The following is a 40,631-nucleotide window of genomic DNA, read 5'->3' as shown; positions in this document are numbered from 1 at the left end:
GAACAGCCCCGCCTCCAGAGCGGCTGCGGGGTCGGCCGGGGGTCGGTCGGCAGCGATGGCGGGACCGCCGGTGACCATGACGGCTCCGAGTCCGGCCGTCCCGGTGAGAAATCCCCTGCGCCGCACCGCGTCCTCCTGGATCTCGTGGTCCCCCATGGCCACCGTAGCCGCCGTCATGCTGTTAGTCCCGGGGCTTTGAGGATCCCGTACCGGGTCTCGCTCCGGAGGGTGAGCGGCAGTGATCAGGTCATCGGTTGGAATGTCCAGTGCAGCCGCGATGCGTGCCAGGGTCTCCCACTGCGGAACGATCTCTCCGCCTTCGACGCGGCAGATCCACGACGCCGAGTAACCCACCAGGTGTGCCAGCTGTGCCTGAGTCATCTTCGGCACACGCGATGCCCGGCGGCCCCGTATGAGCGCGCCGAGAGTAGAGGTGGGCGGAGCGGTCGTGTCACTCACGGCGCCTCCTCATGGCGAGGGCGCGTCCACGGTAGCCGCAACGACCACTTCACGGCAGGGAGAGCGCAAATAACTTGCAGGATATTCAACGCAGTTGAGATATCGCCCGTGCTCCCTTACACGGCACGGACGGGTGCTGGAGGGTGGCGTGGTCGCCACTGCATGCCAGCCCACCGTGATCCTCGCGAAGGAGGACTGTGATGCCCAAGGTCGCGCTCTACGGCAGGCCCGGTGCCGGGAAGACCACGCTTACGGGCCTGCTTGCGCTGGAGTTGGCGGAGGCCGGCGCGGACGCGCTGATCCTCAAGGTCGGCGCCACCTTGTACGAGTTGCAGGCCATCATCTACGCCGTGGCCGGACGCCCTCTTCTGGACGGCCGTGACCAGGACGGTCAGTTGCTCAACGCCCTCGGATCTCAGATCCGTCGGATCAACCCGGACGCCCTCACGGATGCATTCGGATGGCGCGTCCGCCAGGCCGAGCAGGCCACGCCGCAGGCGGTACTGCTGTGCGACGACATGCGGGCCCCGGACGTCGAAGCGGTCGTCGCACTGGGTTTCCGCCTGGTCGAGGTCACCGCGCCCGAGCCCCTCCGTCTGGCCCGCAAGCGTAGTCGGGGAGACCTGTCGGCGGGGGACGACCAGCACATCACCGAGGCCGCGATCGACGCAGTGCCGTGGCTGCGCGTAGACAACGCGGGCAGCCTCGACGACCTGCGCCGGCAGGCCGCCCAGGTCGCCAGGGAGGTCATGCCGTGATCCTCACAGGGCCCGAGATCGTACGCCAGCGGCGGCGGGGCGCGTTGACCATCGAGCCGTTCGACACCGAGCTGCTCAACCCCGTCTCCTACAACTACCGGCTCGGCCCCGCCCTGCGGACCCATCGCTCTGCGGTGATGGATACGACCGCTGCCCATGAGCTCGCGGAGTTCTCCATCCCGGACGACGGCGTGGTGCTTCAGCCGGGCCGGGTGTATCTCGGCATCACCATGGAGGAGATCGGCAGCACGCAGTACGTGCCGTCGTTGATCGGCCGCTCCTCGCTCGGCCGTCTGGGTATGTTCCTCCAGTTCAGTGCCGATCTCGGCAACCTCGGTGCCTGCCACCGCTGGACGCTGGAGATCAAGGTCGTCCAGCCCCTGCGCGTCTACGCGGGCATGGTCACCGGCCAGGTGACCTTCTGGAGGACGGTCGGTGTCCCTCGCCCCTATCTGGGGCACTTCGGGACCCTCAACGAGGCCACCGTTCCGCCCGCTGGCCTGCTCGCCACCGCCCGCTGATCGCTACCGCACATCGGAGGCTGTCGTGATCCTCACCGGCCCGCAGATCGCCTGCGAGCACGCCCTTGGTCGCCTCGTTCTGGACCCGTTCGACGAGGAGCAGGTCCAGCCGAACTCCTACAACCTCGCCCTCGGGCCGACCCTCATCCGTTACACCGACACGGTCTTGGACACCCGCCGGGAGAACGCGTTCGAGACGATCACGATCCCCGGCGAAGGGTTCGTCCTGACGCCGGACCGCATCTACCTCGGGGCCAGCGTCGAAGTCCTGGGCAGCAACCACTTCGTGCCCATCATCCGCTCCAGGTCCGGAGCAGCGCGCCTGGGCATGTTCGTCCACGTCACCGCAGATCTCATCGACATCGGCTCCACAGGGCAGACCACCTTCCAGTTCCACGCCGTCCAGCCCGTACGGGTCCATGCCGGCGACCGACTGGCGCAGGTCACCTTCTGGCGCACCCGGGGCAAGATCGTCCTCTACGACGGCAAATACCAGGGGTCCAAAGGGCCCCAGCCCTCCCGGATCCACCGCGACGCCCTGAAGGCCACGGCGTGAGCGGCCCCGCAGTCGAAGACCCAGCTGCGCGCTGCACGGACGCGACCGCGCGCCTGCTGGTCGCCGCGGCCTTCACCGCGATCCGTGACCGCTACGTCGAGGCCCGGCACCAGATCGCCGCCGCGATCATCGACGCCGACCGGCGCATCCACCTCGGCCTGCACGTCGACGCAATGGTCGGCCGGGCCGCCGTCTGCGCCGAAGCCGGCGCCTTGTCCGCGGCCCGGCTGACCACCAGCGCCCCGCTGATCGCGGTGGCCGCCGTCCGTTACCCCAAGCCGACCGAGACCTGCGGCGCCCGCCTCGTCCCGCCGTGCGGCCTGTGCCGCGAACTGCTCCTCGACCACGCGCCCGAACTGCGCGCCGTCATCCAGGACGGCGCGCAGGCGAGCCTCACACCGCTCGCCGGGCTGCTGCCGCACAAGTACGTGGGCACCAAATGGCCCGCCAAACCCACGCATCCCTGACCACCCGCTCGTCTGCGACCAAGGAGAAGACGATGGACTTCCGCACTCCCGCCCTGGACGCCCTGGCCAAGGAGATCATCCCCAAGCAGCACTTCGAGTTCTCGGCCGAGACCGCCAGGGACCGGTTCTTCAACGACACCCGCATGCTCGACGTCAAACAGCAGGTCCACAACCGCTTCCGCACCAACCCGAAGTCGATGCTCGACCACATGCTCGACAACCTCGCCCTCACGGGCAGTGAGCACCTGCTCGACCTCGGCTGCGGCAACGGCTTCATCCTCGAGCACCTGCGCCCGCACCTCGCCGACGGCAGCATCACCGGGCTCGACATCGCCCCCGCCGTTCTCGCCGCAGCCGACGAGCGCCTGAAGGGGACCGCCACGCCGTGCCGGTGGATCGAAGGCAGCGCCGACGACCTGTCCATGCTCGACGACAACGCGTTCGACCACGTCATGGCCAACTACATGATCCACTACGTCCCGGACCTCGACCGGTGCTTCGCAGAAGTCCGCCGGGTCCTGCGCGCGGGAGGACTCTTCCAGCTCACCACCGACCGCACCGACAGTATGCTGGAGATGTACGACCTGCACTTCAAAGCGCTCAAGGACATGAGCGCGCCCGAGGACCTGTTCAAGGCCACCCCCAAGGGCCGGCTGTCCCTCGCCAACGGCGCACCGCAGCTGCGCAAGCACTTCGGCCACGTCGAGACGGTCACCTGGCAGGACCAGCTGCGCTTCACCGACCCCGCCCCGTTCATGCGCTTCTACCAGGTCGGCCACAACCACTGCTGCGCCTCCTCTGAGCCGGACAAGCGCCTCGACGACGACTTCTTCACCGAGCTGCGCGACCGCGTCAGCGCCCAGGTGGAACGCGCGATCGACAGCGACGGGTACTTCGCGGTGACCAAGTACACCGGGGCCTTCCTGTGCCGATGAGCTTCCCGCCGTTCCGGCAGGGCACGCGCCGGCGCTTCGCTAGCGTCGGCCCGTGCCGCGCCGGACGGCGCGGCGTGGGGACTCGACTGGGAGAGAATTGATGGCCACGACGATCCGCAGGGCAGTGATTCCCGCCGCTGGACTGGGCTCCCGTCTGCTGCCGCTGACCAAGGCGACGCCGAAGGAGATGCTGCCGGTCGGCGACAAGCCGGTGATCGAGCACACCGTGCGCGAGCTGGTGGCGTCCGGCATCACGGACATCACCATCGTCGTCTCGGGCGGCAAGAACCTCATCCAGGATCACTTCCGGCCCAACCCCGCCCTGGCCACGCAGTTGCGCGCCGACGGCAAGGCCGACTACGCCGACGCTGTCGAGGAAGTCGCCGAACTCGCCCGCCGTGGCCACATCACCTACCTTGACCAGCACGGCCCTTACGGCAACGGCACTCCGGTCCTGAACGCCACTCGCAACTTCGGCGACGAGCCGTGCCTGGTGCTGTGGCCCGACGATGTTTTCGTCTCGGAGGTCCCCCGGGCCCAGCAGCTGATCCGCGCATACGAGATGACCCACTGCCCCGTGCTCGCCCTGATGCCGATGGACCCGGCCGACGCCCCGCGCTACGGCGTGCCCGTGGTCAAGGAGGACCTGGAGGACGGCCTGCTGCGCATCACCGGCCTGGTCGAGAAGCCCAAGCCGGAAGAGGCACCGTCCGCCTACGCCGCCATCGGCGGCTACGTCATCACCCCCGCCATCGTCGAAGAACTGCGCGAGCTGACCCGCCGCTGGTACGAGCACCGCACCGGTGAGGTCTACCTGACCGACGCCATCAACGCCTACGCCGCCTCCCGCGCCGTGTACGGCCAGGTCATCCAGGGCCGCTGGTACGACACCGGCAACCCCGCGGCCTACCTCGTAGCCCAGTTCGCCCACGCCCTCGCTCACCCCGAGTACGGCCCGATCCTGCGCCAGCTCGCCGACGACATCAGCACCGCCTGATCCGCCGCTCCCCTTCGGGCCGATCACTGGCCCGGCGAGCGGCCCGAAGGGAGCACCCCCATGCCCTCCATGGACACTGTCGTGCTGTTCTACCCGCGCGGCGGCAGCGCCCAGGTCATCCGCTACCTCCTGCGCGAACTCAACACCCGCGGGTGGACGACCCGGCTCCACGCCGGCTCCCTCGGCAACCCGGGCGACCCCTCCCACAGTCCGTCGTTCTACCAAGGTCTCGACCTCCACCCGTACGACTACAACGACGCCTTCGCCGCCTTCCGCCACGGCGGCAACCCCCAGCACGCCCCCCTGCCCTTCCACCCCTCCTACGAAGACCGAGGCAACTGCCCCGACCCGCTCTTCAGCGCCGTCCCAGCTCTCGACGCCGACGGCCTCACCCGTGCCTGGACCCGCCACCTGGCCACCCACCGCAGCACCGGCACCGGCCTGGTGCACCTGCACCACCTCAGCCACCTCCAGACCAGCGTCCGCGCCGCCTACCCGGGCACCCCGGTGGTCACCACCCTCCACGGCACCGAACTCAAACTCATCGACGGCATGGCCCGGCGCATCAACCTGGCCCAGCACCTCGGGATCTCCCTGCGTGACCTAGCCCACCTCCTTCACACGAGCAACCCGCACCGCCACGCCCAAGCACAGCGCATCGCGAGGGCCGCCAGCCTCGATGCCTCCGACACCGAACTGCTCACGACCACCGCATGGCAGAAGTGGCTCCACTCCCCGTACTGGCTGACCCGGCTGCGCCAGTCCGTACCCCACGCCGGCCACCTCATGGTCGTCTCCGAGCACGACCGGGACCTCGCCCAGCGCCTCCTCGACCTCGACCACGAACTCCCCGTCATCCCCAACGGCGTCGACATCCGCACCTTCCGCCCGCAACGACTCGCCGACCAGCAGCGTCTGGAGCACCTGCGGCACTGGCTCGTCACCGACCCGCACGGCTGGGCCCCTGGCGGCACGCCGGGCTCCATCCGCTACACCGACGAAGACCTCCGCCGCCTCCGCGACCACGCCGGTATTTTTCGGCCGCTGCTGCTCTGGGTGGGCCGGTTCCTCGACTTCAAGCGCGTCCCCGTCCTTCTGCGCGCCTTCGCCACCGCCCGTGCCCGCCTCGACCCCGCCCCGGCCCTGCTGATGTGGGGCGGCTACCCCGGCGAATGCGAAGGACAGCATCCGGCCGAACTCGCAAAGGAGCTCGGGATCGAAGGCGATGTCTTCTTCGCCGGGTGGCGCGGGCACGACGAACTGCCCACAGGGCTCGCCTGCGCCGATCTCATGGTTGCGCCGGCCGTGCGCGAGCCCTTCGGCATGATCTACCTCGAAGCCATGGCCTGCGGCACCCCACCCATCGCCACCGCCACTGGCGGCCCACTCCACACCATCGTCCCTGACGGACCCCGCGCCACCGGCTGGCTCGTCAAACCGGACGACCCCGACGACCTCGCCGACACCCTCATCACCACCCTGCGCGACGCGGGCGAGCGCAAGCGGCGCGCCGCTACCGGCCGCTCCCGCATCGAGAGCACCTACAGCTGGAGCCGCACCGCAGACCGCTACGTCGCCGCCTACCAGCAGGCCGCACCGCGCTGATCCAGGCCAAGCCCGAACCCCGAAGGAGTCCCCATGCCCAGCATCGACGGCCTGCTCCTCGATATGAACGGCCTCTTCCGGCACTGGCGCAACGCCGGCGCTCTCGCCAGCGAACAGCGCGCCGGCCTACCCCCGGGCACCATCGCACGCTACGCGTACAACCACCCGGCCTACCGCCTGGCCAGGGTCGGCGTCCTCACCGACCAGCAGTGGGCCTCCGACGTCGCCGACCGCCTGGCGAACGACTACGGGCCAGCCGTCCGGGACCACCTCGGCCCGTGGCGAGCCGACCGCGGAGAACCGGACCCCACGATGATCGGCCTCCTGCGACAGATCCGCGAGCACGTGCCCGTCGGCGTGCTGTCCAACTGCACCGATGCCCTGCGCGCGGATCTCGAGCACCACTGCATCGAGTTCGACTTCGTCTTCCCGTCGGCGGACCTGGGCGTCGACAAGCCTTCACCTCTCGCGTACCAAACCGCCGCCAGCCGCATGGGCAGCTTGATAAGCGCTCTGGCCTACTTCGACGACGAACCGACGTTCGTACTCGCAGCGCGTTCCGTGGGCATGCAAGCCCACCGATTCAACGGCGCGACCGAGTTCGCCGAGCACATCCGCAGCCTCGGAGTTCCGTTGCCTCCCGCAACGACGAACAGGCCCGTTCCTCCATCTGCCAACCGCTAGGCGCCGTGGTGGACAGGTTCACGGCGTCGAGACGCCCGCTGGGTGACAACGGCCTCACGGATGTGAGCCGCCGTCGTGGCTGCGTCCTCCGGTGTCGGGCAAAGCACGCCATTTTCGCTCATCAAAGCGTGGAACTGCTGCTCCCTGTAGGGAACGCCGGGGGGCAAACCCGCGACGTGCCAATGGAGGTGAGTATTTCCTTGCTGGCTGCCGAGCGAGTAAAGGTACGTTCGCTCAGGTCCCAAGACTGCCTCAGCAGCGAGGGCAATCTCGCGAACGAACAGCATGAGCCGCGTGTAGGCAGCCTCATTCAGGTCGCGCACGACGTGTTCGACGTGGTGCCTCGGGGCAACAAGGAGCTTCCCCGGCAGCGTGGGCCACCGGTCCAGAAACGCCACATGGTCTTCATCCTCGAAGACCGTCTCGTGGCGGTAGTCCGGGTGCCCGGAAAGGAACGCACAGACGAAGCAGGGACCACTCTGTGCACGCTCGTCGTATGCCTCAAGATCCATGTGCTGCCGACTCATGGGCGATCACTCTATGGGCGATTTCTCAGCGATCGGGACGAGGCGCCTGCCGTTCACTCGATCAGCTCAGCTGCGTGCGATCCACCCGCCGACAGGCGGCTGACACAGGACCCGCGCACGGCGATCGCTCGCCACGCGATCCGCATGACTCGTCGACGGCCGCCAGCACCCGTGTCCTTGGCCCTTCAGGCCGGTTACTGAGGTTTTCGCGTGGGTGTCGGGTCGTGACGGGTGGTGATCCCTGCGGTACGCAGGTTGCATGCGATACGCGCAAGGGGGCGGGCTGACCGCCGGCCAGCAGGCGTTGAGAGAGCGGATCCGGATGGAAGCGGGCGAGCGGTTTGCCCAGGGAGAGAAGACTGCGGTGATCGCCAGGGACCTGCGTGTGAGTGAACGCTCGGTGGAACGCTGGCGTCGTGCCTGGCGCGAGAGCGGGATGCGGGGGCTGGAGGCCACGGGCCCGGTGCATCGGTCGAAGCTGAGTGCCCGGCAGTTCGCCGTGCTCGAAGAGCTGCTGGCCCAGGGGCCGGCGGCGCATGGCTGGAAGGACCAGCGGTGGACGCTGGCACGGGTGAAGACGGTGATCGGCAGGCGTTTCCACCTGACCGTGTCGGTGGCGGGTGTGTGGCGTCTGCTGCACCGCAACGGCTGGTCCTGGCAGTGCCCGGCCCGCCGTGCCGTGGAGCGTGACGAGCATGCGGTGCAGTTGTGGAAGAAGGACGTGTGGCCATGCGTGGAAGCACCGCGGCGGCGCTCGGGGCCTGGGTCTGCTTCGAGGATGAGGCCGGTTTCTCGATGACGCCGCCACGCGCCCGCACATGGGGCCGGCGCGGGCATACCCCGGTGGTGCGGGTCAGGGGCCGTTCCTTCCGGCGCATCTCGGTTGCGGCCATGGTCTGCTACCGGCCCGGCGAACGCTCCCGGCTGATCTACCGGCCCCGCGTCTACAACAAACGCAAACATGAGCGGACGAGCTTCGACTGGACCGACTACCGGGACCTGATCGCCTGTGCTCACCAGCAGCTGGGCGGCCCGGTCATCCTCGTCTGGGATAATTTGAACACCCACCGGGCGGCCGGGATACGCCAGTACGCCGACGCCCATGACTGGCTGACCATCGTCCACCTGCCCACCTATGCACCCGACCTCAATCCCGTCGAGGGCGTCTGGTCTCTGCTGCGGCGCGGCCCTCTGGCCAACACGGCCTTCACCGACGCCGACCACCTCACCCGCACCCTCCGCCACGGCTTGCGGCAGATCCAGTACCGGCCTGACCTGATCGACGGCTGCCTCACTGAAACCGGCCTCACGATCACTCGTCACGACCCGACACCCACGCGAAAACCTCAGTAGGCGCTGGGTGTCTTTAACCAGGTGCTCTTTACCCAAGGGGAGGGAGAACAGGACGGTGGAAAACTCGTCAGACAGTAAACGGGCCCGGACGCTGAACAGGCCGTCGATGCCGGAACCGGGACTGATCAGCTACAAGGGCACGGGCGCGCGGAACGCGCTGGAGGAGGGCGGGTTCCTGCGGCTGTGCGCGAGGATCCCACGCCTGTTCGGGCAGGTCGCGCACATGGCATGGAAGCTCGACCGCACGGCGGCGATCGTGCTGCTGCTGGCCGAGGTCGCTGCCGGGGCGAGCGCGGCGGTGGTGCTGGCGGTGACCGCCAAGGCGATGGTGCCGCTCGTCGGCACAGGCAGCGTCGGCGAGCGCGTCCACCAGGCACTGCCGTGGTTCATCGTCGGCGGTATCGCGGCGGCCCTCTCGCGAGGCGCGCACGCGTTCGGGCAGTGGGCCGAGCAACGGCTGCGGCCGAAGCTGTACCTGTCGGCCGACAACGCGCTGGTGAACGCCGTGCTCACGGTCAAGCTCGCCACGTTCCACAACCCGCAGTTCAAGCAGGACCACGACCGCGCCCAGGCCGGAGCCGTGCGCTACGACCGGATGGTCACCGACACCCAGACCTTCCTCGGGTCGCTCGTGCGGCTGGTGGCAGCCGGCGGCGTGCTGGCCGGACTGCACCCGCTGATGCTCGCCGTCCTCATGCTCGCGGTACTGCCGTCGGGCGTAGGCACGGTGCTCCGGGCGAAGATCGAATACCGGACCCACGTGGTCAACGCGGCCGGGCGCACCGTGATGTCGATGATGCGCGGCTACGCCACCAACATCCACTTCGGCGACGAGATCCGCGGCAACGCGATGATCGCCTACCTGCGGTTCTGGTACGAGCGGATGGGCCAGGTCGTCACCGCGCGGATCCTCTCAGAAGTTCCCCGGCAACTGCGGGTCAGCCTCCTGTCGTACGCCGCGAGCGGGCTGTGCCTGGTCGGCGCGTACGGGGTGCTGCTGTTGCTGACCGTCTCGGGCCGCGTTTCCCTGGCGGTCTCCGCGACCGTCATCGTCGCGGTGCGCGCCGCCCTGGCGAACATGCGGGATCTGCTCCAGGCCACCGTCGGCATGTTCCAGAACAGCCTCTACCTCGGCGACTGGGCGCGGTTCATCGCCGACGCCAAGCGCCTGGCCCCGCACGAGGGCGGCGCTCCGGTGCCGCCGGTTGTGGAGAGCGTGCGAGTGGAGAAGGTGACGTTCTCCTACCCGAACAAGACCTCCCCGGCCGTGGACGATCTGACGCTGACGCTGCGGCGCGGGGAGGTCGTGGCGCTGGTCGGCGAGAACGGATCCGGCAAGTCCACGCTCGTGCGGCTCCTGCTCGGCCTGACGGAGGCGGACAAGGGCCGCATCACCTGGGACGGCACCGACCTCGCCGCCGCCGACGTGACCGAAGTAGCGGAGCGGACCGCGGTGGTGCCGCAGAGCTTCGCCTGCTGGCCCCTGTCCGTGCGCGAGAACGTCACCCTGGGCCAGCCCCGCACCTTCGACGACGAAGCCGTCTGGGAAACCCTCGAGCAGGTCGGCATGGTCGACGTCGTCCAAGAACTTCCCCAGCAGCTCGACACGCTCCTCGCCCGCGAGCTGTTCGGCGGCGTCACCCTCTCCGGCGGGCAGTGGCAACGGCTCGCCTGCGCACGGGCACTGTACCGGCAGCCGGCCGTCCTGGTCCTCGACGAGCCCACCTCGGAGATGGACGCCCGAGGGGAACACGCGATTTTCACCGAGCTCAAGAAGATCGCGGCCGACCGCATCACCGTCGTGGTGACCCACCGGCTCGACAACACCCGCATCGCGGACCGGATCGTCGTGATGGAGCACGGCCGGGTCACCGAACAGGGCACCTTCGACCAGCTCGTCACCGGGGGCGGCCTGTTCCAGGAACTCTACGAACTCAGCAAAGACCGATAGGAGGGGAACCTTGAACGACCGCTACATCAGGATCTCGACGACTGGCCTCGTCGTCCGCGACGACCACGTCTTGCTCGGCCGGGGCGACTGGCCGAAACCCGGAACCTACTGGCTGCCCGGGGGCGGACAACAGCCCGGCGAGACGCTGGCCGCCTGCATCGAACGCGAGGTCCTCGAGGAAACCGGCGTCCGCGTCACCGCCGGACCCCTGATCCAGCTGCGCGAGCACATCCCATGGAACCACCCGGACAGCCCGAGCACACCGCACGTCCACCGCGTCGAAGCCCTGTTCTGGTGCCACTTCGTCGAGGAACCGGACACGCTCGGCGCCACCGTGCCGGACGACGTACAGACCGGCGCCGAGTGGATCCCGCTGGACAAACTCACCGGTCTGCGGTTCATGCCGCCCTCAGTCCAGGCCAGCCTCCCCGAGCTCATCGCCCAGGCCGGCGGGCTGAACGGCTTCTACACGGGAGACGTCGCATGAGTGAGATCGTTCTGATGTCCGACCCCAAGGTCGCGGCCATACCCGTGCGCGAATGCGGCGAGCGACTGGTCGACGCGCGCAGTAGCGAACTTCTGATCGACAAAAGTCGGCAGGACACGGCCGGGCACTTCGCGCACGTGCGCAAGAACGTCCTCGAGCGACTCCTGTCCGCGCAGGCCGCCCTTCCTGATGGACTGCGGCTGCTGCTGGTCGAGGGCTACCGGCCACCGCGGCTCCAAGAGGAGTACTTCGCCGAGTACGCCGAGCAGCTGCGGGCGGAGAACCCGCAGTGGACGGCCGAGCAGGTCCACTCGGCGGCCAGCCGCTACGTCTCGCCGCCCGACGTCGCCCCGCACCCCGCCGGCGCAGCCGTCGACATCACCCTCGCCGACTCCAGCGGGGCGGAGCTCGACCTGGGGACGCGAACAAATTCGACACCGGAGGAGAGCGAGGGCGCCTGCTACATGGACGCCGCGAACATCAGCTCCCTGCACCGAGCGCGCCGCCGAATTCTCGCAACCGTCATGTCCAGCGCGGGGTTCGTGAACTACCCGACCGAGTGGTGGCACTGGTCGCATCGTGATCGCTACTGGGCGCTGGTCACGGGCGCGCCGGCCGCGGCCTACGGGCCAGTCCCCCGATGAAGGCGTACCAGAACCCGAAGCACCTGCACCGTCACGTCATCCACGAAGCACGAGCATAGGGGGAAGCATGACCGTGATCGTCGGCCTGGTCCACGAAGACCAGGTGCACATCGGCGGGGATTCCGCCGGAGTCTCCAGGAACAGCTTGTCCATCGCAATCCGCAAGGACTCGAAGGTGTTCCGCAACGGCCCCTATGCCATGGGCTTCACCACCAGCTTCCGCATGGGACAGCTGCTGCACCATGCCTTCAAGGCGCCCAGGCCCAAGGGCGACCTTGAGCGGTTCATGGCCACGAAGTTCGTGGACAAGGTGCGCACGTGCCTGAAGGACGGCGGATGGGCGCGTAAGGACTCCGAGCAGGAGTGGGCCGGCACGTTCCTCGTCGGCGTCTATGGACGCCTGTTCGTCATCGGGGGCGACTATCAAGTGGGTGAGCCGGCTGACGGATACGCGGCCGTGGGTTGCGGCAGCGACTTGGCCCTCGGTGCCTTTCACGCCACGGCTCCAGTTGGCCTGGGTCCGCGTGAACGGCTGGACGCCGCTCTGGCCGCCGCTACTCATCACAGCGCGGGGGTGTGCGGGCCGTACAGCTACGCCATCGCGCCCGCCCACAGCGAACTCCTCAAAATCGAAGCAGCCCAGTACGCGACCGCGAAGGTGCCCGCCCCGAGGGAAGAGGAGCCCGCAGATGCGTGAACAGGTGGCCCTGTTCGACCTCGACGACACCCTGATCCCACGCCGGGAGATCTTCGCGAAATGGGCGGCGGAGTTCTCCGCCGAACACGGTGTGCCGCTGGAATGGCTGCTGAAAGCGGACCCCGAGTACTCGTCGCGCCGGGCAGAATTCTTCGAGCTGGCCAAGACCACATTCGGTGTGCGGCCGCCGGTGAAAGGACTACACGCCCAGTACCGGAAGCGCATGCCACAGCTCGTCGAGCCGGACCCACAAGTGCACGCGATGCTCGCCGGCCTGCGGGAAGCAGGCTGGCAACTGGGGGTAGTCACCAACGGCATGGTCGACAACCAGACGAACAAGCTGCGCCAAGCCGATTTACACGATCTGGTGGACACCGTCGTCATCTCCGACGCCGTGAAGATCCGCAAGCCCGATGCACAGATCTTTCGCCACGCCATCACCCGGCTCGACTCCCAGCCGGGGCCGCACGTGGCCATGGTCGGAGACAGCCTCGAACACGACGTCGCAGGCGCGCACATCATGGGCCTGACCACGGTGTGGGTCTCTCACGGACGCACGCCGCCCCGCACAGCCCCGCGCCCGCAGCACACCGTGTTCACGGTCACTGAAGCCGCCGATCTTCTGCACGAGATCACCGAGTAGGGAGGGGAATCACCGTTGACCACGATCACGCCGAGGTGGGAGCAGCTGTCCCGACGCACCGCCTACGCCCAAGGCCGGCTCCAAGTGCACGAGGACGAGGTGATCCAGCCGGACGGCGCACGCAGCGGATTCCGGGTCGTCGAAGTCCCCGACGGGGCACTCGCGGTCGCGGAGGACGACGAGGGACGGATCGCCCTTGTGCGGTACGCCTCGTACGTGCACGGCGAGGTGCTGACCCCGCCAGGGGGCACGATCGAGCCGGGCGAGACCCCGGAGGCGGCGGCTCGGCGGGAGCTGGCCGAGGAGGCCGGCATCACCGCCACGACCTGGCGGCGTCTGGGCGAGGCCGCGCTCATGGCCAAGAACACCTGCCGCCTCCACATGTACGCCGCCTCGGGCCTGACCGTCGGTCAGCAGAAGCTGAACGGCACAGAGACCGGCATGACGCTGGAGTGGTGGCCACTGCCCGACGCGGTCAAGGCCGCCATGGACGGACGGATGGTCCTGTCCGGCGCCTCGCTCGCGGTGCTGATGTACGCGCAGGAGAAGGGGGCACGATGACGAATCCACTCAACCCCGAACTGGCCGCCGAACTCGTACGACGCGTAGCCGTCGACCAGCACGCCCGCGGCGTCCGCGAGGGCCAGGACGACGTCGAGTCGGACTGGGAGGCGATGCGCGTGGTGGACGCGGACAACACCGCGTGGCTCAAGACCGTGGTGGCCGAGTGCGGCTGGCCGGGGAACACCCTCGTCGGCGAAGAGGCCGCGAACGCGGCGTGGCTTCTGATCCTTCTCTACTCTCTCCATAGCTGTCGGATTCTGGGGAGCAGTGGGGGACCTGAGTGGGTGTCGAGACTGGGTGGATTGTTGAGTTCTACGACCTGAACCGGCCCGCTGCACCACCAGACGAGGCGTGGGCTCGAGAGTTCGGCGACGTCCTGGCTTGGGCACAGCGGAACGGCGCGCGTCACCGGACCCCCATCTTGTTCCCGGCGGATGACCGGCTGCCCGACCCACGGATCAACTTGTATTTCCGCAAGAGCAAGATCGCATCCAAGCAGCCGTCGACCTGGCGGCGGTATGCCTACTCGCTCGCGGTGTGGCTCGGCTTCCTGGACAGCCTCGGCATCTCATGGGACGAAGCGACCGGCGAGGACTACACGGACTTCAAGTTCTGGCGGATCACCGACGTTCGCAACGAGGAGCGGATCGAGCCCACCTCCTTCGACACCGATCAGGCGGCGTTGAACTCCTTCTACTCATGGGCCAGTCCGGTTTATGGGTGCTCGAACCCCGTGGCGACCGGCGACGTGCTGGGGGCGGCGGACCCGGGCGACATCGCCCCGGAGCGTGGGCGGCGTGATCCTGCTCGTCCGGCGGGCTCGATCCGACGGAGGGTGAAGTGGCTGCTGCGCGGTGCCTTCGAGCAGTGGCGGGACATCGGCTTCCGCGGCTATGCCTTCGACGGTTTGCGGGCCGAGAGGTGGCGTGGCGCCAACGAGGACCGGGACTGTGCCTTCGTCGACGGGCTGTACGGCAACGGGCCTGCGGCTGGCGGAGTGGGGCAGCGTCCTGGACGTCGAGCTGCCCTCCGCAGATGCCGCTGGCCGGTTTCCCCGAGCTCACTTGGCGCGCGCCTGCGCCAAGGGCAAGCGGGAGGGTCGGGACTACCGGGTTCCGGCTGGGGTTGTGGCGTCGGTGGCGGGCTACATGGACCCGATCGAAGGCTCCCGCGCGGAGGCCGTCCGCAGGGCCCGGCGCGCGGGACGCTACGACCGGCTTCCCGGCATAGAGATCGTCACACGTTTGAGCCCGCAGGCTCGTACGCTGACCGTCCTGACGAGCGGGGGTAGCACTACGAAGTCGCTGGACGCTCTGGAGCCTGAGGAGCGGCTGCGGCTGTTCCGGCAGACCGAGGAGGGCCTGGAGCCGCTGGCGGTCTGGCTCGGAGTGCACGGACTGCCGATGCACGCCCACAGCTGGGAGAAGCGGTTCACCGAGGCCAACCAGTGCGTCGCCGCCGCGTGGAAGCGCGCGGGCGGTCGGGGAACGGTGCCGCTGTTCTGCCGCCCGCACATGTGCCGGCATTCCTTCGCCCTGCGCTGGTTCTCGATCTTGTCACTGGTGTGGAACCAGCGGGTGGAGGGCTTCACCGAGACCGAGCTGCGCGAGTTCCGGGACCAGTTCGGCGATGTGTGGTTTCAGCTGGCCGGCCTCCTGGGCCATGCAAGCCCGCAAACGACGAAGGACTGGTACCTGGAGCCCTTCACCGCTCTGGAGACGGACTACCTGATGTCGCTGCTCGACGAGGAGGAGCACGCCGCCGTCAGTCGGCTCGCGGAGCGGATCGGGGCGTCGAGCGACCGGGTCCTGCGCCGCGTTGTCCCGGCCAGCCCGTCGGCGCGCCGGACTGGGGAGGGTTGGTCGTGAGCCGGCGTGGCCGCCGGGCCTCGTTGCCCGCGGCGGGCTGGCGGCCACCCGAGCGGTTGCTCGTCGCCGATGGCGAGTGCGCGGTGCGGTACATCGATGAGAAGGGCTGTCACTCGCGCGTCTTCGACTTCTGCGGCGTGCCCGTCTCGGGTGAGCTGCAGCGGTAGCTGGCCGAGGTGTTTGCCGCGGCGACTGGCCCGCGGCGCGGGGTGAAGAGCATCAAGACGGCGGGCTCGTACTTCACGATGCTGGTGCGGTTCGCGACGTTCCTGTCGAAACAGAGCGATGTGCCGCAGCGGCCGGAGGAGATCTCGTCCGCCCATGTGGCGGCGTTCAAGCTGTCTCTGTCCCCGGGCTCGCAGCTGCCGTCGGCGTGGCGGCTGCGGACGCTGATGCGTGACGCGCCCTGCCTTCCGGCAGCTACCCGGGCGGCGATCCTGCACGGGCGGCTGCCGGAGCGGGAGACGGACGCGGTGTTGGCGTATAGCGAGGACGAGCGGCAGCAGATCCTGACCGCCGTCCGCCACGATGTCCGCTCGGCCCGGGACCGGATCCGCGCCTCCCGCGATCTTCTCGATTGCTACCGGCGGGGCGAGACCGAGGCTGACGAGGAGCGGCTCGGCGGGGCGCTGGATGTGATCGACCGCACCGGCGATGTTCCGCGCGACGGCGCGGGCCGTCCCTTCAAGTGGATGCGGCGGTACGGCGGGACGGGCGCCTTGGTGACCGGATTGTGCCTGACTCGGCTGGAGGCGGCGGCCTTCTCGCTGCTGCTGGTGGACATGACCGGCGAGAACTTCGGCACGGTGGGGACGTGGCCGGCCGCGCACTTTCGCCCCGACGGCGGCGTAGCCGGCGCCCCGGCGCTCGCTTTGGTGGAGGGGACCAAGCCGAGGCGGGGGCCGGACCGCGAGTACATGGTCACGCCTGTGGAGGACCTCCCCGAGAGTCTGGCTGGCCTGTTCGTCGACGGCGACGACAGCGAGGTGCGGCTGTTCCGCTCGCCGCTGCGGGTGTACCTGCTGTTGCTGGAGCTGACTGAGCTCTCACGACGACACGGAGGCCACGACCTGGCGTTCGGATACGTACGGACGACGAAGCTCAACCATGGCCGGTGGGCCGGCGGCATCGCCTCCTCGCACACGACGGACTGGGCGGCGGGCAACGGCTTCCCGCTCTTGCCCCGCCGCGGCGCCACGACGACGGGCGACGTCGAAGAGGCACCGGACGACGACAGCCCGGAACCAGACGATCAGGTCACGGGCCTGCCGAGCGTCGACGTGCTGCGGTTGCGCCAGACCGCGCTGGAGCGCATCCGGCGCCCGGTCGCGCACAGTCGCCAGACCCTCAACGACCGCTACCTCAAACGCAGCCCCGCAGTACGGCGCGAAGGCCGTGAGATCGTGCGAACCGCTCTGGAAGAGCAGGTCGCCAAGGCCCGTGGCCGCCAGCAGGTGCCGGTGTTCAGCGCCGCGTTCGCGGCGATGGCCGAGGAGGATCCGCAGCGGGCGGCGGCCGAGATGGGCGTGGGGCCCGATGTCCTCAAGCGGATCCTGGCCGGGCAGGAGGACACCGTCCTGGCCAGCTGCGCCGACCACCGCGATGGCCCCGACACGCCCCCGGGCGAGCCGTGCACCGCGTCCTTCCTGGCATGCCTGAGCTGCCGCAACGCCCGCGCGCTGCCCCATCACCTTCCGGTCCAGGTCTACGTCCACGACCAGCTCGCGCAACTGCGCACCCACATAGACCCGGATGTGTGGGCCTTCCGCTACGGAGATGCCTTCGCCCGGCTGACCCACCTGATCGGACCACCCCACTACACCGCCGCGGACCGCGAGCAGGCCCGCACACAGCTGACCGAGCAGGATCGGCACCTGGCCGACGACCTCCTGGAAGGACGACTGGACCTGTGATGAACACCCGGGCGCCCGCCGAACAGGCGGATACCGTCGAGGTGTCCTGGCCCGCCCCGGACACGATCGTGCTGCGCGGCCGGCCGTTGCGCCCCGGAGTCGCGCGGGCCGAGCTGTCCCGTTTCGCCGAGGACCTGTGGGTGTTGGACCACGCCGAGACCGACGCGCACTGGGTAGGCAGGTGCCTGCACTGGGAGAAGTTCCCTCGGCGCTTCACCAACCCCATCAAGACGTTCGCCCTCGCCGTACTGGACCATCCCCGGCCCGCCGTCCTGACGCTGGGACCGCCGGGAGAGTCAGCGGCGTTCGACACGCTGCGCGGATGGACCGGGGACCTGCTGGTCTTCACCCAGTGGCTCATCACCCAACACGTACGGCGCCTCGCCGACGTCACCGACGACGACCTGGACCTCTACCGCGTCCATGTACTCGGCCTCGCCCGCAGCCCGGGCCGCCGCGCCCAGCTGCTCCAAGCCGTCCGCGTGCTGTGGGCCTACCGCGACCACCTGCCCGCGTCCTGCCGCCTTCCCGGACCCCGGCCATGGGGAGCACCCTCCAGTCTCGAGCTGGCCGACGCCGTCGTGAAGACCCGGAACAACCGCACTCCGCGGATCCCGCCGGAGACGATGGAGGCCCTGCTGGCCTGGTCGCTGCACATGGTGGAGGACTTCGCGCCCGACATCATCGGCGCGCTCACCGAGCACCACCAGATCCAGGCCGGTACGCACCCGCTGCCGAACTCCATCGGCAGCGGCCGACGCCACCCGGTCGCCGGGCGAGCCGCCGCGTACATCCAGCAGCTGGCCGCCTCCGGCGGATTCTTGCCCGGCAAGCCCGACGAGAACGGCGACATCGTGCTCGACGTCCCGCACCTCGCCCGGCTGCTGGGCTGCACCGCCCACCGGGTCCGCAAGATCTCCGCGCAGATCATCCAGCTCGCGCAGCAGCACGGCGTACCAGTCGCGCCCGACGCCTGCCTCGGCACGATCACCGGACTCTTGCACGGAACTCCCTGGCGAAGCCGGCCGATCGGCGTCCGGGAGCTGCGTCCGCTCGTGCGCCACCTCTCGGCTGCGTGCTTCATCGTGATCGCCTACCTGTCGGGCATGCGGCCCGGCGAGGCTCTCGGACTGCGCCGCGGCTGCCTGACGACCGACGAAAAGGGCCGCCTGAGCGTGGACGGTCACCCCAGCAAGGGCAAGGTGCGCAACCCGGATGAGCTGCAGGCCACCATCAGGACGTGGACCGTGGTCGCCCCCGTGGCCAAGGCCATCGCCGTTCTGGAGCAACTTGCCGACTACCCGTTGCTGTTCCCCTGCTCCCGGTGGCAGAACACCCGCCGCCTGCGCGAGCAGCGAGCCGCGACCACCTACCACATCAACAAGGCCGTCCGCGCCTTCGTCGCCTGGGTCAACGCCGACTTCCACCAGCCCGGCGGCACACCGGTGATCCCGCCCGATCCCTCTGGCCGCAACCTCCACGCCGCACGCCTGCGGCGCACGCTCGCGTACTTCGTGGTCCGCAAACCGGGCGGTCTGATCGCCTGCGGCCTTCAGTACGGCCACCTCCGCACCCGAGTGACGGCCGGCTACGCCGGCCATGCCGATTCCGGCTGGCTCGACGACCTCGCCGTCGAACGCCTGGAGATGATTATCGACCAGATCGAGGACGACTTGGCGGCCCTGGAGGCGGGAGAGCACGTCAGCGGCCCGGCCGGGGACGAATACCGGCGCCGCGTGATGCTGGCCGCCCCGTTCGCCGGGCGCGTGGTCAACAAGGTCCGCAACGTCGAACGGCTCCTGGACAGCACCGACCCCGCCATCCACCACGGCCGCGCCATGACCTGCGTCTATCGGGCCGAGACAGCCGCGTGCCGCCGCCTCCGCCTCGACGCCGGGCTGCCCGCAGACGGCCCCGACGAGTCCGAATGCCGCCCCACTTGCCCCAACCTCGCCTACACCGACCGCGATATCAACGCGCTGAACGACCAGCTCGCACACCAGGAAGCCGCGGCCGGTGACCCGCTGGCCCCGCGCCCCAGGCGGGAGCGAGCCCAAGCCCAGGCCTGCCACACCCGTAGCATCATCAACCGGCACTCGGCCAGCCGCCGCGCACACGACGACGGCCCGACGACGGCGAGGTCCTGATGGGCGGCAAGCCGCGCGACCCCGCCGCCGACCGGGCGGCGATCATGGCGGCCGCAGAGCGACTGCTGGCCGGTACCCCGCTGCGGTCGGTAACTGGCAAACTCACCATCAGCGAGCTGGCCGTCGAGGCCGGGCTGCGCCGCGACACCGTCTACCAGCACCCCGACTTGGTGGAGAGCTTCCAGGCTCAGGTCACGGCCCGCGATGCCGTCCCGGAATCGATGGCCACGATGGCCCGTGAGCTGGAGAAGACGCGCGAGGCCCTGAGGCAAGCCAAGAACGAACTGGCCGCCGAGCGCCGCACGACGGCGTTCCTGCGCTGATGGCGGTCACGGAGCTGTCCATCGAGAACGAGGCTCTACGCAATCCGGATCGGCGGACGCGACGCGTTACCCCGCTCGCCGACCGGAGCCTTCGAGACGGCTTCACCTGCTCCTGACCAGCCATGGCCCGGCGTACGCAAGAACACGGCCGGCGCGGGATGTACCTCAGATGTCCGTGAAGGACGGAAGGTGCGAGAGGGCCGCCGGCAACTCGGCGATGCCGCGCTGCAGATACCAGGCGCGGGCCCAGCGCCAGGCGTGGGCAGCGTGAGGAACTGACCGGGATCGGCGGCATCGTCAAGCACGTGAGGAGCGCGATCACCGACGATGCGGGCAACCGCGGGCCGGGGGTCGGCGGGGATCCTACTCCGACCCGGAATTCTGCGGATGTTCGCGAGTGCTCGTCACAGTGTCGTGGATGTAGGCGGTGATGGCGTGGGTGGTTGGGCGCTGCCACAGGAGGTTGGCGGGCAGGCTGATGCCCGTCTTGCGCTGAAGGATGCCGCGGATCTTCATCGTCATGACCGAGTCGATGCCCATCTCCACGAGTGGGCAGCGGGGGTCGATGTCGGTGGTGGGCAACCGCATGGTGGTGGCGACGGCGTCGGTGACGATGCTGTGGATCCGGGCTTGGGCTTCGGCGGCGGACAGCCCTGTCCAGTCGGGAGGACCGTCTTTCTGTGGGGTGTCATGACCGGCGCTGGTGTCTGTGGGGCTGAGTTCGCTGAACACGGGGAGGCGGGTTGTGCCGACGGGTAGCGGGAGGATGGGCAGGATGGCGAGGTAGGGGCTTGCGATGCGAGTGGCGAGGTCCCAGGCGCGAAGCGCCTCCGGGGTGCTGAGGTCGCTGGTGCCGTGGGCCTGCATGAGGTGGGCGATGGCGTCGTGGGCGCTGGCCATGCCGCCGTCGCGCCAGGCGGTCCAGGCCAGGCTGGTGGTGGTCATGCTGTCCAGGGGTGCGCGGTGGGCTGCGAGGGTGTCGAGGAAGCTGTTGCCGGCCGCATAGGCAGTCTGCCCCGGGACCTGGAAGAGCTGCCCGCAGGAGGAGAACAGGAAGAGGAAGTCGATGGTTCCTGGGGGGAACAGCGTGTGCAGGGTGAGCGCGCCGCCGATCTTGGGGCGCAGGACCGCGCGGAGCGAGGACTCCTCGAGGTGGTCGATGAGTTGGTCGTTGAGGACGCCGGCTGCGTGGACGATTCCGCGGATGGGCGGAAGCCCGAGCGACTCCGGTGTCAGGAGGCGGGTGGCCTGGGGCTGGTCGGCAATGTCCAGGGCGAGAGTGCGGACGGTGACGCCGAGGGCTTCGAGCTCGGTGATGGTGTCGATCCGGCTGCGAGTCTGTGGGTCGAGGACGGAGCACCATTGGGTGCGCGGGGGCAGTGGGGTCCGGCCTGCCAGGACGAGGCGTCGTGCGCCGTGGGTGACGAGCCAGCGGGCAGCTTCCAGGCCGAGTGAGCCGAGTCCGCCGGTGACGAGATAGGTGCCTTCGGGTTTGAGGACCAGCGGGCCGCGGTCGGGTTCCCTTTCGATGACGGCCAGCCGGGGCGCGTGGACTTCGCCGTCGACGAGGGACAGGACGTCCTCGCCGGGCGTGGCGCTGAGGACCTGCAGCAGCTGATCGGTGAGGTCGCGGTCGGGGCCGTCGACGGGAATGTCGATGGTGCCGGCCCAGAGGTCGGGGTGCTCGTTGGCGATGACCCGACCGGCCCCCCACAGCGAGGCGTGGGCGGCTGCGCTCAGATGCCCGGCGTTGCGTACTCCGCGGGTGAGGCACCACAAGCGGGTGCTCCCGCCCTGGTGCGCGGCGAGCCATCGGCAGGTCTCGGTCAAGGTCGATACGGCGTCGGCCGCGCTCTGGGCGAGGTCCTCGGTCCTGGTGGGCAGGGCCGGGGTGACGATCACCTCGGTAGGAGCGGTGAGCTTCGCGATGAGGCCGGGAAGCTCGTTCGGGTGCTGTGCCTGCAGGAAGCGGATCCCCCGGGCGGCGCAGGCTGTGGTGAGCTGTTCAGCCAGTCCCGTGTGGTCGCCGACCAGAACGATCTGGCTCAGTCGATGGCCGGAGCCCGAGGGCAGGGGCAGGGGGCGCCATGTCATTTCGTGGAGAAGGCGTTGCGGGTCGCTGACCTGGGTGGAGCCGACGTCGAGGAGGCCGAAGGTGATGTCGATGATGCAGGCCACGGGTCGGCCGTTTGCGTCGGTGACCCACACGTCGACGGCCTCGGCGGGTGTATGGGGGTGCAGGCGGGCGACGACGTTGATCTCAGCGGGTGGCGTGTCGCCGTGCACGGCAACCGTGCGGATGCGGGCGGGCATGCGCTGGGTGCTCTGGTCGGGCAGCACCAGGGGGGTGAGCGAGACGGCGGCGTCGAAGAGCGTGGCCCAGGACGCAGTGCCGCTTGACCGGCTGCCGAGAGTCATGCGGGCGGTCATTTCCCCGGTGCCGCGCCGGAGGTCGACGGCCTGCCAGTCGAAGCCGATGCCGTCGGCTCCGATGTCGGCCAGCAGCCGCTCGACGTGTCCGGTGAGGGGCTCCTGGCAGCGGTCGCGCACCTGGTGGAAGTCGGGGAACTGCTGGCCGTCGATCAGGTCCGTGTACGACAGGGTGGCTGTGGTGTGGGTCAGCCAGGTGCTGGGGGCGGTGCTGGCTTCGTCGGCGATGCGCGTGAGGAGTTTTACGGTGTCGGCATGCCGGATGACCTGGACCTCGCGTGGCGGGGTGAGGGCGACCGGAGTTTTCAATGCGATGTCGGTGAGGGCGCGTACGGGCCGCTCGGGGCTGCCGGTTTCCAGGAAGGTGGCCAGGAGCGCGGCCGCCGGCACGATTTCCACTCCATGGACGGGGTGGCGGCCGGGGTAGGGGCGGCTGGCGTCGTCGAGTCGAGTGCACCAGATGTCGATGGGCTCGCCGCCGACACCCTGGCGGGGTCCGAGGAGAGTGTGGGCGGCCGGGTTGTGGCCGCCGCGTGCGCCGACACCTGGTGCGGGCTCGGCCCAGTAAGGGCGGTGCTGCCAGGCATTGGTGGGCAGTTCGAGCAGCTCGCCCTCTGGATGGAGACGGTCCCAGGCGATTGGGCTGCCGTTGCAGTGCAGGGTGGCCAGGTTCTTCAGGAAGGTGTCGCGCACGGGCCGGTCGCGGCGCAGTGTGTGGGCCACTACGCCGTCCTCAACGCCCAGGTGGCTGAGGGTCTCCTCCAGTGAGTGGGTGACCAGAGGGAGTGAGGAGATCTCCAGGAACAGGCGGTGGCCGTCGGCGACCGCGGCCGCGACTGCGGGGCTGAAGCGGCAGATGTGCCGCATGTTGGCGGCCCAGAACCTGCCGTCGCGCACCGCGGCCGACCGCGGGTCGGCGAGGGTGGAAGTGTAGGCGGGCAGTGAAGGCGCGCGGGGGGTGAGGCCGGCCAGGTCCGCTACGAGGTCGTCGATGAGGCAGTCCACCTGGGGGCTGTGGAAGGCGACGGAGCTGTTGACGCGCACCGCCACCAGGCCCTCGTCCCGCCACCGCGCGTACAGTTCGGTGACGGCCTGCTCCGTCCCGGAGATCACGGTGGACTCCGGGGAGGCGTGGATGGCCGTGACCACATCCGTTCGTCCGCTCAGCTGTTCTTCCACCGTGGCGAACGGCAGGCCCACGAGGGCCATCGCGCCCTGCCCGTCGACACGCCCGAACAAGCGCGAGCGGCGACACACCACCTGGGCGCCCTGAACGGGGGTGAGAGCACCGGAGACGACCGCGGCGGCGATCTCGCCGACCGAATGCCCGATCACGGCCCCGGGCCTCACCCCGTAGGACCGCCACAGTGCCGCCAAACCGATGTGCATCACATACGCCACAGGCTGAGCCAGCTCGACAGCCGAGAAGTCCTCCTGCGCAAGCAACTCGCGCGCGGTCATCGCGAGCTCGTCCCGGAACACCGCCCCCAGCTCGTCAACTGCGGCGGCGAAGGCAGGCTCGGTCGCGAGCAGATCCCGGCCCATCCCAGGCCACTGCGCGCCGTGCCCGGAGAACACCCACACCGGCTCGACCGGCCTTCCGGCCGCGACAGAGCCGACGGCCAGGACCGGGGTCCACTTGCCCTCCGCCAAGCGCCCGAGCCCTAGCCGCAACGCCTCCGACGTGTTCGCCACGACGCCGGAGCGGTGCTGGAGATGGTTCCTGCGGCGGGACAAGGTGTGGCCCAGGCAGGGCAGGCAGGACTGCGGGTGGGAGCTGAGCCAGTCGGCCAGGTGGCGGGCGTTGTCGCCGCGCGCCGCCGCTGTGGAGCCTGAGACGGGAAACAGCATGGGCATCCGGTCAGCCACCTGATGTTCCCGGTGACCGATCGGGACGGGAGCCTGTTCGAGGACCACGTGGGCGATGACACCCCCGTAGCCGTAGCTGGAGACCCCGGCCCGCCGCGGCTGGCCAGTGCGCGGCCACGATGTCAGCGAGGTGGCCACCCGCAGTCGTGCAGCCTCCCAGTCGATCGACGGGTTCGGCGTCGGGCAGTGCGTGGTCGGTGGGATCCGGGCGTGATGCACCGCCAGGACCGCTTTGATCAGCCCGGCGACCCCCGCGCCGGCCTCCAGGTGCCCGATGTTCGGCTTGACCGAACCGATCAGACACGGATCAGAAGCCGGCCGCCCGGCTCCCACCACGGCGCCCAGAGCCGCGGCCTCGATCGGATCACCCACCGGTGTGCCGGTGCCGTGGGCCTCGATGTAGTCGACGTGCTCGGGGGCGATGCCCGCGCGCCGGTAGGCGTCGCGGAGCATGTTCTCCTGAGCCTCACGGCCAGGGATCATGATCGCGTCGGTCTTGCCGTCATGCTGCACCACACTGGACCGGATCACCGCCCACACACGGTCACCGGCGGCGAGCGCGTCGCCAAGCCGCTTGAGCACCACGATCCCAACGCCCTCGCCACGGCCGTACCCGTCGGCGTCGGCCGAGAACGCTTTCGAGCGCCCGTCCGGCGCGGTCACCCCCATCGCATCCAGGGCGACTGTGCTGTGCGGCGCGCTCAGCACGCTCACCCCGCCCGCGATCACCAGCGAGGACTCGCCCGTCCGCAGACTCTGACAGGCCAGGTGAACCCCGGACAACGACGACGCGCACGCTGTATCCACCGCGAGACTGGGACCCCGCAAATCCAGCAGATAGGAGATCCGGTTGGGCACCGCGTAGTACGCGGCCCCCAGGCCGGCCCACGGCTGAATATCGGCCAGATCCGCCATGGTGCGCAGCCCGTACTCGCCGAAGGTCACCCCGATATACACCCCGGCATCCGTTCCCCGCAGCGAATCGGGAGGGATACCCGCGTGCTCCAGCGCCTCCCACGCCACCTCAAGGGCCAGCCGCTGCTGCGGGTCGATGTAGAGGGCCTCAAGGGGCGAAATGCCGAAGAACACGGCGTCGAACCCCTGGACATCGTCCAGATAGGCGGCATGGCGCGTCGCGTTCCGCAGCACACCCCGCTCCAGCGGGCTCCGTTCCTCGAACGAGGCCCAACGGTCTGCCGGAACACCACGAACCGCATCGCCTTCGCTGACCAGGAACCGCCACAAGTCCTCAGGAGATGAAAGGTCGGGAGCGAACCGACACCCCATACCGACGACCGCGATCGGCTCTGTCACGAATGCTTCGACTGTCATGCCAACTCTCCCATCACAGCCTGCACCGCACTCGGCACCGCCGGGCATCCGGCCGGCGATCCAGGCACCACAGCCGCCCCCTCAGGCAGACCATGCCCACCCGACCGTCACGGCCAAGCTCACACCACCCGGCCGAACGAAAGGCCGCCCATCGGCTTGACAGAGCACCCCTCGGCGGAGCTCTTTCTCTGGGCCCAGCGAGGACGAGACCACCTACGAAAGAGCCGTACGGGAAGCCGATCCATACACCGGGCCACTCAACCCGCTCATCGTGATGCTGGCGCTCACCGCCGGGCAGCCTCAATAGGCACGTCCGTCCTCGACAGCCCTCTCCGCGCCGGTGACCAGCGACAACGAAGGAACGCAACAAGGCCCCGTGAGGACACCCGGACACCAAGACAAAGGCCTCTTCCGCCAGCGTTCGGTGTCCTGGTCAGGATCGACCGCGTCCGGGTCGCGCAGGGGCCGCAGGCCCTGGTCGGAGCCGCTCGCCGCGATGTTGAACAGGCAGCGGCCCAAGGAAGCCGAAGTGCCGGTCCGTCAGCGGCGACAGCCGGGCGACGTCCTCGTCCTTGATCACGTGGCCCTCAAAGCGCAACTGGGCGACGGCGGCGTCACCATCTCTTCCGAGACCCGTTCACGTCTGTCCCCCGCTGGTGCACCAACGCACCAACTTCCATAGCCACTACCTCATCATCCGCTCCCACAGCAACAGGGCCCTACAGCCGCTGCGCGACCCGGGTGAGGCCCGCAGAGTAGGACCCAACGGCCAGATGCGGTCGGCGGCAATCAGGAGGTACGGGAAGCTGCCGCTGCGATACGCCGATATGCCGGTCCTGGCTGTGGCGTGGCGCAGTGACCCAAGATGCTCGAAAACCTTCGGAATATGCGAGTTATCAGGGCGCGCGGGTGGCCTGGCGCGCCCTGAGAGGCACCTGTGCGCTTGGCAGTTGGGTCCGTGTCCGGGTGCATTCGGCCAGCGGGCGGGCAGTTTTTCATTCCTATGCCTGTCGCGGGAATCGTGTCGGGTCGAGACAGCCAGAGAAGGGGTGGGCAATGAGTGGTGAAGAGAGCAGGCCGGACGGAGGTTCCCCAGTGGGCGCGGGCGGGAGCATTCAGCGATTCGCCAGGCGGGCGCTGGTGGTGAGCGCGACGGCGGTAGGCGCCACGCTGCTGGCGAGTACGGCCGCGCACGCCAGTGCCCACCACACCACCAGGGTGACAGGCACCTGGTCCATGGCCCCCGCCGCTGCCCAGACCGCGCGCCCCATGTTCTTGTCGTCCGTGGGAGCCGAGATCGGTAAGCTCGCGGGCAATGTCGGCACCTTCGGGAACATCTTCGGGAACGTCATCAACGGTGGACCCATCGAGGCACTGAAGTAACACCTGCCTCATCCCACGGGCTGGTGCACGGGCCGCGTCTGGGTGGCAGGGGCGAGCTCCTCACCCCTGCCACCCAGCAGGCTTCCGTGCACGCACCCCCAACATGTTGAGCCGGCCGATTCCGGTCCCATCGGGCATCGGCCGTCATAGGCCGACAAGGCGCGCTCCCGCAATTTGCCGGGCGCGCCTTGCAACCGCCTACGGCGATCCGTTCACCAGCACTGTCTCGTCGCCTGCCCCCTTCTCCTGCCGTGCCAACGAGCCGGGACACACAAATGAGCATGCCGGTACCGCACACCTGTCCTGACGAGCCGGAGAACAACTGGGCCGGCTATACCGTCACCCACGCCATCCCGCGGCAGGGCACAGCACTTACCCAGGAGGCAGTATCCGAGCAAGGGCATCGGGCCATGGTCAAAGCCTTGTGCCCTCATGCGCCACGGGCAGCTCATGCCGCCATGGACAATGAGGAAGCCATCCTCCGATTCCTCAACGAACAGGACGGTACGCCGCTGCTCATCGAATCCGGGACACGGTCGGGGTGGCGGTACCTGATCACGGAACACCGCCCAGGCCCGACACTCGGTCTGCTCCTGGAGGGCTCCAGACTTCTGATGCAACGGCCCTCAGCCGGGTCCTTGGCCTTCGCCCAGTCCCTCGCGCTGGCCCTGTGTCATGGGTATGCCAGGCTCCACTCCCGCGGAGTCGCTCACGGGGATGTTCACCCCGGCAACATCCTGGTCGGGAGCGAACACCACGTCACGATCATCGATTTCGAAAGTGCCGCACGCATCGACGACGCCCCCATGGGCTACTGCAGCCAGATCACCATTTACACGGCGCCCGAAATCGCCCTCGCCCTGCGCGAGCAGGTATCGCTGCCCACTGCCACGCCCGCATCCGACCAGTACTCCGTCGCGGCCGTGCTCTACCTCATGCTCTCCGGCACCTACGCGGTCCCCCCTCAGAAAACGGAGCCGGACATGCTGGAAGCGATCACCGGCACCGTCCCGGCACCGCTCCCCGGATGGCTCCCGCTCCAGTGGCCGGGCCTTCAGCGGGCTCTGAGCACCGCTCTGCACCTCGATCCCGGACAGCGCCATGCTTCCATGATTGCCTTCGCCCGTGCCCTCGCTCCCGGCGACCCCCATCACGCCCAGGACGCAGAGCCGGCCGGCATGGCACGGACGGAACAGAACGCGGACGCTCACAGCGGGCGCTGATCTATCCGCGCTGGTCCAGGTGCACTCGGTCATGACGTTGGTGACAGTCGGCTGATCGGTGGCTGGCCGCCGAGTGCGGTGTGTCGGCGGCCAGTGTTATAGAAGTCGAGTCAGGGTGTGATTGCTCGGTGCGTTGGGTGTTGCTGGTGAAGACCATCTGGTAGGCCCAACCGGTCAGTTGATCGATCACGTCACTACGATGGGCCCGCGTCGGTCGCGTGACAGGGCAGGCTCCGGCGGTTGGTTCGGGATTCGACAGTCCCCATCCCGACAGTGGACTTGACTAGTGAATCGCACAGCACGCCGACCAGGACCTGCCCTTCCAGCTGCACGCGCTCCAGCTCCTGACAGCAGCTGTGGAAGCCGGCGAGGCCCTGCCGCGGCACTTCGCCTACCTGACCGATCGTTGCCAGGTCGCCCAGCAGCAGGAGCAAACGTACGGAACGCAGTACTTCGACAACAACAAGGGCTACTACGGGCCCCGGCCGATCGCCGACCCAGACCGGCTCGACGAGCGCCGTGCCACCGTGGGCCTGGGGCCGCACGCGGAGTATGACGCCGAGATCCGGGCGAGGTACGGGTACCCGCCGGCCACAAGCGAGGAGACCGGACGATGACGACGAACGACGTGCCGGAGGGCACGGCGGCACTGATCTACAACGCCCGAGGCCAGTACCTCCTCCACCTCCGCGACAACATCCCGGGCATCTGCGACCCGGGAACGTGGTCGTTCATCGGCGGGAACCGCGACAGCGATGACGAGACCCCGGAAGAGGCGATCCGGCGGGAGCTACTGGAGGAAGCCGAGCTGGCGATTCCGGACCTTCGGGTCTTCGGGGTGCTGCCTGCGCACGATCTGGACCGTTCCAAAGGGATGATCACGATCTTCCACGGTCAGTGGGACGGGGACGCGCACGCGCTGCCGCTCACCGAAGGGATCATGCTGCACTGGTTCGACGCCGACACGACAAAGCGGCTGGTCATGGCGTCGTACGCGCGGACGGCGATCGACCGGCGAGAGGCGAGCCTGGAATGAGCGACTTCTACTGCGACGAGGCCCTGAGCGGCCGCACGCCGGTCACCGTGGTCGCCGAGACCGACAAGATACTCGCCTTCGAGCACACCCGGCCGTCCTATCCGGTGCACATTGTGGTGGTACCCAAGCAGCACACACCGTCGCTCGTGGATCTCGGAGAGGGCGGCGAGGAACTGCTCGCTGCGGTCATGAAGATCGTTCGTCAGGTGGCGACCGACGTGTTGGAGAAGCACGGCGCCGCCCAGGTGATCACGAACCTCGGCGACTATCAGGAGTCGAAGCACCTCCACGTCCACGTGGTGGTCCGAGGATGATCACCCACGCGTGAACCAGCGTCCCGGGTGGACCCACGCAGGAGTCGGCGGCGGTCAGACAGGTTGCCTCCTGGCCGCACGCCGTACCGCTACCCGCCAGCCACGGCAGACAGGCGACTCGCTGTGACGATGGACCGGTGATAAGGATCTTCAGAAATGGTTCTGACCGCGATTCCGATTCCGTGAAAGCGCAGGTCGGCGGCGGGAACGAAAGATCGTTTCGCCTGAGTCTCCTACTCCGTGGTGATCAAGAATTTCGAGGAAGTGCTCTTCTTTGGGGTCGGCGCGCAGGCATCCATCCCCGCTACAGCGTCGGGGTCCACTTCACGCCGCGCTCCGGTGAATCAGATCCGGACAGCGACGTGACAGAAGCCTGCCTGCACAGCCTGCGGGCCCGGCTATGCGACGACACGGGTGTGCTGGATCCGACCCCCTCCACGGCTGGTCAGCCGACAGTGATCTCCAGAGCGCCGGTCTCGGTGACCTGGACGGACACACCGGTGAAATCAGGAACCGTGGCGTCTGCCTCGAGTTGGTGCGCCTTGTGCGTCGTCGTTAGAGCGATGGTGGCCATGCCAGCCGCCCGCGCGGAAGCCAGCCCGGCGGGTGAGTCCTCGACGACGACACAGTCGGCCGGGTTAACGCCTAGCCGCTCGGCCGCCAGGAGAAACGGCTCGGGGTGGGGCTTGTGGTGGGTGACGTCGTCGGAAGTGACCAAGAACTTCGGCCGGATACCGACCGGGGCTAGGCGCGCTTCGACCACCCGCCGACTGCTGGACGTCACCACAGCCCAGCGGTCCTGAGGCAGCGAGACCAGCAAGTTGACGGCACCGCCAACAGCCTCCACGCCGCCAGCAGCCGCGTCAGCCACCTCTGCATCCACCAGCCGCTGCACGCCGCCCTTCACCTGTTCCTCAGGCAGGAGGTCCGCGATGATCGCGGCAGCTGGCCGGCCGTGCACTTCGACTCGGCTCATCGCTTCTTCGAGGGTCATTCCATACGACTCGGCCCACTGCCTCCACACGCGCAAAACCGACCGCTGGGAGGAAACCAGTGTTTCGTCGCTGTCGAAAAGGATGGCATTTGCCGAGAATCGCATGGCGCGAGATTACATGGCATGCGCAAGCAGACATGCGATGAAGGCGCCACTCCTTCCATGATCAGAGTCCAATTGCACCCCTTTTCTGCGCATCGCACACCAGTAAGGATCTTCAACTCAGCCGCCACTCGAATGACACAGCTGAGCGGAGACCAGGAATCTGGAACCCAAATCCCGAGGCCAGATCCGTGTTGATCTTAAAGACTCCATCACCCCTCAAGATCAATTCAAAGGACTTTAGTGAGCTTCCTCTCACCAGGGCAGGACGGACTCGCCTGACGCTACGAAGCCCGCGGCTAGGCAGCCCATCGGACGCCCCCGGGGGGTGAGAGCCCGAAGGAAACTGAAATAAGCTAACCGGAGGACGAGATTCCGATCTTGCCTATGGCTGTTCCACTTCCGCCGTTCGGGTTGATCATGAAGGTTTACCAAGCGCCAGCGGGGTTGCTCTGCTGCCGGTCACCAGGGGGAAGGCAGGTTGGGGCACCGGGGCGCAGCAGGAGCGGAGGGGGACCAGGACAGCAGGACAGGAGCGAGCCGCGAGAGAGGCAGGCTGCGGGAATGGCAATTCGCCGGGTGTTCAAGAGCGGCGAGATGCGTAAGTTGAGCAGACACTGCGTGCAACGGCTGCAAGACTTTCCTCTGCCCCACCCGTACAAGCTCGAGACGTTGATCAATAACATCGAGGGCGCCCGAGGCTGCATCATTCACCTGGCCCCCGTCACCGCACCGGTGACTGATCTGCGCTCAGCGTGCGGCCTGCGCCTCAGTTTCGATCAGACTCATATCATCGCCTACCGGCCTCGTCCCACGCCCAACCAAACCACCAATATCATTTTCCACGAACTGGCCCATCTGTGGCTGGACCACGGCACCGATGTGGAGATAGCCGAGGAATTGTCCGAAGCTCTCCAGCCGCTTCTTGCCGAACTCGTGGGCCCGACGGCCGTCGTGAATGCCCGCGCGCACTTCGGCACCGCCGAAGAGCGGGAAGCCGAGCTGTCGGCTTCCTTCATCCGGCAGCAGATACGCAGGCAATCCGCCTTCGGACAGGACCTGCTCAGCGTTATGGAGGCCACTTTGACTCACCCCCTCGCCCCGCCACACCGGGGTCGACGGCTGTAAGGACCGCCCACTTGAGCTTCTTCCTCCTGTTCGTCTGCCTCGCGATGAGTGCGGTCGCGCTGTGGCGCCTGCCCGCCATCCGCTACGGCGATCCCCTGCGGCGCGCCCTCTGGGGCTGCGCAGCAGGCTTTTCCGTAGCGCTCTGGTCGCGGTTTCCGCCGGTCGAGCACGGCATCGACAGCCTCGGCGTCACGGACCTGAGCGGTCTGACCAAGGACTTCGCCGCCATGGCTGCCTCACTAGCTCTGCTCAGCTACGCGGTGACCAGCTACGGCGTCAGCCAGGACGCCCCGCCGCGCCATATCGAGATCTGCCGCCGGGTCGCACGCGTGTCCCGGCGCGCCACCCTCGCGGTCATTCCTCTGATGCTGTTCCTGTTCTTCGTCGCGGTGGACCGGTCCGTTCCGAGCAGGGACTTGACGGCCAGCCACGCCGGAGAATGGGGCGCCTGTTTGTTCGCCACGTGCTTCTACCTGTACCTGGGCTCAGCGGGCGCGACCTGCGGCTATCAGTGGGGGCACGTCAGCCGGCGCGCCGACTCGGCAGTACTGCGCATCAGCCTGGCCCTGGGTGCTGCGGCCTGTTGGCTTTTCGCCGCGTACTCGGTGATCCGGGTGTCCTTCATGTGGGGAGCCATGATCTTCCCTCCCTCGCCCGGAAGCACCCATTTCGTGGTCTCCCTCAGCAATTTGCTCAATTCGTTGGGTGCGCTTCTGTTCATGTGCGGGGCCAGCCTGCCGACCACCGGGGTGGCGCTCGAGCGCTGGAAGACCCGTCGGATGCTCTGGAACCTGCACCCGCTGAGTCAGGACCTCGCCCATCAGTTTCCCGGCTTGTCCTTCCAGCCTCCCGCATCGCGGCTGCGGGAGGCGGTACGCCACGTGCCTGCCCTGGACATCCGTCTGGATCGCACGATCCAGGCGATCGGTGACGCGGCTGAGCAGCTCCGTCATCACGTAGTCCCGGAGCTCTGGCCGGTCATCGAGCAGGTCACGGTCGAACATCCGGACCAGGAGGCTGCGGCTGAGGCGTACTGGATCGCTGCCGCACTGCACTCAGCCCGGGAGGGGCGCCGCTCGGAGCGGCCTGCTCCTGCCCTGCCGCCCAAACCGTACAGCGACAGTATCGGCGAGGGGCGTTGGCTGGTGCGGGTCCAGGACGTCTATGCCCGGATCACTCCCGCCGCGGTCGACGCTCTTCTCGACGGTGCGGGTCAGCCACCGGCCGTGGTGCACGCGCAGAGCGTTCCCGCCTGAGCGACCGACCACCGAGGTTGCTTGTGCTGCTGTTGCGCGCTGGTTGCCTGCTGCAGAGCCCTTAAGCCTCTGCAGCAGGCAACCAGCGCGCGAGCTACTTTTATTTGCCGGAGTTGCGCAGCAGAAGTTCCTTGATCGTGGCCACCATCTCCGGGGAAACGCCACGCGTTGCACCACGCGCGGCGACGGTCACCCCGCCCTCGCGCTTGTCCGTCAAGAAGGCCAGGGCGTCGATCACGTCCTGCTCCACCTCCTCGCGGTCCATGAACTCGAAGTGAGCGACGCCCAGCGCCTCGGCCAGTCCGTCGCGGACGGCTGCGAGGGACAGCCCAGCGAAGACCTGTTCTGCGCTCCGCGTCCTCGTTCTGAGGTCTTCGATGTCCTGCGGCTCCAGGCCGGCCCCGGTCTTCCGGTTAACGGCCGCGGCCACGTCCGTGGAGGTCACCTTGGGGCGGCATTCCAGCAGGTGGCGGAGCTTCTCATCCAGCCCCTGGGGTGCCCGGAGCATCGTCACAGGCGCTGCTGTCACAGTGTCGCGAGAGCGCTCCTGTGCATCTGCCAGCTCTTCGGCCGTGACCCCGTAGAGGGCGGCCATGCGGACGAGGAGGTCCGGCGAAAGTGGCTTCTTGCCCCGTTCCGCATTGCTCAGCGGCACGCGCGTCGTGCCGAGGACCTCGGCCGCTTTGGACTGGGTGAAGCCAGCGTCCGCGCGGAGGTCGGCCAGGTCCGGCGGACCGTAGCGGGGGAATAGGACGTCGAGATCCTCGCCGAGAGCCTTCGCGATCGCCGGCAGCCGCTCAGGCGGCGGGCAGTGCTCGTCGTCCTTCTCCCAGTCGACGACCGCGGTCTTGCTGACGCCCAGGATCGTGGCAAGGGCGGCCTGGGTCAGGTCGAGGCCGCGCCGCATCGTACGCAGGCCCGGACCGTGGAACTGGCGAGGCGGCACGGGTCTCCAAAACTCGGCGGATCGGGCGATACAGGATTACTGTATCCCCAAGATTGCTACCGATATCGACTTCAGGTAGGTTTTCGTATCGATCGCTAGGGGTGCCTCGGGCATCCCTTGTCGCAACCCCGGTATATCCCGCTCTACATGAGTTGATACCCGGCCCGGTCACGCCCACGGCCTCGTAAACCTGATGTGACCGGGTCGGGTGTCCCCCGATTCGGAGACTGCATGAGTGTGTCATTTCCCCCGCCCCGCGCGCACGTCGCGCCTCGGGTTCGGTATCCCATCGTGCTTGGCGCGGCGGCTGCTCTGGGCGCGAGCATGCTGCTCACGCCGGTGGCGAGCGCGGCGGACCGGTGGGGCCCCGGCTTCCTGATACCCGACGACAGCGGGCATGCAGGTATGTCGCACCTGGGCGCCTACGGCCCGCCCGGCAAGAAGATTCCCGGCATCGACGGCCTCGCGTACTGCGCGGACCCCATGCTCGCCGGCCCCGAGGCGTCCGGCGGCTACGGCCCGGTGAAGGAGTACAGCAGCTGGACGTCGGCGACGGGCAGGCCCGTCCCCGAGGAGGACGCCTTCCGTGCCGCCTATGTCCTCTCCAAGTACGGCCAGACACAGGACGACCTGCAGGCCGCCGCAGTCGACGCGGCGACCTACACCTTCCTCGGTACCGGATCCGCCTACGCCCTCCCCGACGGCAAGCGCGCCGTCCAGCGCCTGACAGCCGCCGGCGTGCCGGCGGCCGCGAAGACCCGGGCCCTGGCCTACGTGGGCGAGGCCAAAAAGCTCGCCGGCCCCTACAAGGTCAGCCTCAAGACCCAGAACAGCGCCAAGCCGGGCGAGAAGGTCAGCGTCACCCTCGGCGTGACGGCCGCCTCCGGTGCCAAGGTGCCCGGAGTGAAGGTGCGCCTGACGGCGACCGGCGCCGGATCCGGCATGGCCCAGGTGACCACCGGTACCGACGGCACTGCCACGACCTCGATCACCGCGGGCAAGGACGGAGACGCCACGGTGAAGGCTGTGGCCAAGGACCTGCCCGGCACCACCCTGCGCGCCGCCATCCCCAGCAACATGAATGCCCAGCGCATGCTGGTGCTCGGCGGCACCTCGAGCGCCGAGGCCCAGTCCAGCGTGAAGGTCGCGGACCTCGCCGGCGGCATCAAGGTCGCCAAGACCGCTGCCGACACCGGCAAGCCGCTCGCGAACGTCGAGTTCGAGATCAAGGACCGCGACGGCAAGGTCGCCGCGAAGGGCAAGACTGACGCCGAGGGCCTCTGGCAGGTCAAGGACCTCGCCCCCGGCGAGTACACCGTCCACGAGACCCGCGCCGTGGAGGGCTACCAGCTCGCCCCGGACCAGACCGTCACCGTCACCAGCCGCAAGGCCGTCGACGTCGCGGTGAAGGACGCCAAGATCCCGGCCCCGCAGACGCCCAAGCCACGGCCGGTGACGATCAAGGTGCTGCCGCAAACCGGCGTCTGACCCACGTTGGCCTGCGGTCTCTAGCCGCACAACGACGTGATCTCCGCGGCGGGGCGGGGGCCCTGAGCTGGTCCCCGCCCCGCCGCGTACCTCCATCCCCTCATCCTGCGCTCTGGATACACCCATGCCTAAGCCCCCCAACGCGCCCAGCAGCAATCCGAGTCCGGAAGATCGCGCTCACGGCCGGACGCCCTCCAACGGTGTTTCCCCACACGCACGCGCTCGCCGTCCAGCGAATCGCCAACGAGGCGTTCTTGCCGTCGGCGCCATCGCCGTAGCGGCACTGGCCGCGACCACCGTCTGGACACAAGAGTCCGAGGCCGAGAAGGGGCAGCCCTCTACGCCTTCTCAGGCAAGCCCGTCCCTGCACGCCTCCGACGCTTCCAGCCCCGCCCCGGCAGCCGTCGAAGCGGCTCACGCGCTCGCTGACTGGGCCGATTACGTCTCCGCCTCCGGCGAACGCACGGTGTCGGGGCCGGGAGGGCCCATCATCGACGTCGTGCGCATTCCCGCCCTGGGAAGAGACTGGGCACAGCCCGTTTACCAAGGCACCGGCTCTAACCAACTCCGTGCCGGACTTGCGCACTTCGACGGCACTGAAGCCGCGGGCCAGATCGGCAATTTCGTCCTCGCCGGCCACCGCTCTGGCATGCCATCGCCTCCCCTGCGGGACATCGACAACATCAGGCCGGGAGCCTCGATCACCGTGTCGACCCCGGAGCGGATCACCTACACCTACATCGTCACCGGCGTCTCCACCGTCGACCCGACCGACGTCGCGGTCACGGCGCAGGTCCCAGGCCGCCCCAGCGCAACACCCACCAAGGCGCTGCTGACGCTGGTGACGTGCTGGCCTGCGGACGGCCACAGCAAGCGGGTGGTCGTCCAGGCCGCGCTCGCCTCATCCCGAGGTGGCGAACGGTGAACTCCTCGACGACTGTTCGCCGAGCACCGCTGTGACCTGTGGAGAGTTCTTTAGCAAGGTCTGGATCTTGAGGCAGGGCGCGCATATGTTCGTCGTTCCCCGCCGGGCGCCCCGTCTGGCAGTCGACGTCGCAAGGAGCGGTATGCGCAACGCGCGATCCAACCGGACCGCGTAGGCCCGGGAAATAGCGACGGCGCCCAGGAGCGGCAACTCCCGGACGCCGAACGCTGAATGGAACTCCCGCCTATGCAAGGGCTGGAGATTTACCCACCTTCACCGCACCGGCCCTTTCCACGGGCATACCGGAGCGTGATCACTTCGAAGGAGAGTGTCGCATGCCGACTGCTCTGCGCAAAAGGCCGGATAACACGGCCCGCGCGGCAGGCTGCTTCCCCTACCCCTCCGCAAGCCGAGGGCCGGCATCCCGGCGACAGCCAGGACAGCTGGCGGGGGGTGATGTCTGATGGCGCGTATCCGCACCATCAAACCGGAGGCTTTCTGCTCCGAGTCCCTGGCCGCGGTGAGTATCACGGCGGAGCGCACCTTCTTCGGTCTGCTGACTCAGGCCGATGATCACGGCCGATTCCGGGACCAGCCTGCCGTGATCGCCGGGCTGCTGTGGTCCCTGCGCCCGGAGCACGGCCCGCTGGAGGTCGAGGAGGACCTGAGCCAGCTCGCCGACGCCGGGCTGATCTGCCGCTACGAAGGGGCAGAGGGCAAGCGGTACCTGCATATCGTCACCTGGCGCCGCCACCAGAAGATCAACCGGCCCAGCGGCGTCCGTCACCCTGCTTGCCCGCACCACGACGACAACGCGTCCAACGTGTCCTCCGCAGCATCGCGGGGAGCCGTCACGGCCACCCCGGTGAGCGATCAGGGAGGGCTCACTGAGGGCTCCCGCCAAATACGCGAGGCCCCCCACGATCGGAAAATCGCAGGTCATAGCGGTTTCAGTGAGTCTTCATGGAGTGCGCACGGAGGACTCACTGAGGCGTCGGTGAACCCTCACGGTCCGGATCTAGGACCTAGGAACAGGGATCTAGGAGATAACCCGTTGGGGGGCGCAAGCGCCCCCGCGCCACACACCGCCCCGGTGACGGCCTCGGCGAAGTCGCTGGTCGCCGAATACGTGGCAGGCTGCCACCACCGCCCGCCGGAGGACGTCCTCGGGCTCCTCGGGCGCAAGGTCAAGACGCTGCTGGAGGAGCGCTTCGACGCGCAGGACATCCGCACGGCACTGGACCGGCTCCGCGCGCGAGGACTGCACCCGAGCGTTCTGCCGAGCCTGGTGAACGAGGTGGTCAACGCCCAGCCCCAGCAGGACGGTTCTCCGGCCTCGTCCGCCTCCGGCGCGGGGCCCTGGGCCAGCAACCGCTCCTCCTACACCCCGTACCTCAACCCGACCGAGCCGACCACGTTCGGAGGCCGCCTGTGACCCGCGCCCGACTCGCCGACCCTCAGCCGGCCGTGTCCGACCGGCTCCGTGCACGGCTCGTGGCGAAGCTCGCCGAGCGGGGCATCGATCCCGCCTCGCCGGTACCGGATACCCCGGAGCCGATTCCCGCCCTCGAAGCGGCGCAGGCCCGGATCCCCGTGGACTACCGCGACGCGACGCCCGCGCACCCCGACGTGATCCGCTGGGTCCGCACGATCGCCGACTCCTCCGCAGTCCCGTACGCCACGGGCCTCAACCCGCACTACGGCAGCGCGGGCCGACGGCAGGTCGCCCATGGGCCATCGCTGCTGCTGTGGGGCTCCACGGGTGTCGGAAAGACACACGAGGCGTACGGGGCGATCCGGGCCCTGACTGCTGCGGGGTGCGGCGTGCGGTGGCACGCGGCTACCGCCGCCGACCTGTACGCCGAGATGCGGCCGCGCGCCGGAGTGGACCCCGAGCACATGCTCCGCCGGATCGTCCGCGTGCCGCTGCTGCTCCTGGACGACCTCGGAGCCGCCAAGGGCTCGGAGTGGACCGAGGAGCTGAACTTCCGGCTGCTGAACTGGCGGGCGCAGAACCACCTGCCGACGATCATCACCAGCAACCTGCCGCCGGTGCGCACCTCGGCGATGGACCCCCGCCAGCCGGTGCTGCGGGACAAGGTCGGCGACCGGGTGCTCTCCCGCTTGTCCGGCATGTGCGTCCCCATCGAGTTCACCGGCCCGGACCGCCGCTTCCTGCGCCGCTGACCCGGCCCCGCCCGATCCCTTCCAGGCACAGCAACCAGCGACGCCTGCGCCCCCTGCCACTCCTCACCGACCCTGCGTACGCGCGCCGCCGGCACCCACGACCGGTGTGACGCGCCATCCGCCCAAGGGCCGTGAGGCGTACCCGGAGACCACCTTGCGCTACATCACCACCGACGACGCCCCGCCCACGCCGCTGCGCGGCATCGCCGACCACAGCTGGCACGCCCGCGGCCTGTGCCACGGCATGGCCCCCGAAGACGCCGACGAGCTGTTCTTCCCCAAGCCGCGGGACCACCGGGCCATCGCCGAGGCCAAGTCCATCTGCGGCAGGTGCCCGGTCAAGCGCGACTGCTTCAACCACGCCCTGGACAACGAGATTCGCCACGGGATGTGGGGTGGCCTGACCGAAGCCGAGCGCCGCCCCTGGCAGGCCAAGATCAACAAGCGGCTGGACTACGCCCGGGTCCGCGCCGCCTTCCAGGGCCGCGACGTCCACCTCAGCGACGCCGAGCGCCAAGCCGTCACCCGCCACGCCTACGTCCGGGGCTGGACCCCCGAACGCCTGGCCTACATCCTCCAGCTCGACCTCGACTACGCCCGCGACCTCATGCGCGAAGCCGCCCACGCCGTGGCAGATCGCGACCGGTACTGGGGCCTGTACGGCGACGAGGACGAGCAGACCATCACCTGCGACGAGAGCGCAGGCACCGGCGCAGGCGAGGTCGTCTCCTCCCCTGTCCCCCGCCAGGTGCGCACCCCCGCTCTGATCACCGCGCTCGGAAAGGCCGCATGACCCGCCCCACCACCGCGCCCCTGACCGCCACCACCGTCGGCGCCTCGGACCGCACGGCCATCGTCGCCCTCGGGACGGCCGGATGCGCCCTGAGCTACGACGCCCTGCAGCAGATGGCCGTCGCCATTCACGTCCGCGGGTTCCTCACCTACCTCTTCCCGCTCGTGATCGACGGCTTCATCGCCTACGGTGTCCGCGCTCTGATCCTCACCCGCACCGCTCCCTGGCACGCCCGCGCCTACGTGTGGATGCTGTTCGGCACCGCGACCGCCGCGAGCATCTGGGCCAACGCCCTGCACGCGGTCCGCCTCAACCAGCAGGTCGCACACCACGGGCTCCGGCTGGGCGACACCGTCGTCGCCATCTTGTCCACCATCGCCCCGCTCGCCCTCGCCGGCGCCGTTCACCTGTACATCCTCATCACCCGCCACCACCCTCAGCCCGCTCCCGCAGCGGAAGCGGCGGCGGGCCTGCTCGGGGATGGTGATCGGTCGGTCCCCGAGCAGGCCGTCGATGAGGACGACGGTCCCCGTCGGCTCCGTCTGGTCCCCGAGATGGCCGCCGGTCCCGACACCGGCCTGCCCACGGCGGGGGACCGTCCCGCCGGAGAGGATGCGGGATCGCGTTCCGGGACCGCCCTCCCGATCGCGACCGGGGACCGGGACCGTCCTGCGGTCCCCAGCGTCCACGGGGACGGGGCGGCACCACGGCATCACCCCGCCGACGGGGACGGTTCGGCAGCTCGGCACCACCCTGCCGACCGGGGACGGGGCAGCGATGCCGTCCCGGATTCGGCGGGGGACGGTGCCCCGGTCCCCGGAGCTGACAGGGACCTGAACGCATCGATCCCCAACGCTCTGCGGAGCGAACGGGCAGGCGGGGTGGGCAGCCGGCGCGGCATGAACGATGCGTCCGACGCGGGCACGGGGCCGACGGTCGGGGAAGACGGGGCCTCGGCGGGACCCGAGATGGGCGATGCCACCGGTGATCGGACCGAGACGGGCTTGGTCCCCGGGTTCGGGCCCACTGGGGACCGGGCTGAACCGGTCCCCGGGACCGGCTGCATCGGTCCCGGCCCGGTCACTGGCTTGGGGAACGGGGAAGGGGGCGGCTCGGTCCCGGGGAC

The 40,631-nt window shown here is 68.8% G+C and carries 40 protein-coding genes and 1 pseudogene; 34 read left to right on the top strand and 7 right to left on the bottom strand.

Annotated elements, in window-relative coordinates:
* A partial coding sequence (locus K6I33_RS36535; protein WP_374283118.1) for a helix-turn-helix domain-containing protein occupies positions 1-459 on the bottom strand: 459 nt, incomplete at its 3' end.
* 200 nt (positions 460-659) lie between these two features.
* Here K6I33_RS36535 and K6I33_RS03010 point away from each other — a divergent pair.
* The 8 genes from K6I33_RS03010 (at position 660) to K6I33_RS02975 (ending at position 6,982) form a co-directional block, all read left to right on the top strand.
* Positions 660-1,217 (top strand): hypothetical protein, encoded by a 558-nt coding sequence (locus K6I33_RS03010; protein ID WP_229348087.1) that lies wholly within the window; start codon positions 660-662, stop codon positions 1,215-1,217.
* Positions 1,214-1,738, top strand: a complete 525-nt coding sequence (locus tag K6I33_RS03005) for a deoxycytidine deaminase (RefSeq protein WP_229348086.1) — start codon at positions 1,214-1,216, stop codon at positions 1,736-1,738. Before K6I33_RS03010 ends, K6I33_RS03005 begins: the two co-directional genes overlap by 4 nt.
* A 25-nt stretch (positions 1,739-1,763) precedes the next feature.
* Positions 1,764-2,294, top strand: a complete 531-nt coding sequence (locus K6I33_RS03000; RefSeq protein WP_229348085.1) for a 2'-deoxycytidine 5'-triphosphate deaminase — start codon at positions 1,764-1,766, stop codon at positions 2,292-2,294.
* Positions 2,291-2,761 carry a hypothetical protein gene (locus K6I33_RS02995; RefSeq protein ID WP_229348084.1) on the top strand — a complete coding sequence of 157 codons (471 nt, stop codon included), beginning with the start codon at positions 2,291-2,293 and terminating at the stop codon, positions 2,759-2,761. Before K6I33_RS03000 ends, K6I33_RS02995 begins: the two co-directional genes overlap by 4 nt.
* A gap of 32 nt (positions 2,762-2,793) precedes the next feature.
* Positions 2,794-3,696, top strand: a complete 903-nt coding sequence (locus K6I33_RS02990) for a class I SAM-dependent methyltransferase (protein WP_229348083.1) — start codon at positions 2,794-2,796, stop codon at positions 3,694-3,696.
* Positions 3,697-3,796: 100 nt separating this feature from the next.
* Positions 3,797-4,693 carry a UTP--glucose-1-phosphate uridylyltransferase gene (locus K6I33_RS02985; protein WP_229348082.1) on the top strand — a complete coding sequence of 299 codons (897 nt, stop codon included), beginning with the start codon at positions 3,797-3,799 and terminating at the stop codon, positions 4,691-4,693.
* Between the two features lie 69 nt (positions 4,694-4,762).
* A complete protein-coding gene (locus K6I33_RS02980) occupies positions 4,763-6,298 on the top strand; it encodes a glycosyltransferase family 4 protein (protein ID WP_229348081.1) in 1,536 nt (511 codons plus the stop codon).
* 33 nt (positions 6,299-6,331) lie between these two features.
* On the top strand, positions 6,332-6,982 hold the full coding sequence (locus tag K6I33_RS02975; RefSeq protein WP_229348080.1) for an HAD family hydrolase: 651 nt from the start codon (positions 6,332-6,334) through the stop codon (positions 6,980-6,982).
* Here the strand turns inward: K6I33_RS02975 and K6I33_RS02970 are convergent.
* Positions 6,979-7,494 (bottom strand): HIT family protein, encoded by a 516-nt coding sequence (locus K6I33_RS02970; protein ID WP_229348079.1) that lies wholly within the window; start codon positions 7,492-7,494, stop codon positions 6,979-6,981. The genes K6I33_RS02975 and K6I33_RS02970 overlap by 4 nt on opposite strands.
* Positions 7,495-7,768: 274 nt before the next feature.
* On the opposite strand from K6I33_RS02970, the gene K6I33_RS02965 reads away from it, so the two are divergent.
* The 14 genes from K6I33_RS02965 to K6I33_RS02900 all read left to right on the top strand — a co-directional run bounded on the left by K6I33_RS02965 (position 7,769) and on the right by K6I33_RS02900 (position 20,099).
* Positions 7,769-8,308: a winged helix-turn-helix domain-containing protein gene (locus K6I33_RS02965; RefSeq protein ID WP_229348078.1), complete on the top strand. Its 540-nt coding sequence runs from the start codon at positions 7,769-7,771 to the stop codon at positions 8,306-8,308.
* Positions 8,305-8,862: a transposase gene (locus K6I33_RS02960; RefSeq protein WP_229348089.1), complete on the top strand. Its 558-nt coding sequence runs from the start codon at positions 8,305-8,307 to the stop codon at positions 8,860-8,862. The genes K6I33_RS02965 and K6I33_RS02960 overlap by 4 nt, the downstream gene beginning before the upstream one ends.
* A 106-nt stretch (positions 8,863-8,968) precedes the next feature.
* Positions 8,969-10,813 (top strand): ABC transporter ATP-binding protein, encoded by a 1,845-nt coding sequence (locus tag K6I33_RS02955; RefSeq protein ID WP_229348077.1) that lies wholly within the window; start codon positions 8,969-8,971, stop codon positions 10,811-10,813.
* Between the two features lie 10 nt (positions 10,814-10,823).
* A complete protein-coding gene (locus K6I33_RS02950) occupies positions 10,824-11,300 on the top strand; it encodes an NUDIX domain-containing protein (protein WP_229348076.1) in 477 nt (158 codons plus the stop codon).
* A complete protein-coding gene (locus K6I33_RS02945) occupies positions 11,297-11,944 on the top strand; it encodes a M15 family metallopeptidase (RefSeq protein WP_229348075.1) in 648 nt (215 codons plus the stop codon). Before K6I33_RS02950 ends, K6I33_RS02945 begins: the two co-directional genes overlap by 4 nt.
* A gap of 67 nt (positions 11,945-12,011) precedes the next feature.
* A complete protein-coding gene (locus K6I33_RS02940; protein ID WP_229348074.1) occupies positions 12,012-12,641 on the top strand; it encodes a hypothetical protein in 630 nt (209 codons plus the stop codon).
* Entirely contained in the window at positions 12,634-13,284 is a 651-nt protein-coding gene (locus K6I33_RS02935; RefSeq protein WP_229348073.1) for an HAD family hydrolase, read from the top strand. The genes K6I33_RS02940 and K6I33_RS02935 overlap by 8 nt, the downstream gene beginning before the upstream one ends.
* A gap of 15 nt (positions 13,285-13,299) precedes the next feature.
* Positions 13,300-13,845 (top strand): NUDIX hydrolase, encoded by a 546-nt coding sequence (locus K6I33_RS02930; RefSeq protein WP_229348072.1) that lies wholly within the window; start codon positions 13,300-13,302, stop codon positions 13,843-13,845.
* Positions 13,842-14,171, top strand: a complete 330-nt coding sequence (locus tag K6I33_RS02925) for a hypothetical protein (RefSeq protein WP_229348071.1) — start codon at positions 13,842-13,844, stop codon at positions 14,169-14,171. Before K6I33_RS02930 ends, K6I33_RS02925 begins: the two co-directional genes overlap by 4 nt.
* 825 nt (positions 14,172-14,996) lie before the next feature.
* Positions 14,997-15,716: a hypothetical protein gene (locus K6I33_RS02920; protein WP_229348070.1), complete on the top strand. Its 720-nt coding sequence runs from the start codon at positions 14,997-14,999 to the stop codon at positions 15,714-15,716.
* Positions 15,713-15,883: a hypothetical protein gene (locus tag K6I33_RS02915; RefSeq protein WP_229348069.1), complete on the top strand. Its 171-nt coding sequence runs from the start codon at positions 15,713-15,715 to the stop codon at positions 15,881-15,883. Before K6I33_RS02920 ends, K6I33_RS02915 begins: the two co-directional genes overlap by 4 nt.
* Positions 15,884-15,925: 42 nt before the next feature.
* Positions 15,926-17,629 carry a hypothetical protein gene (locus K6I33_RS02910; RefSeq protein WP_229348068.1) on the top strand — a complete coding sequence of 568 codons (1,704 nt, stop codon included), beginning with the start codon at positions 15,926-15,928 and terminating at the stop codon, positions 17,627-17,629.
* Positions 17,629-19,776, top strand: a complete 2,148-nt coding sequence (locus tag K6I33_RS02905) for an integrase (RefSeq protein ID WP_229348067.1) — start codon at positions 17,629-17,631, stop codon at positions 19,774-19,776. Before K6I33_RS02910 ends, K6I33_RS02905 begins: the two co-directional genes overlap by 1 nt.
* The gene (locus K6I33_RS02900; protein ID WP_229348066.1) at positions 19,776-20,099 is read left to right on the top strand and encodes a hypothetical protein; all 324 of its coding nucleotides are present in this window, start codon (positions 19,776-19,778) and stop codon (positions 20,097-20,099) included. The genes K6I33_RS02905 and K6I33_RS02900 overlap by 1 nt, the downstream gene beginning before the upstream one ends.
* A 363-nt stretch (positions 20,100-20,462) precedes the next feature.
* Here the strand turns inward: K6I33_RS02900 and K6I33_RS02895 are convergent, their stop codons facing one another.
* Together K6I33_RS02895 and K6I33_RS02890 are read right to left on the bottom strand one after the other, a co-directional pair.
* Complete coding sequence (locus K6I33_RS02895) at positions 20,463-25,730, bottom strand: type I polyketide synthase (RefSeq protein ID WP_229348065.1); 5,268 nt, start codon at positions 25,728-25,730, stop codon at positions 20,463-20,465.
* A gap of 1,115 nt (positions 25,731-26,845) precedes the next feature.
* Complete coding sequence (locus tag K6I33_RS02890; protein ID WP_229348064.1) at positions 26,846-27,046, bottom strand: hypothetical protein; 201 nt, start codon at positions 27,044-27,046, stop codon at positions 26,846-26,848.
* A 342-nt stretch (positions 27,047-27,388) separates the two neighbouring features.
* Between K6I33_RS02890 and K6I33_RS02885 the strand changes: the two genes are divergently transcribed.
* A complete protein-coding gene (locus tag K6I33_RS02885) occupies positions 27,389-28,336 on the top strand; it encodes a protein kinase (RefSeq protein WP_229348063.1) in 948 nt (315 codons plus the stop codon).
* A 29-nt stretch (positions 28,337-28,365) separates the two neighbouring features.
* On the opposite strand, the pseudogene K6I33_RS02880 reads toward K6I33_RS02885, so the two are convergent.
* A pseudogene (locus K6I33_RS02880) lies at positions 28,366-28,511 on the bottom strand (IS481 family transposase); the annotation flags it as partial.
* Positions 28,512-28,626: 115 nt separating this feature from the next.
* Between K6I33_RS02880 and K6I33_RS02875 the strand changes: the two are divergent.
* Genes K6I33_RS02875 through K6I33_RS02865 form a run of 3 tightly spaced genes read left to right on the top strand, consistent with a single transcriptional unit; the run spans position 28,627 to position 29,686 of the window.
* Entirely contained in the window at positions 28,627-28,953 is a 327-nt protein-coding gene (locus K6I33_RS02875) for a DUF6624 domain-containing protein (protein ID WP_308297035.1), read from the top strand.
* The gene (locus tag K6I33_RS02870) at positions 28,950-29,372 is read left to right on the top strand and encodes an NUDIX domain-containing protein (RefSeq protein ID WP_229348061.1); all 423 of its coding nucleotides are present in this window, start codon (positions 28,950-28,952) and stop codon (positions 29,370-29,372) included. The genes K6I33_RS02875 and K6I33_RS02870 overlap by 4 nt, the downstream gene beginning before the upstream one ends.
* Complete coding sequence (locus K6I33_RS02865; RefSeq protein WP_229348060.1) at positions 29,369-29,686, top strand: HIT family protein; 318 nt, start codon at positions 29,369-29,371, stop codon at positions 29,684-29,686. Before K6I33_RS02870 ends, K6I33_RS02865 begins: the two co-directional genes overlap by 4 nt.
* 445 nt (positions 29,687-30,131) lie before the next feature.
* Here the strand turns inward: K6I33_RS02865 and K6I33_RS02860 are convergent, their stop codons facing one another.
* Complete coding sequence (locus K6I33_RS02860) at positions 30,132-30,785, bottom strand: HAD-IA family hydrolase (protein WP_229348059.1); 654 nt, start codon at positions 30,783-30,785, stop codon at positions 30,132-30,134.
* Between the two features lie 561 nt (positions 30,786-31,346).
* Here K6I33_RS02860 and K6I33_RS02855 point away from each other — a divergent pair.
* Both K6I33_RS02855 and K6I33_RS02850 read left to right on the top strand, forming a co-directional pair.
* The gene (locus K6I33_RS02855) at positions 31,347-31,910 is read left to right on the top strand and encodes an ImmA/IrrE family metallo-endopeptidase (RefSeq protein ID WP_229348058.1); all 564 of its coding nucleotides are present in this window, start codon (positions 31,347-31,349) and stop codon (positions 31,908-31,910) included.
* A gap of 11 nt (positions 31,911-31,921) precedes the next feature.
* A complete protein-coding gene (locus K6I33_RS02850) occupies positions 31,922-33,166 on the top strand; it encodes an MAB_1171c family putative transporter (protein WP_229348057.1) in 1,245 nt (414 codons plus the stop codon).
* A gap of 100 nt (positions 33,167-33,266) precedes the next feature.
* On the opposite strand, the gene K6I33_RS02845 is transcribed toward K6I33_RS02850, so the two are convergent.
* Positions 33,267-34,073: a helix-turn-helix transcriptional regulator gene (locus tag K6I33_RS02845; RefSeq protein WP_229348056.1), complete on the bottom strand. Its 807-nt coding sequence runs from the start codon at positions 34,071-34,073 to the stop codon at positions 33,267-33,269.
* A gap of 363 nt (positions 34,074-34,436) precedes the next feature.
* On the opposite strand from K6I33_RS02845, the gene K6I33_RS02840 reads away from it, so the two are divergent.
* The 6 genes from K6I33_RS02840 to K6I33_RS02815 all read left to right on the top strand — a co-directional run.
* Positions 34,437-35,600, top strand: a complete 1,164-nt coding sequence (locus tag K6I33_RS02840; protein ID WP_229348055.1) for a collagen binding domain-containing protein — start codon at positions 34,437-34,439, stop codon at positions 35,598-35,600.
* Positions 35,601-35,724: 124 nt separating this feature from the next.
* Positions 35,725-36,525 carry a class E sortase gene (locus K6I33_RS02835; RefSeq protein ID WP_229348054.1) on the top strand — a complete coding sequence of 267 codons (801 nt, stop codon included), beginning with the start codon at positions 35,725-35,727 and terminating at the stop codon, positions 36,523-36,525.
* Positions 36,526-36,988: 463 nt separating this feature from the next.
* Entirely contained in the window at positions 36,989-37,960 is a 972-nt protein-coding gene (locus tag K6I33_RS02830; RefSeq protein WP_229348053.1) for a hypothetical protein, read from the top strand.
* Positions 37,957-38,712 carry an ATP-binding protein gene (locus K6I33_RS02825; RefSeq protein WP_229348052.1) on the top strand — a complete coding sequence of 252 codons (756 nt, stop codon included), beginning with the start codon at positions 37,957-37,959 and terminating at the stop codon, positions 38,710-38,712. Before K6I33_RS02830 ends, K6I33_RS02825 begins: the two co-directional genes overlap by 4 nt.
* Positions 38,713-38,866: 154 nt before the next feature.
* On the top strand, positions 38,867-39,505 hold the full coding sequence (locus K6I33_RS02820) for a WhiB family transcriptional regulator (RefSeq protein WP_229348088.1): 639 nt from the start codon (positions 38,867-38,869) through the stop codon (positions 39,503-39,505).
* Positions 39,502-40,631 (top strand): DUF2637 domain-containing protein (locus tag K6I33_RS02815; protein ID WP_229348051.1); only part of this gene is annotated, 1,130 nt, incomplete at its 3' end. The genes K6I33_RS02820 and K6I33_RS02815, both read left to right, overlap by 4 nt.

The organism is Streptomyces sp. UNOB3_S3 (assembly GCF_020740895.1).
In the GTDB taxonomy this organism is placed as follows: Bacteria; Actinomycetota; Actinomycetes; order Streptomycetales; family Streptomycetaceae; genus Streptomyces.
The sequence above is the reverse complement of the archived record's forward strand: the minus strand, read 5'-3'. Positions and strand labels throughout refer to the sequence as shown.

Coding starts and splice junctions, on each gene's coding strand:
- K6I33_RS03010 (WP_229348087.1), top strand. CDS start 660: ATGCCCAAGGTCGCGCTCTACGGCAGGCCCGGTGCCGGGAAGACCACG.
- K6I33_RS02990 (WP_229348083.1), top strand. CDS start 2,794: ATGGACTTCCGCACTCCCGCCCTGGACGCCCTGGCCAAGGAGATCATC.
- K6I33_RS02985 (WP_229348082.1), top strand. CDS start 3,797: ATGGCCACGACGATCCGCAGGGCAGTGATTCCCGCCGCTGGACTGGGC.
- K6I33_RS02980 (WP_229348081.1), top strand. CDS start 4,763: ATGGACACTGTCGTGCTGTTCTACCCGCGCGGCGGCAGCGCCCAGGTC.
- K6I33_RS02975 (WP_229348080.1), top strand. CDS start 6,332: ATGCCCAGCATCGACGGCCTGCTCCTCGATATGAACGGCCTCTTCCGG.
- K6I33_RS02970 (WP_229348079.1), bottom strand. CDS start 7,494: ATGGATCTTGAGGCATACGACGAGCGTGCACAGAGTGGTCCCTGCTTC.
- K6I33_RS02965 (WP_229348078.1), top strand. CDS start 7,769: ATGCGATACGCGCAAGGGGGCGGGCTGACCGCCGGCCAGCAGGCGTTG.
- K6I33_RS02960 (WP_229348089.1), top strand. CDS start 8,305: ATGACGCCGCCACGCGCCCGCACATGGGGCCGGCGCGGGCATACCCCG.
- K6I33_RS02955 (WP_229348077.1), top strand. CDS start 8,969: ATGCCGGAACCGGGACTGATCAGCTACAAGGGCACGGGCGCGCGGAAC.
- K6I33_RS02945 (WP_229348075.1), top strand. CDS start 11,297: ATGAGTGAGATCGTTCTGATGTCCGACCCCAAGGTCGCGGCCATACCC.
- K6I33_RS02940 (WP_229348074.1), top strand. CDS start 12,012: ATGACCGTGATCGTCGGCCTGGTCCACGAAGACCAGGTGCACATCGGC.
- K6I33_RS02935 (WP_229348073.1), top strand. CDS start 12,634: ATGCGTGAACAGGTGGCCCTGTTCGACCTCGACGACACCCTGATCCCA.
- K6I33_RS02925 (WP_229348071.1), top strand. CDS start 13,842: ATGACGAATCCACTCAACCCCGAACTGGCCGCCGAACTCGTACGACGC.
- K6I33_RS02920 (WP_229348070.1), top strand. CDS start 14,997: ATGGACCCGATCGAAGGCTCCCGCGCGGAGGCCGTCCGCAGGGCCCGG.
- K6I33_RS02905 (WP_229348067.1), top strand. CDS start 17,629: ATGAACACCCGGGCGCCCGCCGAACAGGCGGATACCGTCGAGGTGTCC.
- K6I33_RS02900 (WP_229348066.1), top strand. CDS start 19,776: ATGGGCGGCAAGCCGCGCGACCCCGCCGCCGACCGGGCGGCGATCATG.
- K6I33_RS02895 (WP_229348065.1), bottom strand. CDS start 25,730: ATGACAGTCGAAGCATTCGTGACAGAGCCGATCGCGGTCGTCGGTATG.
- K6I33_RS02885 (WP_229348063.1), top strand. CDS start 27,389: ATGAGCATGCCGGTACCGCACACCTGTCCTGACGAGCCGGAGAACAAC.
- K6I33_RS02870 (WP_229348061.1), top strand. CDS start 28,950: ATGACGACGAACGACGTGCCGGAGGGCACGGCGGCACTGATCTACAAC.
- K6I33_RS02865 (WP_229348060.1), top strand. CDS start 29,369: ATGAGCGACTTCTACTGCGACGAGGCCCTGAGCGGCCGCACGCCGGTC.
- K6I33_RS02860 (WP_229348059.1), bottom strand. CDS start 30,785: ATGCGATTCTCGGCAAATGCCATCCTTTTCGACAGCGACGAAACACTG.
- K6I33_RS02855 (WP_229348058.1), top strand. CDS start 31,347: ATGGCAATTCGCCGGGTGTTCAAGAGCGGCGAGATGCGTAAGTTGAGC.
- K6I33_RS02845 (WP_229348056.1), bottom strand. CDS start 34,073: ATGCGGCGCGGCCTCGACCTGACCCAGGCCGCCCTTGCCACGATCCTG.
- K6I33_RS02840 (WP_229348055.1), top strand. CDS start 34,437: ATGCTGCTCACGCCGGTGGCGAGCGCGGCGGACCGGTGGGGCCCCGGC.
- K6I33_RS02835 (WP_229348054.1), top strand. CDS start 35,725: ATGCCTAAGCCCCCCAACGCGCCCAGCAGCAATCCGAGTCCGGAAGAT.
- K6I33_RS02830 (WP_229348053.1), top strand. CDS start 36,989: ATGGCGCGTATCCGCACCATCAAACCGGAGGCTTTCTGCTCCGAGTCC.